The following is a 57,325-nucleotide window of genomic DNA, read 5'->3' as shown; positions in this document are numbered from 1 at the left end:
GACGTGCGTGTCCGGGCAAAGGTTCGCGGTAATACGGAATGGGCGTGATCGTACCCACCCGACCAGGGAGCGTCAACGAGACCGGCTGACGCGCGCGAATCTCGCAACAACTTCACAAAAGCATGAATTGGCGCGAACGCGCGGCGACGCCGCTTGTCGAAACCGCACGAGTTTTTTCGGCCACTTACAAGGAGTTACATCATGAACAGGCGCGTCCTCTTGATTTCGTTGCTGGCAAGTGCTGGCGTTTTTGCAAGCGGCGCCGCGAACGCACAATTGAACCTCAAACAGTTCGGCATTGGCGGCACCGAAAGTTCGGCGGACGCGAGCGGCGCAGCGTCGTCCGGCGGTCTGTCGCAGCTACTGCAAACCTACGTGGGCGCGAATCAGCAGGTGCTGAGCGGACAGTCCACGCTTGCCTCCGCGATGGGCTTGAGCGGCGCGGCCGGCCAGGCGCAGCAGGCGGCCGGCTTGCTCGGCGGCGGCACGCCGTCCGTGAGTCAGTTGACGCAGCTAGGCAGCACCCAGCAATCGCTGTCGCAAACGCTTACCCAGGCTTTCGCGAGCCGCGCAGGCAGCGCGAGCGGTGGGGCGCCCATCAACAAGCAGGCGTTCACCGAGGGCCTCGCGTCGCTCGGCAAAGGCGTGAGCCAGTATTCGAGCATGCAGTCGGGGCTCGGCAGCATTGGGCAGATGAATCCGTCGTCGCTGTTGCAGGCCGGCATGAACCCGCAGACCATGCAAAGCGCGTCTTATATCGCGCAGTCGGCGCCGGGTCAATTGCAATCGCTGATCTCCACGCTCAGTTCCGCGGTACAGTTTGCGTCGAGCCACGGTATCAGCGTGCCGCAGATTGCAACGTCGGCACTCGCAGGCGGGCAGTAGTACAACGAAAGCCATATGAATGGGTCGATGCCGATGTCACACACACTGAATCTTGACAACTACTTCAGGCGCATTGGCTACACCGGACCGCGCGCGGCGACGCTCGAGGTACTGCAGGCAATTCACCGCCTGCATCCGCGAGCCATTCCGTTCGAAAATCTGAATCCGCTCTTGCGCCGCGCGGTAAAGCTCGACCTCGAATCCGTCGAAAGAAAGCTTGTCGACGATCATCGCGGCGGCTACTGCTTCGAACAGAACACGCTGTTCGCGAATGTGCTGCGCGAACTCGGTTTTCGTGTGACGCCGTTGCTTGGCCGCGTGCTGTGGGGGCGCGAGCCGGGCGCGGTTCCGCCGCGCACGCACATGGTGCTGCAAATCGATCTGGATAACGAAGCATGGATTGCCGACGTGGGCTTCGGCAGCGTTACGCTCACCGCGCCGCTGCGCCTGTCTCCGGGTCTCGCGCAGCGCACGGAACTCGGCACCTTCCGGCTCGCGGACGCCTCGCACAACGCGCTGTACCTCGAAGTGCAGGCACGCGACCAAAGCTGGTCGCGGGTGTATCGCTTCGACCTGCATCCTGTCGAGTGGATCGATTACGAAACCTCGAACTGGTACACGTCCACTTCGCCGGAAGCGATTTTCGCGAGCAATCTGATCGTATGCCGCGTGTTGGACGAAGCGCGGCTCACGCTGCTCAACGATCAACTGAACGAGCGCGCGGCAGACGGCAGCGTGCTCGCCGAGCAGCGCCTTGCGAATGCGCACGAACTGGCGGCCTGTCTGCGCGACCGCTTCGGCCTGAACACTGGCGATATCGACATTGCCGGCCTCTTCGAGCGCGTGCGCAGCCAGGCGCAATCGGCGTGAGCTGCAACGGTCATGGTCGCGCGCCTCGTCGTACAAACGGTCTTGTGGCTCGCGGGCATGGGCGTGCTGCTGTTCGGCGCGGCCGGCACGCTCGCGTGGCCGGCCGCGTGGTGGTTTCTGATCGAACTGGGCGTATTGAGCCTGTGGGTCGGACTATGGCTCGCGCGCCATGACCCCGCCTTGCTTGCGGAGCGTCTCGCGCCCTTCGTGCAAAAGCAGCAGAGTCGCTGGGACCGGCTTTTCATGATGGCCGTGGCGTGTGTATGGTGCGGCTGGCTGACCGCAATGGGGCTCGACGCAATGCGCTTTCGCTGGTCCGCGCCGCTGCCCGTGGCGTTGATGTCGCTCGGCTCGCTGTGCGTGCTGGCGTGCATCGCAATGTGCCGTTTTGTGTTCGCGGCAAACAGCTATGCGGCGCCGGTCGTGAAGATCCAGGCGGGCCGCGGCCATAAGGTTGTCGACAGCGGCCCGTACGCGCATGTGCGTCATCCCATGTATTCGGCGGCGCTGCTGTTCTTCGTGGGCACGCCGTTGCTGCTCGGCTCATGGTGGGGCCTCGCGTTCGTCCCGGTCATGGTGATCGGGCTCGGCTGGCGCGCGGTGCGCGAAGAGCAGGTGCTTGCCGCGCACCTGAGCGGCTACGCCGCGTACATGGCACGCGTGCGTTTTCGCTTCGTTCCTTTCATCTGGTAGACGTGCCGGCCGCCGCGCTTTCGCGGCACCGGCGCGAACCTGTCTAGACATAACCACTAAGGCAAAGCGTCGGCCCATTTGCTCCGACTGCCTACAGCTGTCGTTGTAACTCGCTGCAGATCCTGTCCCGCCGGGGTCTCTAAGGGCTTACCCGATGATCCAGGCAATTTTTCTCGAATCCCCTTGCAGCACCTTTTTGACTCATGCAGACTTGTCTATACAAATTATGCGGCGGTTAAACATTCCGGCTCGACGGTTTCCTCAATCAAGGAGTTTCGACGTGAAAGTGAAACGCACCACGGCAGCAAAAGCATTGATCGGCGCCGTGCTCGGCGCCGCGACGATTTTCGCGGCACCGGCACAGGCCAAAGACTGGAAGTCGGTGACGATCGCGCTGGAAGGCGGCTACGCCCCGTGGAACCTGACTTTGCCCGGCGGCAAACTGGGCGGCTTCGAACCAGAGCTCGTCGCCAATCTTTGCGAGCGCATCAAGCTGCAATGCAATCTGGTCGCGCAAGACTGGGACGGTATGATTCCCGGCCTGCAGGCGGGCAAGTTCGACGTGCTGATGGACGCCATCTCCATCACGCCGGAGCGCGAGAAGATCATTGCGTTCTCCAAGCCCTATGCGGCCACGCCGGCCACGTTCGCCGTCGCGGATCCCAAAGTGTTGCCGAAGGCCGCGCCGGGTGCCGGCGTCGTCAAACTTTCGGGCGACCCTAAAACCGATCAGCCAACCGTCGACGCACTGCGCAAGCAGCTGAAAGGTAAGACGATCGGCATTCAGTCCGGCACCGTCTATACGAAGTTCATCAACGACGGCTTCAAGGACATCGCGACCATCCGCGTCTACAAGACTTCGCCGGAACGCGATCTGGATCTGGCAAACGGCCGTATCGACGCGTCGTTCGACGACGTGACGTACTACGCCGCGAGCATCGACAAGAAAGAAACTTCGTCCATCGTCATGGCCGGCCCGAAGATTGGCGGCCCGATCTGGGGCCCGGGCGAAGGTCTCGCGTTTCGCAAGCAGGACGCCGATCTGAAGGCCAAGTTCGACACCGCGATCAGCGCGGCGCTTGCCGACGGCACGGTCAAGAAGCTGTCCGCCAAGTGGTTCAAGACCGACGTCACCCCTTGATTCGCGCGACTTCGCCTTAACGCGGCACGTGCGGGCGCGAGGCGCGCGTGCCGCCGTTTCATCGGCTGTCATGAAGGGGAGGTAGGCAATGGCTCTGGTACAGATGCTCGGCTTCGGGCCGGAAGGCTGGGGTGGCGTGCTGCTGCTCGCGGCGTTGATGACCGTCGCGCTCACGCTGGCAGCGCTCGCGGTGGGCGCCGTGTTCGGCGCGCTGGTTGCGGCAGCCAAGCTGTCTCGCGTGCGCGTGCTGCGCGTGATAGGCGACATTTATACGACGGTGTTTCGCGGCGTGCCTGAACTGCTCGTCATCTATCTGTTCTACTTCGGCGGCTCGACGCTCGTCACCACGGTCGGCCAATGGTTCGGCGCCGAGGGCTTCGTCGGCGTGCCGCCGTTCGTGATCGGCGCGCTCGCTGTCGGCATGATTTCGGGCGCTTACCAGGCGGAAGTGTATCGCTCGGCCGTGCTCGCCGTGTCGCGCGGCGAACTCGAAGCGGCCCGTTCCATCGGCATGCCGACGCTGACCATGGCGCGCCGCATTCTGATTCCGCAAGTGCTGCGCTTCGCGTTGCCGGGCATCGGCAACGTCTGGCAATTGAGCCTGAAGGATTCCGCGCTGATCTCGGTCACGGGCCTCGCCGAATTGCTGCGCACGAGCCAGGTGGCTGCGGGCTCCACGCATCAGTACTTCACGTTCTTCGTGGTCGGCGGCGCGCTGTATCTGCTGATGACGAGCATCTCGAACCGGGTCTTCAACCACGCCGAGGCGCGCGTGGGCCGGTCCTTCAAGCGCAACTTCGCGCGCAACTGACGGCAACGGCATCATGAACTTCGACTTCGACTTTCTGCTCGACACGCTCAGGCAGTTGCTCGCCGCCGTGCCGACCACGCTAGGCCTTTTTTTCTGCTCGCTGATTCTCGGCGGACTGCTCTCGCTCGTCATCGTCACGATGCGCGTGTCGCCGCACTGGCTGCCGAACCGCTTTGCGCGCGCCTATATTCTGGTGTTCCGCGGCTCGCCGCTGCTGATCCAGATGTTCCTCGTCTATTACGGCATGGGCCAGTTCGGCGTGATTCGCGAGAGCTTTCTGTGGCCGGTGCTGCGCGAGCCGTATTTGTGCGCGGTTTTATCGCTTGCGCTGTGCACGGCCGGCTATACCGCGGAAATCATTCGAGGCGGTCTGATGGCCGTTCCCGCCGGCCAGATCGAGGCGGGTTATTCGATCGGCCTGTCGGGGTTCGCGCTGCTGCGCCGCGTGATCGGCCCGATTGCGTTGCGTCAGTGTTTGCCCGCGTATTCGACCGAAGCAGTGCTGCTGGTCAAATCGACCGCGCTCGCGAGTCTCGTCACCGTGTGGGAGGTAACGGGCGTCGCACAGCAGATCATTCAGCAAACGTATCGCACGACGGAAGTGTTCATCTGCGCCGCGCTGATCTATCTGTTCCTGAACTTCGTGATCGTGCGCGCGCTCGGTTTGCTCGAAACGCGTCTGTCGCGGCATCTGCGCGCGGCGCCGCCGCCCGTCGCGTCGAGGCGCCCGGTGTCCGCGACCACCGAAGCTCGCCGCGCCGCGCCCTGAGCGCCGGCCATTCCGGATGAACCTGGAGAATTCCATGAACGCTACGGCACCCGTTGCACTGTCGGTCAAGAACATTCACAAATCGTTCGGCGATCATCACGTGCTCAAAGGCATTTCGCTCGACGCTCATCAAGGCGACGTGATCTCGATACTTGGAGCGAGCGGCTCGGGCAAGAGCACCTTCCTGCGCTGCCTGAACCTGCTGGAGACGCCTGATGACGGCTGCGTCGCGCTCGCCGGCGAAGAACTGAAAATGAAACGCCGCAGCGACGGCAAGCTGCAACCGAGCGACCGCCGCCAGGTCGACCGGGTTCGCTCGCAACTCGGCATGGTGTTCCAGAACTTCAATCTCTGGTCGCATATGACGGTGCTCGAAAACCTGATCGAAGGGCCGATGCGCGTGCAAAAGCGCAGCCGCGCCGAGTCGGTGGAAGAGGCCGAGGCGTTGCTCGCGAAAGTCGGTCTTGCGGACAAGCGCGGCCACTATCCGGCGCATCTGTCGGGCGGCCAGCAACAGCGCGTGGCGATTGCGCGCGCGCTCGCCATGCATCCGAAGGTCATGCTGTTCGACGAACCGACCTCTGCGCTCGACCCCGAACTGGTGGGCGAAGTGCTGCGCGTGATGCGCTCGCTCGCCGAAGAAGGCCGCACGATGCTGGTCGTCACGCATGAAATGGGTTTCGCGCGCCACGTGTCGAATCGCGTGATGTTTCTGCATCAGGGGCAGGTCGAGGCAGACGGCACGCCCGACGAAGTGTTCGTGGAGTGCAAGTCCGAGCGCTTCCGGCAATTCGTGTCGAGTCACCACGACCGCACCACGAACTGAACGGCGCGTCATCGGCAGATCGCCGCGTGACGCGCGGCATCCAATACCTCGCTTGACACGTCACTTAACACGTCAATTAGCACGTCAATTAGCACGTCACTTAGCACATCACTTAACGCGCAGAGCACCATCATGGCCGTGATCCGTTCCGATCGTCCGCTCGACTGGACCCAGGTGGCGGCGGTTGCCGCCGGCGAACCGCTCGAGCTTTCCGCCGACGCCCGCGCGCGCATTGCGGCGGCGCGCGTACTTGTCGAGCAGATCGTCGAGCGCGGCATTCGCGCGTATGGCGTGAATACAGGCGTTGGCGCGTTGTGCGACGTGATCGTGTCGCCAACCGAGCAGCGCACGCTGTCGCGCAACATTCTGATGAGCCACGCAGTCGGCGTCGGCGCGCCGCTGGGCGTTGCCGAGACGCGCGCGATCATGGCGGCGGCGGTCAACAATTTCGCCCATGGGCATTCGGGTATCCGCCTTGAAGTAGCGGATCAACTCGTCGCCTTGCTCAATGCCGATTGCCTGCCCGAGGTTCCCGCGTTCGGCTCGGTCGGTTATCTGAGCCATATGGCGCATATCGCGCTGGTGTGCATCGGAGAGGGATATGTGCGGTATCGCGGTGAGCGCCTGAAGGGACGCGACGCGTTGCGGCTGCTCGGACGCGAGCCGCTCGTGCTGGAAGCGAAGGAAGGCTTGAGCCTCATCAACGGCACCCCGTGCGTGACCGGGCTTGCGGCGCTCGCGCTCGCGCGCGGCGTGCGGCTGCTCGACTGGACCGATCTGGTCGCCGCCATGAGCTTCGAGAATCTGCGTGGCCAGCTTGCCGCATTCGCCGAAGACTCGCTTGCCTTGCGGGTTTCGCCGGGGCTCAACCTGGTGGGCGAGCGCATGCGCACCGCGCTCGCGGACAGCGGCATTCTCGCGGCAGTGGTCGGCCAGCGCACGCAAGACCCGCTCAGCATGCGCACCATTCCCCACGTACACGGCGCCGCGCGCGACGTGCTTGCCGCGACCGCGGAGGTGGTGAACCGCGAACTGGCGTCGATTACCGACAACCCGATCGTCGCCGGCACGCCCGACGATCCCCGCGTGTATTCGCAGGCGCATGCGGTGGGTGCATCCATTGCGCTTGCGATGGACAGCCTCGCCACCGCGATCGCGCAGGTCGCGGCGATGGCGGAGCGGCGCCTCGACCGCCTCGTCAATCCGCTCGTGAGCGGCTTGCCCGCGTTTCTCGCCGAGCCGGGCGGCACCTGTTCGGGCTTCATGATCGCGCAGTACACGGCGGCCTCGCTGGTCGCACAGAACCGGCGCCTTGCGCTACCCGCGAGTCTGGACGGCGGCATTACCTCGGGCCTGCAGGAAGACCACCTGTGCCACGCGACGCCCGCCGCGCTCAAGGCGCTGGAGATCGTCGACAACGCGGGGCGCATTGTCGCCATCGAACTGCTGGCCGCGGCGCAAGCCTACGACCTGCAAGCCGGCGACGCGCCGCGCGCGCCGCACACTCAAGCGTTGTGGCAACGCGTGCGCCAGATCGTGCCCACCTATCGCGACGACCGTCCGCTCGCGGACGACATGAGCGTCGCGTTCCGCATGATTGCCGGCGAGGCGCCGCCGCCGCTGCCGGGTCCGGTTAAGATGAAGCCGGACAACGCGACGCCAGGCGACGGCACGCAGTTCGTTGCGCACGCATCGATTGCGGGCGTGCCCGCTGCGCACAGTTTCCCGGCAGCCGCGAACAGCCCCGGCACCATGCTGGGCGCGGCGCACGTGGCCTGATTCTGACTGGCTGGTGCGCAGGCTATCCGCCGGCGCACTGGCGCTTTATGGGGCGTCCGGGCGGCACCACGGCTACCACCTGACCACCCCACCACCCACGAGGTTGGAGTGAACACCATTACAGATACTCAGGAGCACAGGCACAACCCGGCCGAGCGAGGCGCGCCGGGAGCGCACGTGGCGCAGCGCGCCGCTTGCAGGGAGACACCGGCGAAAGCCATGCCCGCTTACGAGCAGATCAAGCGTTACGTGATCCGTCGTATCAGCGAAGGCGACTGGAAGCCGGGCGGGCTGATTCCTTCCGAAATGGAACTGGTCAAGGAGTTCGGCGTCGCACGCATGACCGTGTCGCGCGCGCTGCGGGAATTGACAGCCGAACGGGTACTCACGCGAGTGCAGGGCTCGGGCACCTTCGTCGCGCCGCAGCGCTACGAATCCACGGTGCTGGAAATCCGCAATATCGCCGACGAAATCGCCGCACGCGGTCATCGTCATTCGGCGCGCGTGCTGACGCTCGAACCGAGCGACGACCCGCAGGCGCTCGAAACGCTCGGTCTCGCCAGCGGTCCGGCGTTTCATTCGTGCATCGTCCATAGCGAGGAGGGCGAGCCGATCCAGTACGAGGACCGCTACGTCAATCCGAAGGTGTTTCCCGAGTACCTGCAACAGGACTTCACCGTGGAGACACCGAATCACTACATGGTGCGTCTCGCGCCGATCCAGCGCGCGGAATTTCGCATCTATGCGCAAAAGCCCGACGCGCACGTGCGGCGGCATCTGTCGATGGAAATCGGCGAGCCTTGCCTGCTGCTATGGCGCCGTACCTGGGTGGGTGACGATGTCGCGACCTCTGTGCACTTGTGGCATCCGGCGTCGCGTTTTCATCTGGCGGGGAACGTGTAACCGCGCAGCGGGCGTTGTCTCGCTGCTAGAGCGGTGTCGCATCAGCCTTGCCGTTGTGACAGATCCGGGGAGAAGCGGCAGCCGAGCCGGTAGCGCGAACCCGGATGCACGAAGCGCGCAAACGTCACCGCAATGCCGCTCGTCCATGTTCGCCGTACCAGCGTGAGGCACGGTTCTTCCATGCGGATTTCGAGCAGTTCCGCTTCGGCGCGCGTGGGCAGTCCCGCGTCGACAATGTGCTCGACGTCGTGCGCCGGCACCGTTTCATACAGGTATTCCGACGGCCTGATCGTGGAAAAATCCTGCCGCAGAAAATCCGGCGCGGTGACCGGGTTCACGTAGCGGTCTTCCAGTTGCACCGGCAGGCCGTTCTCGCGATGCACGCAAATCACATGAAAGACCGAAGCGCCAGGCGCGAGCCCTAACGCATTCGACACCACGACAGACGCGGTCTCGCGTTGCAAAAGCACGGTACGGTAGCTGTATTCGTGGCCGCGCGAACGGATTTCGTCGCCGATATGCGCGATCATCAGCAGGGTGGATTGCGGCCTTGCCTGTGCAACGAAGGTGCCGACGCCCGATACGCGCGTGACGAGCCCTTCGTGCACCAGCTCGCGCAGCGCGCGATTGACGGTCATGCGCGAGACGCCCAGCGTCGCAACCAGATCGAGTTCGGAAGGCAGGCGCTCGCCGGCGCGCCGCGCGCCGGATTCGATAATGCCGCGAATATGATGCTTGACCTGCTCGTAGCGGGCAGCCGGCGCATGGGCCGCGACGCCTGCGCTCCTCGCGGCGTCGGCCGGCGGCTCGCCTTCGGCATGGTGACTCTTGCTGCGAAGCATGGCGGACATCGGCAGCCTCTTTCACGGTTTGCGCATTGCCGCGAGGGCAGGGCGCGCGATCATGGCGTGTTAGCGTCGTCGGGGCCGCGCGCCCAGAATGCGTTGCGGTCGAAATAGTTTTGCAGGAATTGCCGCAAGCGCGGCTGTCCGGCATCGTGAAAGACCTCGCGCGGTTTGCCCTGCACGGCAATGCGTCCTTCGTCGATGAACACGACCTTGTCCGCGACCTGCGCGGCGAAGCCCATTTCGTGCGTGACGACGGCCATCGTCATGCCGTCGCGAGCGAGCTGCTTCATTACTTGCAGCACTTCGCCGACCAGTTCGGGATCGAGGGCCGACGTGGGCTCGTCGAACAACATGATGTGCGGCTCCATGGCGAGCGCTCGCGCGATCGCCACGCGCTGCTGCTGCCCGCCGGAGAGCTTCGCCGGATAAGCATCGCCCTTGTGCGAAAGGCCCACGGTTTCCAGCATTCTGTTCGCACGGCCGCGCGCTTCGTCGTGCGACAGACGCCGCACGCGCAACAGCGCTTCCATCACGTTGCCGAGCGCCGTCATGTGCGGCCACAGGTTGAACTGCTGAAACACCATGCCGACGTTGCGCCGCACACGGTTGATATCCGCCTGCGATGCACGCACGCGGCGGCCGCCGCGCTCCGTGTAGCCGAGCAGTTCCCCCTCGACACGCACGTCGCCGTGATCGTACGTTTCGAGCGCGGCGAGGCAGCGCAGCAGCGTGCTTTTGCCCGAGCCCGAGGGACCGATGATGCACACCACTTCCGAGCGCGCGATCTCGAGGTCGACGCCGCGCAGCACTTCGACGTCGCCAAAGCGCTTGCGCAGATCGCGTACTTCAATCAAGGGTGCAGAGCGCTGCGCGTGCGCAACGCTGGACGCGGAAGAGGGCATGTCGGCAATGGCATTCATGATGGGTCCAGATCCTTATGCCATGAAACGGGCGATGCGGGCCTCGGCCCACATGCCCGCGCGCGAAGTCAGCTCGACCAGCGCGAGATAGCATACACAGAGCATGAGCAGCGTCTCGACGAAGGCAAAGGTCGCCGAGCCGATGCCGGTGAGCACGAAAGTCAGCTCGGGCACGGTGACGATGGAAAGCACCGCGGTTTCCTTGCTCAGCACGATGATGAGGTTGGTGAGCGCCGGCACGATCAGCACCAGCATTTGCGGCATCTGGATGCGCAGCACCGCTTGCGTGCGCGTCAAGCCCAGACACGAGGCCGCCTCGAGATGGCCCGGCGGCACCGACTGAAAGCCGGAGCGAAACGCTTCGGCGAAATACGCGCTGCCATAAAGGCCGAGGCCGAGTACACCGGCGGTCATGGGCTCGAGCGTGAGTCCGAATGATGGGCCGCCGTAGTAGAGCAAAAACAGTTGCACGAGAAACGGTGTGCCGCGAAAAAGCTCGATGTACAGGCGCAACAGCGCGCGTACCCAGCGCCCGCAAAAGAGCTGCAGCACCGCAATCACGAAGCCGATCAGCATGCCGATGGCCACGCCCGCGGCCCAGGTGCCGAGCGTCGTCGCAAGGCCCGCTGCAATCGGCTGAAGATTGTGCGTGATGACGGTGGGATCGAACTGTTGCATCGCGTGGGCTCCGGTCGATCAGGCGTGCTTCAGCCGATATTCGGCGGCATGCGCGACGAGTGCGAGCGCACCGCAGATCACGAAGTAGATGAGCCCGGCGGCAACATATGCTTCGAGCGGTCTATAAGTGCTGGCCGCAATGTTCTGCGCGGTGCGCGTCAATTCAGCGACACCCACCACCGAAATGAGCGACGAAGCCTTGATGAGCAGCACCATTTCGTTGACGAGCGAGGGCAACGTCAGACGGAACGCCTGCGGCACGAGAATACGCCGCAGCGTGTCGAACGGCGAGAGGCCGAGCATGCGCGCGGCTTCGATATGGCCGGGCGGAATGCTGAGAAAACCGCCGCGCAGAATCTCTGCGATATAGGAGGCGGAGCACAGCGACACGGCGCTGATCGCGGCGACGAGCGGTGGCACGTTGATGCCCACGAACGGCAACAGGTAGTACACGAGCAGCAACTGCACCAACATCGGCACGCCGCGAAAGAAGAACACGTAGGCACCGCCGAACCGGCGTGCCGCGCGTTTGCGCGACAGCCTCGCCGCACATACGCCCACGGCCACGAAAAAGCCAATCAGGAGGCCCGACAGCGAAACGCCGATGGTGGCGAGGGCAGCATGCAGCAGCAGCGGCATGCCTTGAACGAAGACGGTCGTGCTGAACATGAGCGTCGCCCTCGCGGATCTGCTGTCAATAGGCGCCCGACGTGCGTGCAGCGCGCGTCAATAGTTCGGCGTGGGCATGGTGGTCGGCGCGTCCATCGCGACGCCGAACCACTTCTTTTGCAACGCGGCGAGGCGTCCGTCGTTGTGCATCTTCACGAGCGCCGCATTGAAGGCGTCGGCGAGCGGCTTGCTGTCCGCGTCCTTGCGCATGCAGTACGCGAAGTACACTTTCGCGCCGAACGGCGGTTGCACCACGGCGAAAGTTTCAGGGCGCTGCTTGGCGACATACGCAATGTTGGTCATGGAGTTCGCGACGGCCGCAATGCGGCCCGCGGCGAGGTCGGCATAGGCCTGATTGTTGTCGACGTATTCGCGGATTTCAGGCGGCTTCGGCAAGGTGGCCACGTATGCCTTCAGCTGGTCGAGCTGCGCCGAGCCTTTGCCCGCGCCAACGGTCTTGCCTGCAATGTCGGACGATTGTTTGAGCGCCGTATCGTTCGCGCGTTTGAGCAGCGCGTCGGTGGCATCCGCGACGGGCAGCGTGTACGTGTAGCGCTCCATGCGCGCTTTGGTGACCGTGAGCGGGCCGCCCACCATGTCGAACTTGCCCGCTTCGAGGCCGGGCAGCACGCTCGGCCAGGGCAGGTCGATGAAGCGCACCTTCACGCCGAGTTCCTTGCCGACTTCGGCGAACAGCTCCTTGTTGAAACCCGCTTGCTGGCCGTTTTCGAGGAAGTCGAAAGGCGCGAACTGCATCTCCGTGCCGACTACCAGTTCGCCGGCCTTTTTTACTTTGGCGAGCTGGTCTTCCGCATGAGCGCCGACACTCGCCGCGCACAACGCCAGCATGACGAAACGCCACTTCCAGCCTGCAAGGATGCTCATGAGGTTCTCCAGTTGGCAAAGCGAGGTCGCACAGGTGATGCGCAAGCGGCACGAAGCATCGGCGCGGCGCGAGTCATGCGAGGCAGTATATACCGCAGTTTTGCTGCGAAATAAATAAACGCACGAGTAGAGAAAAGCCCTTACATGCAGCTTCGCGAGTTCACTTGCGAGTGCGCTTTTGGCGGTATATACCACTGCAATGATCTCGCGCTTGCGCTCGCCGCTCTACACATTCACCGGAGCAACACGATGCCTGTGACCCGTATTCCGCTCATCGACTTCGCCGGCGTTCGCGCGGGCGACCCGCGTGCGTTGCACGACGTGGCGCGGCAGATTCGCGAGGCTTGCACGACCATTGGCTTCTTCTACATTGTCAATCACGGGGTGCCGCAAGCTGTCATCGACGCGGCCGCGCAAGCCGCGCGCACCTTCTTCGCGTTCCCGGTCGAGACCAAGCGACGCGCCGCGGTGAATCACCGGCATCGGGGTTTCAATGCGCTTGGCGATGCGACCATGTACCAGGCAAAGCGCCCCGATTACAAGGAGTTTTTCAGCATCGGGCTCGAATTGCCGGAAGACGATCCGGACGTGCTGGCGGGTCAGGCGCTGCGTGGACCGAACAATTGGCCGGATTTCATGCCGCAGTTGCGGCCGGCGCTGTATGGCTACTATGAAGCGGTGGGAGCGTGCGGCGCTGACCTGTTGCGCGCGGTCGCCGTGAGCCTCGGCGTAGACGAGCACTTTTTCGCCTCGCGTTATACGAAGCGGATGCAGCGCACGCAAATGGTCTACTATCCGCCGCAACCGCCTCAGTCCGACGAAGACCAGTTCGGCGTCGCGCCGCATACCGATTACGGCTGCATCACGTTGCTATGGCAGGATCAGGTGGGCGGCCTGCAGGTGCGCGAAATCGCTAACGACACGTGGGTCGACGCGCCGCCCGTGGAGGGCAGCTTCGTCGTGAACGTCGGCGATCTGCTCGCGCGCTGGACCAACGACCGTTTCCGCTCGACGCTGCATCGCGTGATCAATGCGTCCGGGCGGGAACGTTATTCGATCGCGACCTTCTACGATCCGACCTACGGCGCGATCGTGGACCCCCGCGATCTCGGCGCGAATGCCGACGATCTGAAATATCAGCCGGTGGCGGCAGGCGACTATATTCTCGGCCGCATCAACGATTCAATGGGTTATCGAAAGAAGCACGCCGCGCCAACAACATAAGCACAGCAAGGGATATTGCATGACCCAAGACCCCATCGCGCACCACGACGCGAACGCACAGCCGTGCACCGCGCCGCTTTCCGCCACGCTCGACGCGCTGCGCGCGGAGCTCGGCGCCGATGCGGTGCGCGTCGGCGAACAGATTGGCGAACGCGCGATGACCGACTGGACGCGCCACGCTCCCACACGCCCGGCAGCCTTGCTGCTGCCGCGCAGCACGGAGGAAGTCGCGCGCGCACTGGCAATCTGCCACGCGGCCTATCAGCCGGTGGTGCCGCAAGGCGGCATGACGGGGCTCGCAGGCGGCGCGATTGCGCGCGCGAACGACATTGCGTTGTCGCTCGAACGCCTCGCTGGCGTCGAGGAAATCGATGCAGCTTCGGCCACGCTCACCGTGCGCGCGGGCACCACTTTGCAAACCGCGCAGGAAGCCGCAGCGCAAGCGGGCTTCGAACTCGCGCTCGATCTGGGCGCGCGCGGCTCGTGTCAGATCGGCGGCAATCTCGCGACCAATGCGGGCGGCAACCGCGTGATTCAGTCGGGCACCGCGCGCGACCAGGTGCTGGGGCTCGAAGTCGTGCTCGCCAACGGCGACGTGCTGAGCTCGCTTGGCAAGATGGTGAAGAACAACACCGGCTACGACCTGAAGCACTGGTTCATCGGATCCGAAGGCACGCTTGGCATCATCACGCGTGCGGTGTTGCGGCTTCATCCGCAACGCGCCGCTCGCCATACCGCGCTCGTCGCGCTCAATGGCTACGACGCCGCGGTGAATCTGCTGCGTCGCCTGTCGACGCGCTTTGGCAACGACATCAGCGCATTCGAAATCATGTGGCCGGACTTCTACGATTTCGGCGTCAAGCTGACGGGCACGCGCTCGCCGTTCGACGGCGCGCATCCGCTTTACGCGTTGATCGAACATGCGGGCTTCGACGCGGACGACCACGGCGAACGCTTTGCCGCTGCGCTGACCGAGGCGCTCGACGAAGGCGCGATACGCGACGCGGTGATCGCGCAGTCGGTGGCGGACGCACGTGCGTTATGGGCGATTCGCGAATGCACGGCCGAATTTCCGGTGCGGCTCGACCCAATCAACTTCGACGTGAGTCTGCCGATCAGCGTGATCGGCGACTTTGTCGAGCGTTGCCGCGCAGCGCTGAACGAACGCTGGCCCGGCAATGAGTCGTATTTTTTCGGCCATATCGGCGATTCGAATCTGCATGTCACGGTAGACGGGAACTCGATTCCCGGTGTCGATCATCATGCCGTGTACGCGTTCGTGTATGAAATGCTCGGGCCGCTGCACGGCTCGGTGTCGGCCGAACATGGCATTGGTCTGCTCAAGCGCGAGTTCCTGCCGATCTCGCGCTCGCCCACGGAACTGGCCGCGATGGCTGCAATCAAGCATGCGCTCGATCCGCACGGCATTCTGAATCCCGGCAAGCTGTTCTGAACGGCGCATGCATGCTGCTGCGCGCTCACGCTAATGCGCGGACACTTCAGTGCGCGTTCAGATAGCTCGCGATAGTCGGATACACGTCGAGCGCAGCGTTCTTGCCGAAAATGCAGTCGATGTGTCCATAGCCCGGAATCAGGTAGCGCTCGTAAGGTTGCTCGGGAAAGGCGTCGGCAAGCATCTCATAGGTTAGCGCGGTGCTCTTCGGCACATACGTTGCGTTGCACTCGCCGTGGATGAAGGCAATCGGAATACGCATGCCTGTCAGGCCCTTCATGCCGCGCGCTCCACGCAGATAGACATCATTTCCTTCTGCGTCGACGACCTTGCCCGCGCGCACCATGGCCGCCAGATGCCTGAACACGCCGACGTCGTGCACGCCAAGCAATTCCTGCAAGTTGGAATGAAGCGTCTCGTTGACCTGCGCGTGTTCGTAGAGCAGCCCGTACATGAATGTGGCGCGATGGCAGATGGGATTGCCGCAGCCTTCGTCGTGATCGACGGGGTAGAGGCGCAGCGCTTCGTCGAACAGATTGTGCGGCCAGCGTTCGTCCTCGGTATAGGCGGTGAGATCGGTCACGCCCAGGTGTTGCATGATGTCGGGAATGTGCAGCCCCGCCTTGATGCGGCCAAGCGTGCCCGGCACCGGATGCGCGGCGACCTGGGAAATCACCGCGGAGCCCACGCCTTGCAGTCCCGCCATGAGCGACATGCTCAACGCGAGGCCGCCCATGCAGTGGCCGAGCGCCTGGATGGCGGGCGCGCCGGTCACCTCGCGAATCTTCGCGACGGCTGCGGGAATGTCCTCCAGTGCGACCTTGTCGACGTTGGTCGGCACGAGCACGCTCGGCATTTCTATGCTCACGCGCAGATCGACGAGCCATACGTCGTAACCCGCGGCGCACAGATATTCGACCAGATTGGTGCCGATCAGATCCGTCGAATAGATGCGACTCGACACGCCGGAGCCATGAATCAGCAACACGGGGCGCGCGTTCTTGCGCGCCGGATCGACAAAGCGCGTGAGCCGCAGACGCGTGCCGTCAGGCGTGTCGAAGAAGAACACTTGCGGCGCGGGCGCCCGCAATGCGCGCTTCAGACGCGGCGGCGCGTCGGGGTCGTGGTACTGCAAAGGCGCGGCGACGCCGCCGTATTCGCTGAACAGCACGCCCGCAAAGAACTTGCCGAACTTGAGCGTCCATTCGAGGCGGGTTTTCAGATCCGGAGCGTTGGTCACTTCGAGCGTGCGCTGCTGTTTCAGGAAATTTTCCGGCGTGATGATCAGCCTGGCGTTGCCAAGCGGCGGCACGTCGGCTTCCGGCGCTTCGAACACCTGCGCATAGAGCGTATTGGTCTGCTCCCACAACTCGAGCGGCGACGTGCGCGTGATGATTTTTTGCCCGCTCAGATAGTAGGTCTTGCCTTCCACGGTATTGAGCGTCATGCGGTAGTTCATGTTGCGCTCGTCGACATCTTGCGGGTCGGTCACGAACAGATTGAAGGTGCCGTCGGTAATCGTCATCGGCTGCGCGGACAGTGCAATGCAGCTCAACGTGCCGGCGGTCCGGGCCATATGATTGGGATCCCGAAGCATTGCGTCGAGGTCGTCGGACTCCACAGTCAGCGTGAAGGCCATCGGGCTCGCTGCGTCGTCGCTCGCGCCGGCCGGCGTGTAATGGCCGACCATTGTTTCGGTGAAGCGCAGGCCGATTTTTTGCGCGGGCGGCGCGGCGGCGGTGCCCCTGGAATCGTAGTCGATGGTCCAGCCTCGCGACGCCGCGAGCAGCGCGCAGTTGCGCTCGGCGAGCGCAGAGATGGTCCACAGCGGATTCACGCCGAGCGACATCGGCATGACCGCGCCGTCCATGACGTAGAGGCCGTCGTGCACATCCGTGCCGGTCATGCCGCTGAACACGCGGCCCATATGGTCGACCACACCCTGTTCGGCGTGCTCGCCCATTGCGCAGCCGCCGAGCGGATGCACGGTCACGGTGCGGTTGCCGAAGATGTCGTTGGAAATCGGGTCGCGCAGGTACTTGCCGCCTAGCGGGGCCGTCGCATTCTTCAGCGTTTCTTCGACGGTTTCGTAAATGAGCTGTTTACCGGCGTTTTCCCACGTAATGCGCGGGCGGCCCTTGTCGTTGACGCTGATCTGGCCGCTTTCGTCGTCGTGCGCCATCACGAGGTAGCTCTGCGTGTGATTCAGCGCGCCGCGATACGGTCCGTGCAGGACGCCTTCGACAACGCGTGCATCGTAAGCGAGTTGCTGCTCAACCGGGCGCGGGCCCGCGACGTCGACGCCCGAAAGCGGCGCAGCGGCGCCGAGCATGCCGACGAGCGCGGCGCCCACCGGCCCCGCGAGCGAGCCTTCTTCGATCACGAAGCCGTCTTTGACGTCAGGCGTATCGCGGTGATCGATCAGCCCCGTAATGGTGGGCCCTACGGGCGGAAGCTCGCCTTCCAGATGCGCGCCCCAGCCGACGCCGTTGATGGTGTCGTCGGTGTTGTAGGCGAAGGCCAGCACGTCGCCATTGCCGGTAAAGCGCTGGCCGAGCATGCCCGAGACGGTGAGCCCCTCATTGCGCGAACGCAGCAGCAACGCGGTCGAGCCGATTGTTCCCGCCGACACGATGACAACGTCCGCACTCACGAAAAGGTCAGGCGCGTCGTAGCTCTCACGCCCGAGGCGCACGAGTTGATAGCCCACTTGCCATTTCTGCGTATCGGTATTGCGGGTCACCGAATGGACGGCGGCGCCAGTGAAAATCTGCGCGCCGTGCGCGACTGCGTCGGGCAGATAGTTCATATGCGTCGAATTTTTTGCGTCGTAGTTGCAACCTGAGTTGCAGTCGCCGCATCCGGTGCAGGCTTTCTGGGCGACGCCGGCCGCGTTCGTGCGGTCTTCGAAAGTCACGGTCACGGGCGGCGTGCTGAAGTGATCGGCCATGCCGAGTGCCTCTGCGGACTTTGCGAGTGCCAGCAGTTTCGGCAGTTCGCGAAAACGGCCCGGAACCGGCGAGGGTTGCAACATGTCCCATGCGCGCTGATAACCTGTTTCGCGCCCAGCCTGGTCTTCGCGCAGCGCGGCGGGCCAGCGCGTGTCGTCCCACAGGCGCGGATCGACTTTGAGCGCGACGTTCGCGTTGATCAGCGAAGTGCCGCCAAGGCCGCAGCCCACCACTGCGTTCACGTCGTCGTTCACATGTACTTCGAGCAGCGCGAGTGGCGAGCCGATTTGCGCGGCTGGCGTGTTGTACTGGATCTGCGCGGCGCCCTGAAACGGTGTGCGCGGATATTCGCCGGCCATGAATTCGCGCCCACGTTCGAGCACGCAGACGCTGCGCCCCGCGCGCGCCATGCGGCTCGCGGCGATCGCGCCGCCGTAACCGGAACCGATCACCACCACTTCATAGTGCGATTTCATCGCCGTCACGGCGCTCGATAAGCGGTTCATACGCGACCACCTCGTCAGGAATCGATGCAGGGAAGGGACCGGGCGTCGGAAGGAAGACGGCGCGCTGCCGCGGCTTTTTTATCGTAGCCGGTGCGTGAGCACAAAAAAAGCGCTTCGTTACGATGCGCCGCGCGGCGCGATGGCGTTGCTGGCCTTGTTGGCGTGGATGGCTGTGCCGGTGCCTTTCATGCGGTGTTACGCGGCCGCTTCATTCATTTCGCTATCGTTCGACTCGGCAGCGAGCAGGTTCAGCGCGAGCAGAATCGCACTGCGATTGTCGACGTCGATCTCGATGCCGAGTACGTCCGTGAGCCAGCGGCCGATCTTCGTATTGGAAAAATCGTCGGCAGTGGCCGTCTTTTTCATCGTGACGCCGAGTTTGACGGCGCGATAGTGATAGGAGGGCACCCGATGCTGGGCCGCAACCGCAGACAGTCCGCCTTTGCCTTCCGAGCACCAGCCGAGGCTACCGGCCAGCACGATCCGTTCAGGCTCGTCCAGACTTTCGATGAAAGCGCGCGCCGCCAGCCGCACCCGTTGTTCGTCGAGGCCGTATTGCAGCAGCACGCTTTGCACGGGGTCTTCCAATGCCTGGGCGTGCAGATCGATTTCCTGCGCCATGCCCTCGGTTTCCATCGAGACGTTGCGTTGATGGCCGGCGCTGCGCAGGCAGTCGATCAGATAGCGGCGAAAGTATGCGCACAGTGCGTAGCTGTTGGAGGGCGCGCTGTCGGCGCATGCATGCGTTGCAGTGTGACCTGGCGCAAGACGCAGCACCTTGCAGTAAATGAACTGTGCGACGAGCTCCTCCTTGTCTTCGCCAAGCGCCTGCAATTCCAGCGGATGGTAGGTGCGCAGTGCCCGCTTGACGAGTTCGACCATCGACACCATTTCGTCGCCGGATAACTGGGTGCGGCGGCGCCACAGATCGGGCAGGATCGCGTCGTCGAGATTGCGGACGAACTCGTGGCTCGGAACTGCGCCCATGAAAGCCTCCATTAGGTAAAGGGGTGACGGGGTAAGGCGGCGGTTACGCGAAAGCGCAGCAAGCCCTGAATGCAGGCGAAAAACGGATGACGGGAAGGTTGCGGCCGCGCCGTGTTGGTGAAGGCAGTATGGTCGTGCGCAACCGCTTCGCCTATATGGATTAAGTGTTAGCCGATGGGTAAACTGCCGGGTAAACCATCCGGCAGCACACCTGTCATTCGTCTGATGAGAAAAGCGGTTGCAGCGCGCCGCTGCATTGCGGCCTTTGCGTTTCAGTAAGACCGAGCAAGCTCCTGCGCACCATGCCTCGCCGCGCTTCGCGCGAGCGCCGGGCTTTCGCGCCCCATCACCGAATTTGCCCTGCCCGACAAGGAGACCGCGCGATGCGGGCTGTCCCGATCCAGCATGCAATCGACGAAGACCTGGTGCGCGTGCTGTACGCGCAAGATCCAATCGCATTCTTCACGCACTGGTTTTCGATTGCGGTACTGGTGGCGCTTTACTGGCCGGCAATTCCGTCGCCGCCGCTCTTCATTGCCTGCTTCGGCTTTTATGCGGCGGCCAATTGCGCGGGCCTCGCGCTATGGATCTGCAACCGGCGCTATCCGCATCTGCTGTCGCCGCGCGGCTGGATCAACCTGCATGCGGTGCGCGGCGTGTTGCTCTACAGTGCGCCCGGCCTCGCGATCTGGTTCGCGTTCCAGAGTCCGCAAAGCGACTTGCCGCTGCTGCATACGGTGATGCTCGTTACGCTCGCAGCCGGCGTGTTCATGTCCAATGGCTTCGATCTGCTCAATTTCGCCACCGCGATTCCATTTCTGCTGTTTCCGTCGATCGTGCTGCACGTCGGCATGCATACGTTCGACCGCACGATTCTTGCCATCGTGCTCGCGTTCTTCTTTTGCGCGATCAACGTGTATGCGCTCAGCTACCGCAAACTGTTCCAGCAGGTGGTGCAGGCGCGAGTGGACCAACAGTACCTCGCGGAATCGCTCGCGGTGCAAAAGCATGTTGCGGAAGAGGCGAGTCTCGCGAAAACGCGCTTTTTCGCAGCCGCGAGCCACGATCTGCGGCAGCCGCTGCACGCAATCGGACTGCTCGCGGCCTCGCTCAACGATCCGGCGGCGACGCCCGCGCAGCATGCGAAGACTGCCGAGCACATCGTCCATAACGTCGAGGCGCTGAACCAGCTGTTCAACCAGGTGCTCGACCTCGCACGGCTGGAAAGCGGCGTGACGCAGGTGATCCGCCTGCATTTCCGGCTCTCGGAACTGTTCGAGCGGGTGGGTAGCCAGTATCGTCCGCAGGCGGCGGCGAAGGGGCTCGCGCTGCGCATCGCGCCGACCTCGATGGTGGTGTACGACGATCCGGTGCTGCTGGAGCGCGTGCTGAGCAATCTGCTCTCGAATGCCGTGCGCTATACCGAAGAGGGCGCGATCTGGCTCGGCTTGCGGCGCGCGGGGCGAGCCGCGGGCGGCTTTATCGAAGTGCGCGATTCAGGCATCGGCATTGCGCCGGAAGAGCACGAGCGCATTTTCGAAGAGTTCTATCAGGTCGCGAACCCTCACCGAGATGCCCGCCAGGGGCACGGCCTCGGCCTGCCGACGGTCAAGCGCCTCGTCGGCATGCTCGGCGGCGAGTTGCAGTTGCGCTCTGCGCCCGGGCGCGGCTCGGTGTTTCGCTTTCCGGTGCATGCGGGCGATGCGGGCGGCGTCGTTGCGAATCTGAACGAGACGGTCGCCGGCGCTCCGGTGGGCGATGGGCGGCGCGTGCTGTGCATCGACGACGAGCCGTCGATTCTCGAAGGTCTGACAAGCCTGCTCGGCCGCTGGGGTTGCACCGTGCGCGGCGCGCGCGACGAAACCGCGGCGTTGGCCGCGCTCGAAGACGGCTTTGTGCCCGACGCGGTGCTTTGCGATTATCAGTTGGCCAATCACCGGACCGGTGCGCAGGCGCTAACGGCGGTGCGCAACATGCTCGCGCGTGCCGGGCACGAGAATGTCGTGACGCTGCTGATTACCGGCGATATGGCGTCGGCAGAACTGACGGCTCTTGCGTTGCAAGGCATTCCGGTACTGCACAAGCCCGTCACGGCGGCGCGCTTGCGGCGCACGCTGGACATGCTGTGGCAGCAGGCAGAGCTGGACAAAGGACGGACGGCTTCCACGCCGTGAACGCCTACAAGGTTTTCCCCGCTTCGAGCCAGCCGTTGACCACTGCAATGGCCGTCGACCGGTTGTGCACACCGAGTGCCCGAAAGATCACCGACAGATGCACCTTGACCGTGCCCTCCGCGACGCCCAGTTCGCGCGCGATCATCTTGTTGGTCCAGCCGCGATGCACGAGCCGCATGATGTCCTGTTGACGCGGCGACAGATTTTCCAGCAGATGCTGCTGATGCGGCTGCAACGCCGGGCTTGGCGCGCCGGGTTCGGCGAGCGTCGTCGCCGTATCCTGTACTGCCGAGCTTGCCGTGGCCTGCTGCGTGGGCGCCGGGTTCACGCGCTCCGCGCTTGCGTCGGGGGATGGGACCTCGCGCGAGCCGAGCAGGCTGAGAGCTTCCATCGGCACGTAGGCGCCGCCCGACAGCACGAGTTCGATGGCCTTGAGCATGACGCTCGCGGGCTGGCGCTTCGGCACGAAGCCGAGCGCGCCCGCGGCCAGTACGGCGCGCATTTCGTCGGGCGACTCTTCCGCGGAGAGCACGACCACCGGCAGCGCGGGATTGGCCTTCAAGAGCACTTCCAGCGACGACGCGCCGCTCATGCCCGGCATATGTAGATCGACGATCGCGAGATCGTGGTCCGCGTCGGGCCGCGCGGCCGCGGCCAGCGTTTCCCACGTGTCGGCTTCGTCGAACAGGGCGTCGGGGTCGAGCCCGCGCAGCATGCCCTTGACGCCTTGCCGGATCAGTTCATGGTCGTCCGCCACAAGAAACTTCATGATGTCTCCACGAGTCGAGCTTGCGTGTTGTGGACTACCGCCGTTGCCAGGTCCCGTTTTACTTCTATTGTCGTGAATCGCATCATTGCCGGCTACCCCGTGATCGTAAGCCGATCGGTTGGCGCGGCGGGCCTTGCGGCTCGCCGCGCCGTCATTCTCTGCTTGTGGCATCGCCGGCGCCACGCTTTTTTGTTTGTATTGTGCTGGCTGGTCTCTGTCGCGCATCGGCCCCGGCTTGCTACGTAGACGAGCCGCGCGCGCCGTTTTTTAAGCGGCGCGGCAGCGGACGCAGAAGGTTATGCCAAGCGGATGGAGACGCCCGGGCGCGCGTGCGCCGGGGCCTTATTTCACTGCAAAAAGCGTCGCATTCATCAGAAGCTTGAAGGCGTAACCGAGCGACATCGCAGAGCCCACGCCGAAGCACCACAGTGCGATGAACCAGAGCCAGCCCGGCAGCTTGCGCGCGGACTTAGTGATAGTGATGTTGGTCGCCATGACGCACCTTCCCGCGAAATACCCAGTAACCCATCGTCGTATAGGCAATGATGATCGGCAGAATCACCACCGCGCCAACCAGCGTAAACGTCTGGCTGGAGCGCGGCGCGGCCGCTTCCCACAGCGTGACGCTCGACGGAATCGCATACGGCCACAGGCTCACCAGCAAGCCCGCATAGCCGAGCAGCACGAGCAGCAGCGCGAGCGCGAACGGCGTGTTGTGATGCCGCTCGCGCACCGCGCGGCGCATGAAGAACGCGCACGCGGCAACCAGGAACGGCACCGGCAGCAGCCGGTAGAAGAGGCCGTCGTCGAACCAGCGCTGCGCGATGTTCGGGTCCTGCAGCGGCGTCCACAGGCTCACCGTCGCGATGAAGCCGAGCAGCACGACCGTCAGCGGCCAGACCACGCGATGCAGGCGGCGCTGCAGATCGCCTTCGGTCTTCGCGACCAGCCAGCAGCAGCCCAGCAACGCATAGGTGACGACGAGCCCGAGGCCCGTCAGCAGGCTGAACGGCGTGAGCCAGCCGAAGGCGTCGCCGGCGTAGGCGCCGTCAATCACCGGAATGCCCTGCAAAAACGCGCCCAGCGCGACGCCCTGGAAAAACGCGGCGCCCGCCGAGCCGCCGATAAAAGCAAGATCCCACAGGTGCCGCGTGCGGTTCGCCTTCGCGCGAATCTCGAACGACACGCCGCGAAAGATCAGGAACACCAGCATGAAGATGAGCGGCAGATAAAGTGCGGAGAGCACCGTCGAATACACCATCGGGAACACGGCGAAGAGCGCGGCGCCGCCGAGCACGAGCCACGTCTCGTTGCCGTCCCAGACGGGCGCGACGGTGTTCATCATCAGATCGCGTTCTTTCTCGTCGGGGAAAAACGGAAAGACGATGCCTATGCCGAGATCGAAGCCGTCCAGCACGACATACATGAAAAGGCCCAGTGCGATGATCGCGGCCCACACTACGGTGACGTCCATTTGGTTACTCGCAAGCTGCTTGGGTTAGGCGGCGTCGATCATCTGATCGGCGGCGGAGAAAGGGCGGCGCGCCGTCTGGTTCGGCGTGTGGTCCGGCACGCCGTGCGGCGTCTGACCGGGCAGGGCCGGACCGGAGCGCATCAGCTTGAGCATGTAGTAGATGCCCGTGCCGAACACGAGAAAGTAGACGACCACGAACGCCATCAGCGAAATGCCGACCTGCTGTGCGGTGAGCGGCGACACGGCCTGCGAGGTACGCATCACGCCGTACACGACCCACGGCTGGCGGCCGGCTTCCGTGGTGACCCAGCCCGCCAGCAGCGAGAGGAAGCCGCTCGGGGCCATGGCCACGGCAAAGCGGTGGAACCACTTCGATTCGAACAGGCGGCCGCGGCGGCGCAGCAGCCATGCGGCGACCGACATTGCGATCATCAGCATGCCGAGGCCCACCATGATGCGAAAGCTCCAGAACACCACCGTCGAATTCGGCCGGTCCTCAGGCGGGAATTCTTTCAGGCCGCGAATTTCGCCGTCCCAGCTATGCGTGAGGATCAGGCTGCCGAGGTGAGGAATCGACACGGCGTAGCGCGTGGTTTGCGCCTGCATGTCAGGAATGCCGAACAGGTTCAGCGCGGTGCCGCCTTTCTCCGTTTCCCACAGACCTTCGATGGCCGCGATCTTGGCCGGCTGATATTCGCGGGTGTTCAGGCCATGCTGGTCGCCGACGAACGCCTGGATCGGCGTGAGGACGAGCAGCAGCCACAGCGCCATGGAGAACATTTTCTTGACGGCCGGATCGCGCCGTCCGCGCAGCAGATGCCACGCACCCACCGCTGCGACGACGAGCCCCGCCACAATGAACGCCGCGAGCGCCATATGCGCAAGCCGGTAGGGGAACGACGGGTTGAAGATGATCTTGAACCAGTCAAGCGGCACGACCTGGCCGTTCACCACTTCGAAGCCTTGCGGCGTTTGCATCCAGCTATTCGACGCGAGAATCCAGAAAGTGGAGATCAGCGTGCCGATGGCCACCATCAGCGTGGCGCCGAAGTGAGCGCGCGGGCTCACGCGCTGCCAGCCGAACAGCATGATGCCGAGAAAGCCGGCTTCGAGAAAGAACGCGGTCATGACCTCGTACATCAGAAGCGGTCCGGTGACAGGCCCGGCGAAGCTGGAAAATCCCGACCAGTTGGTGCCGAATTGGTAGCTCATCACGACGCCGGAGACCACGCCCATGCCGAACGCAACGGCGAAAATCTTCGACCAGAACAAGCACAGGTCTTTGTAGTAGGCCTTGCCGGTCTTGAGCCAGCGCCATTCGAGCACCGCGATGAAACTCGCGAGGCCGATGCTCAACGCCGGAAACACGATGTGGAAGGAAACAGTGAACGCGAACTGGATGCGGGCGAGGTCGAATGCCGATATTGCGGAGTTCATGATGGTGAAGGCGTGATGCCGCTCGTTGCGGACTACGCGCGTCGACCGGTGTCGGTGCGCACTGCGTTTCGCAGATGGCCGAAGATTAGGGCAAGGCGGGAATTGATGCTGCGGCGCGACGTGCGTCAACAAACCGCGTTGTTTTATCTGCCAGATGCTTTGTTGTTGCGCAAATGACTGATCTATATCAGCTTTTTCTGATGGCTCAGTAGGGCGGATTATGAGCCGCAGGGCGGGTGAGTGCGGCAATCGACCGCGTCGCAACATGGTCATTGCGGGCGATTTGCAGCCGGGGTGAGCGTGTTGCGGTGCGGCTTCGCGGATCGCGTGGACAGGCGTTGGCGATTATCTGTCGCAGAGCGGTTGATCCTCCCGCGTCGTTATACGACATCGCATGATATATGCAAGCATTTCATGTCTGCTGAACGCCGCGTACGCGAAAAGGGCTAGTGGCAACTACGGGTAAATGCCTAGTTGAAATCCGTTCCGCCATCGTTAATAGTACGTTATCGTACAACCAGCCATCCATCCGCAGACAATCCCACCCCGAGCCCCGGCGATCAGCGTCGACCTCGCCGGCGGGCCGGTGCAGTAAAGGAATCCGTATGAAAAAGATCGCCCTCAGTGGCGCAGGTGGCCAGCTCGGCTCAGTCGTGCGCGCCGCATTCATCGCGCGCGGCATGCCGCTGCGCTCGGCGGCCGGCTCGAAACCGCTTACACCGCTCGTCGACGGCGAAGACGTGATGCACGGCGACCTGCGCGACCCGGCGGTGGTCGATCGTCTGCTCGACGGTGTGGACGTGCTGATCCACTTTGCCGGCACGAGCGTCGAGCGCCCGCTGCCCGAGATCATCGAAAACAACTTGCGCGGCCTCGTCGAAGTGTACGAAGGCGCGCGGCGCCACTGCGTCAAGCGCATCGTGTTCGCCAGTTCCAATCACGCTATCGGCATGTACCCCGTAACCGAGCGTCTGTCGCTCGACTGCGAGCTGCGTCCGGACGGCTTCTACGGCCTCAGCAAGGTGTGGGGCGAGGCGCTCGCTCGCATGTACTGGGACAAGCATGGCATCGAGAGCGTGTGCGTGCGCATTGGCAGTTGTCTCGAACGGCCGACCGAACCGCGCCATTTGAGCACCTGGTTCGGCCATGCCGATCTGATGCATTTCCTCGATCGCTGCATCGAGGCAGAAGAGCTGGGCTTTCTCACCGTGTGGGGCGTGTCGGCCAATACGCGCAGCTGGTGGGACAACAGCGGCGCGGCGCGCCTCGGCTACACGCCCACGCAGAACGCCGAGGACTACGCCGAAGAAGTGCTGGCCCGACCCAATCCGCTCGATGCATTGGGCCAGCGCTTCCAGGGCGGCGGCTTCGTCGGCATCGACTATTCGCGCGATTGAGAGCGCACTGCGCGGGCGCCGCGCGCCAGAAGCACGTTCAAGCATTACCAGGAGACGCAGCAATGAAGATAAAGGGTATCCGCTGGTGGATGGTCAGTCTGGTCGCGGCCGGACTAATCATCAATTATCTGGCGCGCAACACGCTGTCGGTGGCCGCACCGACTCTGATGAAAGACCTCCACATCACCACCGAGCAATACGCTCACGTGGTGATCGCGTGGCAGCTTTGCTATGCATTCATGCAGCCGGTTGCGGGCTTCCTGCTCGATACGGTCGGCACCAAGATCGGCTTCGCCGCGTTCGCGCTGGCGTGGTCGCTCGCCTGCGCGGCGGCGGCGTGGTCGACGGGCTGGCGCAGCCTCGCATTTTTCCGCGGCCTGCTCGGCATCGCGGAGGCGGCAGGCATTCCGGCCGGCGTGAAGGCGACGAGCGAATGGTTCCCGGCGAAAGAGCGGTCGGTGGCGATCGGCTGGTTCAACATCGGCTCGTCGATTGGCGCCTTGCTGGCGCCGCCGCTCGTGGTGTGGGCGCTGCTGCATGGCGAGTGGCAACTGGCATTCGTGATTGTCGGCGTGGCCGGGATTGTCTGGAGCGCCGTGTGGATGCTGCTGTACAAGCACCCGCGCAATCAGAAAATGCTGGGCGATGCCGAGCGCGACTACATTCTGAGCGGTCAGGAGGCGAAGCACAGCGACAGCGGCGCGCCGAGGCGCAACTGGTTCGCCATGCTGAAGAGCCGCGACTTCTGGGCGATCGGCATTCCGCGCATTCTGTCGGAGCCTGCATGGCAGACCTTTAACGCATGGATCCCGCTCTACATGATGACCGAGCGTCACATGAACCTGAAGGAAATCGCGCTGTACGCATGGATGCCGTTTCTTGCCGCGGATATCGGCTGCGTGCTGGGCGGCTACCTGAGCCCGCTCTTTCACAAGTACGCGAAGGTGTCGCTCTTCACGTCGCGCAAGATGGTGTTCGTGGTGGGCGCACTGTGCATGATCGGACCGGCGTGCGTGGGCCTCGTCGCGAGTCCGTATGTGGCGGTGGCGCTGCTGTGCGTGGGCGGCTTTGCGCACCAGACGCTGTCGGGCGCGTTGTACGCGATCACTTCCGACATGTTCGGCAAGAACGAAGTTGCGACCGCAACGGGTATGGGCGGCATGGCCGGCTACCTGGGCGCGGCGGCGTTCACGGCGCTGTTCGGCGTGCTCGTCACGCAGGTCGGCTATAGCCCGCTTTTCGTGCTGCTGGCGGTGTTCGACATCATCGCGGCCGGCGTGGTGTGCCTGCTGGCAAGGAGCGCAGACAAGACGCCGGAGCCGCACTGGTCGCAAGTCAACGGGACGGTGGCCGCCAAATAAACGGCGCCCGCTTTCTGACGACATGTTGTGCCGCGATCATTCACCCGGCGCAACGCTGAATCGGAACGGCGCCTGCGGGCGCCGTTTTCTTTTGGCGGATTCCTTTTGACGTTCGCGCGGCCAGCTTCGCCGTGCGTGCCGCACCGTCGCTTGTGACCGCACACGACGCACGTGCGGTCAGGCGCTGTGGGATAATCGTGTGCTTTGCCCGCGGCGCGGCTCAAAAGGTTGTTCGCACGGGCGTTCGAGGGGCCGTCACTCCCTTGGCCCGCTTCTTTCAAGCGATATTCATTCAACAACCACGATGCCCGCATACCGTTCCAAAACCTCCACCGCCGGCCGCAACATGGCAGGCGCGCGCTCGCTGTGGCGCGCGACCGGCATGAAAGACGAAGATTTTTCGAAGCCGATCATCGCGGTGGTCAACTCGTTCACCCAGTTCGTGCCCGGCCACGTGCACCTGAAAGACCTCGGCCAGCTCGTCGCGCGCGAGATCGAAGCAGCCGGCGGCGTCGCCAAGGAGTTCAACACCATTGCTGTCGACGACGGCATTGCAATGGGCCACGACGGCATGCTGTACTCGCTGCCGAGCCGCGACATCATTGCGGATTCGGTGGAGTACATGGTCAACGCGCACTGCGCCGACGCAATGGTGTGCATCTCGAACTGCGACAAGATCACACCCGGCATGCTGATGGCTGCGATGCGCCTGAACATCCCCGTGGTGTTCGTTTCCGGCGGCCCGATGGAAGCCGGCAAGACGCGCCTCGCGAATCCGAAAACCGGCACGATCGAGTTCAAGAAACTCGACCTGGTGGACGCCATGGTGATTGCCGCCGACAAGGCCTATTCCGACGCCGACGTCGCCGAAGTGGAGCGCTCCGCCTGTCCGACCTGCGGTTCGTGCTCGGGCATGTTCACGGCCAATTCGATGAACTGCCTGACCGAGGCACTGGGTCTTTCGTTGCCGGGCAACGGCACGGTGGTCGCGACGCACGCGGACCGCGAGCAGCTCTTCAAGCGCGCCGGCCGTCGCATCGTCGAACTGGCGCGCGAATACTACGAAGAGGAAAAGGCGAGCGTGCTGCCGCGCGCGGTGGGCTTCAAGGCCTTTGAAAATGCGATGACGCTCGACATCGCTATGGGCGGTTCCACCAACACTATTCTCCACTTGCTCGCCATTGCGCGCGAAGCAGGAATCGACTTCACGATGGCCGACATCGACCGCCTGTCGCGTGTCGTGCCGCAACTGTGCAAGGTGGCGCCCAACACCAACAAGTACCACATTGAAGACGTGCATCGCGCGGGCGGCATCATGGCGATTCTCGGCGAGCTGGACCGCGCGGGCAAACTGCACACGGACGTACCCACGGTCCACGCCCCCACGCTGAAAGACGCGCTCGATCAGTGGGACATCGTCCGCACGCAGGATGAAGCGGTTCGCACGTTCTATATGGCAGGCCCGGCGGGCATTCCGACCCAGGTGGCCTTCAGCCAGAACACGCGCTGGCCGAGCCTCGACCTCGACCGCGCGGAAGGCTGCATTCGCTCGTACGAGCACGCGTTCTCGAAGGAAGGCGGCCTGGCGGTGCTGACAGGCAATATCGCGCTCGACGGCTGCGTGGTGAAAACCGCCGGCGTCGACGAAAGCATTCTGGTGTTCGAAGGCACGGCGCACGTAACCGAATCGCAGGACGAAGCGGTCGAAAACATTCTCGCGGGCAAGGTGAAGGCGGGAGATGTGGTGATCGTGCGTTACGAAGGTCCGAAGGGCGGACCGGGCATGCAGGAAATGCTTTATCCGACGAGCTACATCAAATCCCAGGGGCTCGGCAAAGCCTGCGCGCTGCTGACCGACGGCCGTTTTTCGGGCGGCACCTCGGGCCTGTCCATCGGCCACTGCTCGCCGGAAGCGGCGGCGGGCGGCGCGATTGGCCTCGTGCGCGACGGCGACAAGATCCGCATCGACATTCCAAACCGCACGATCAACGTGCTGGTGTCGGACGCGGAGCTGGCAAGCCGCCGCGAGGAGCAGAATGCGAAGGGCTGGAAGCCGGCGAAGCCGCGTCCGCGTCAGGTGTCCGCGGCGCTCAAGGCCTACGCGAAGCTGGTGATGTCCGCAGACAAGGGCGCGGTGCGCGATCTGTCGCTGCTGGACGATTGATTCTGAGGTGGATGTCGCTGGGGCCTTGCGCCCCGGTGCGCAGAAAACCGCTCCCAGTCGGGAGCGGTTTTTTTTCGCGGTGATCGGGGCGCTTGCGCCGCGCTTCGTGCCTGCTGCTAATCCATCAAATTCGCGATCAAATTCGCGATCAGGTTCGTCCGGTTCGCGCCGGTTCGATCAAAGCTCGTACTTCCCGTAAGCGTGCGGCGAATCAGCCTTTCTGCTGACCGATCTCATGATTGGCGAGCACTTCGAGCGCGCGCACCATCGCCGAGTGATCCCACGCTTTGCCGCCGTGTGCGACGCAGGCGTTGAAGAGCGCCTGGCAAGTGGCCGTGTTCGGCAGCGACACTCCCAGCGCTTGCGCGGTGGAAAGCGCGAGATTCAAATCCTTCTGATGCAGCTCGATGCGAAAGCCCGGGTCGAACGTGCGCTTCGTCATCCGTTCGCCATGCACTTCGAGAATGCGCGAGGACGCAAAGCCGCCCATCAGTGCTTCGCGCACGCGCGCCGGGTCCACGCCGGCCTTGGACGCGAGCAGCAGCGCCTCGCCGACCGCCTCTATGGTGGCCGCGACGATCACCTGATTGGCAACCTTGCACACCTGTCCCGCGCCTACCGCGCCAATCAGCGTGACGTTCTTGCCCATCATGTCGAAGAGCGGCTTCACGCTGTCGAAGGTAGCCTGCTCGCCGCCCACCATGATCGTGAGCGAACCCGCCTTTGCGCCGACTTCGCCGCCCGACACGGGCGCGTCCAGATAATCGGCGCCAGTCTCGCGCACACGGGCCGCGAACTCGCGCGTCGCCATCGGCGAAATGGAGCTCATGTCGACCACCGTTTGGCCCGCGCGCAGCGCGCTTGCCAGTCCGTTATCGCCGAACAGCACGCGCTCGACGTCCGGCGTATCGGGCACCATGATAAAGATCACGTCCGCCTGCGCGGCGACTGCGGCGGGACTGTCGCAGGCTTGCGCGCCGGCCTGGGTGAGATCGTCCGGCACGCCGCTGCGCGTGAATGTGGCGAGCGCGACGCCGTTCTTCAGGAGGTTCGCGGCCATGGGCTTGCCCATGATGCCGAGTCCGATAAAGCCTGCTTTTTGCATGGAATGCTCCGGAGAGGTCATGACGGTCTGGCTCGAGCCCGCGCTGCGCGGGTCAGCCCGCATCCGCCGGTTTCTTGATGAAGTGTCGGTGAACGTCCTGCGCGGCATTCCTCAGAAGCCCCAGGTCGGCGCACACGGCGATCACGCGGCAACCCATTGCGAGATAGCGTTCGGCGTCCGCTTGCACCGGTGCAAGAATGCCGCTCGGCTTGCCCGCGGCCTGCGCGCGCTCGAACACGTGCGCGATGGCTTGCTGCACCTGCGGGTGCGCGGCGTTGCCGAGATGCCCGTAAGATGCCGCGAGGTCGGATGGACCGACGAACACGGCGTCCACGCCGTCGACGGCCAGAATCGCGTCGATCGAGTCCACGGCCGCGCGGCTCTCTATCTGCACGATGACACAGACATTCTGGTTGGCCATGTCAAAATAGCCGGGTACCGTCGCGTAACGGTTGCCGCGGTGAGCCACGGAGACGCCGCGCACACCTTGCGGCGGATAGCGCGTGGCGGCAACCGCGCGCGCCGCATCGTCGGCGTTATCGACGAACGGCACGAGGAAGTTCGAGAAGCCGCTGTCCAGCAGCCGTTTGATGACCACGCTGTCGTTGGCCGGCGGACGCACGACCGGCGCGCTGCGGCTGTCCTTGAGCGACATCAGTTGCGGAATCAGCGTGAGGACGTCGTTCGGCGCATGTTCGGCGTCGAGCAGCATCCAGTCGAAGCCGATCACGCCAAGCAGTTCGGTGACGATCGGGCTCGCGAGCGACGCCCAGCAGCCGATCAGAGTGTCGCCACTGCGCACCGCGTGGCGGAAACTGTTGGGAAGAGACTGATAAGGCGGGCAGGGCGCGGCTGACATGAACGTGTTCCTCGAACGGCAATGGATCGGGTCAAGTTCGACGATGGCTGAACCGCTTGTTATAGGTCGTCGTATATCTAGCGCAGAGTAGCACCGGGTCCGGTCGTTGTAACGGTCAGGTTAACCCGAACTTCCCGCCGATCGCACCATAGCGACGCCAGTTGCGGTTGCGCCGGCCCGGCTTGATGTTGTAGGATGACTTATATCTACCCGCTTTCAATACAAGGAAGAGACATGTCCCACCCAAGCGAAGTGACCGGCCAGATCACAGGCGAGATGCTGATCGGCCGCAAGGCGGTGCGCGGCGCCGAAGAGGCGCTCCACGCATTCAATCCGGCCACCGGCACGGACATCGCCGAGCCGGTGTTCGGCAGCGGCTCGGCGAGCGACGTCGACGCGGCATGCAAACTGGCGCAAGCGGCATTTGATCCGTACCGGCAACTGCCGCTCGAGGTGCGCGCGGAGTTTCTCGAACGTATCGCGGATGGCATCACGGCCTTGGGCGACGCGTTGATCGAGCGCGCGCAGCAGGAGTCGGGCTTGCCGAAGGCGCGTCTGGAAGGCGAGCGCGGCCGCACGACCGGCCAGCTCAAGCTGTTCGCGCAAGTGGTGCGCTCGGGCCAGTGGCTCGCCGCGACGCTCGATTCGCCGCTGCCGGAGCGCAAGCCGCTGCCGCGTTCGGATCTGCGCATGCAGAAGATTCCGCTGGGCCCGGTCGCGGTGTTCGGCGCGAGCAATTTCCCGCTGGCGTTCTCGGTGGCGGGTGGCGACACGGCTGCGGCGCTCGCGGCCGGTTGCCCGGTCGTGGTGAAGGCGCACCGCGCCCACCTCGGCACGTCCGAGATGGTCGGCCGCGTGATTCAACGCGTCGCCGAGGAAATGGATTTGCCGGAAGGCGTCTTCTCGCTGATCGTCGGCGCGGGCAATTCGATCGGCGAGGCGCTCGTCGCGCATCCGGCCATCAAGGCGGTCGGCTTCACGGGTTCGCGCGCGGGCGGCTTGTCGCTGATGCGCGTGGCGGCGGCGCGCCCCGAGCCGATTCCGGTCTATGCGGAAATGAGCAGCATCAACCCGGTGTTTCTGCTGTCGAACGCGCTCGCGCAGCGCACCGAGAGCATCGCGCGCGGCTTCGTGGATTCGCTCGTGCTCGGCGCCGGCCAGTTCTGCACGAACCCTGGCCTCGCCATCGCGGTGGACGGCGACGCGCTGAAGGGTTTCGTCGCGGCAGCGTCTGAAGCGCTCGCGGCCAAGCCCGCGCAGACCATGCTGACCTCGGGCATCTACTCAGCCTATACGGAAGGCGAGGGCAAGCTCGGCGCGACGAAGGGCGTGGAAACGGTGGCGCGCGGCGCCGACGTGACGGGCCCGAATCAGGCGCGTGCAGCGCTGTTCGTCACCGACGCGCAGACCTTTCTCGCCACGCCGGCGCTGGAGGACGAGGTGTTCGGACCGGCCTCGACCATTGTGCGTTGCAAGGACGAAGCCGAGCTGCTGCAGGTTGCCGAGCATTTCGCCGGTCAATTGACCGCGACGATCCAGATGGACGCCGCCGACGTGGCGGTAGCCCGCAAGCTCGTGCCGATTCTCGAGCGCAAGGCCGGGCGGCTGCTGGTCAACGGTTTTCCGACCGGCGTGGAAGTTTGCCACGCGATGGTTCACGGCGGCCCGTTCCCGGCCACGTCCGACAGCCGTGCAACCTCGGTTGGCACCACGGCGATGGAGCGCTTCCTGCGCCCGGTGTGCTATCAGGACTTCCCGGCGGATCTGCTGCCGCAGGCGCTCGCCGACGCCAATCCGCTTAACCTGTGGCGTCGTCGCGATGGCGAGATCACGCGCAGCTAAGCGTTTCTGATCCGCGAGTCGCACGAAAAAATGGCCGGGGAGTTTGAGCTCCCCGGCCATTCTGTTTTTGCGCTTGGCGTGGACATCGGCGCTGCATCCGCGTCGGCGCGCTTGCGCCGCGCAAGACCGCTTATTGCTCAGCTATTAGCCTCGGACGTTTCGTTCGCGCGGCGCAGGCGTTCGCGGCTGTTCGACAGATGCATGCGCATGGCCGCGCGCGCGCCCTCGGCGTCGTGCCGGCTGATCGCTTCAAGAATGCTTTCGTGCTCGAGGTTGACGAGCGACAGATACGCGTCCGGCTCCGCGCGCGCGATACCGGCCGAATCCAGACGGTTGCGCGGAATCAGCGCACTGCCCATTTGCGTGAGGATGTCGACGAAATAGCGGTTGCCGGTGGCGCGCGCTACCGAAATATGGAATTGCAAATCGGCGTCCACACTGTCCAGCCCGTTGTGGCGCGTGGCTTCGATTGCGTCGAGCGCGGCGCGCATGCGTGCGAGGTCGTCGGGCTTGGCGCGCTGCGCCGCGAGGCCCGCACACTCGGTTTCCAGACTGATACGCAGTTCGAGAATGCACAGCACGTCGCGCAGCGTGGTGGCGGGCACCATGTCGATACCGAGCTTCTCGCGCTGCGGCTCGAGCACGAAGCTGCCTATGCCGTGCCGCGTCTCGATGATCTTGCCCGCCTGCAGGCGTGAAATCGCTTCGCGAATGACCGTGCGGCTCACGCTCAGCGTGACCATGAGTTGCGATTCGGTGGGCAACTTGTCGCCCGGCTTCAGCGCATTGGACGCAATCTGCTCGGTGACGTAGTTGACGACGAGCTCGGCAAGATTACGAGCGCGTCGTGGCGGTGCCGCGGATGCGAGTGGTGTAGCCATCGAAAACGCCCCTGAATCAGATAGTTGCAGATGCTTCCTGCGGTCCATTATACCGTCGTCTGACGACTGATTATAGAAAGGCCCGGATCATTTTCAGCGGCTTGCGTGTGCGCCACAGCCGTCGCGCACACGCAAGCCCGCCAGCGCCGCGCGTCACCGCGGGCGCAGTTCTACCCGCTTGATGTCCTTCACGATCACAAGATAGCTGAACACCGTGAGCAGTGCATTCGCGCCGACGAATACCAGCGCGCCGTTGAACGAGCCGCTTTGCGCAACCAGGTAGCCGATCACGATCGGCGTGACGATGCCCGCCACGTTGCCGAACATATTGAAGATGCCGCCCGACAAGCCGAGCGCTTCCTTCGGCGACGTGTCCGCGACCACCGCCCAGCCAAGCGCGCCGATGCCTTTGCCGAAGAACGCGAGCGACATGAGCGCGACGACGATCCAGTCGGTGGACACGTAGTTGCAGCCGATGATCGAGACCGACAGCAGCATTCCGCCGACAATCGGCACCTTGCGCGCGACGGTCAGCGAATAGCCGCGGCGGATCAGCGAATCCGACAGAATGCCGCCGAGCACGCCGCCCGAGAACCCGCAGATCGCGGGCAGCGAAGCAACGAGGCCCGCCTGCAGGATCGTCATGTGACGCGCCTGCACCAGGTAGATCGGAAACCATGTCAGGAAGAAGTACGTCAGCACGTTGATGCAGTACTGCGCGAGATAGACGCCGACCAGCATCCGGTTGCTCAGCAGTTGACGCACGAGCGACCAGCCGCCGGTCTGCTCGACGCCGGCGGAGGCCGCTTTCTGCTGGCCGTTCACCACGCCGCCGCCTTGTTCGATGTACTCCAGTTCGGCAGCCGACACGCCCGGGTGGTCGGCGGGATGCTTCATCACCTTGAGCCAGGTGAGCGCGAGCAGCAGGCCGGCGACGCCCATCACCACATACACCATGTGCCAGCCGAAGGCGTGCGTGAGCCAGGCCATGAGCGGCGTGAACACGACCGCCGCGAAGTATTGCGCCGAGTTGAAGATCGCGGACGCGGTGCCGCGTTCCCTGGTCGGAAACCAGCTTGCCACGACCTTGGCGTTGGCCGGAAAGGCCGGCGATTCCGCCGCGCCCATCGCGAAACGCAGCACGAACAGACCGGTTACCGCGGCAGCGGCGCTGCCGAGCAATCCAATCGAGCTTTGCAGGAGCGTGAAAAGCGACCAGAAGAAAATGCTTGCCGCGTACACGCGCCGCGCCCCGAAGCGGTCGAGCAGCCAGCCGGCCGGCAGTTGCGACAGCACATAAGCCCAACTGAACGCGGAGAAAATGTAGCCCATGCGGATCGCGTCGAAGCCGAACTCCGTGCGCATTGCCGAGCCGGTGACCGAAAGCGTCGCACGGTCCGCGTAGTTGAAGGTGGTGATTACAAAGATCAGCAGCAGGATCGCGTAGCGGACTTTGGTGCGCTTTGCGACGTTCGCGGAACTGGCCGTGCGGCTCATGTCCATGGTCATCTCCTTAATTCTTATGCAAGGGAGCGGGCTTTCGGCCACGTGCGTGGCGGCCGCTATCGCAGGTGCGAAAACGCCCGGCGACGCTGCCGTCCCCGGGCGTTGCTTGCGTTGCCGTCTAAGCGGTTTTCATGGGCGGCGGTTGTGCGCGTGGCCGCCGAGGCGTCGGAGCGTCGAAGCGTCGGAGCGTCGGCCGCGACGCGATCCGCTACTGCGCGTTGCTGCCCGTGGTTGCCCGTGGTTGCCCGTGGTTGCCCGTGGTTGCCCGTTACTGCGGGCCGAGCGTCTTGATGAGCGCGTCGAGCTGCGCCGTTTCTTCTTCGGTCAGGTCCGTGAGCGGGGCGCGGACCGGGCCGGCGCTGTGGCCGACCAGCCTCGCGCCCGCCTTGACGATGCTCACCGCGTAGCCGGCGCGGCGGTTGCGGATCTTCAGGTACGGCAGGAAGAACTCGTCGATCAGCTTGCCGACGGTTGCGTGGTCGTCCGCCGCGATAGCGCGGTAGAACTCCATCGCGGTCTTCGGAATGAAGTTGAACACCGCCGACGAGTACACCGGCACGCCGAGCGCCTTGTAGGCTGCGGCATACACTTCCGCGGTCGGCAGACCACCGAGGTACGAGAAGCGGTCGCCGAGGCGGCGGCGAATCGTCACCATGTTTTCGATCTCGCCCACGCCGTCCTTGAAGCCGATGAGGTTCGGGCAACGCTCGGCGAGCCCTTCGAGCATGTCGGCGTTAAGCTTCGAATTGGCGCGGTTGTAGATGATCACGCCCATGTTCGGCACGGCCTTGCAGACTTCTTCGGCGTGCGCCGCGATGCCTTCCTGGCAGGCTTCAGTCAGATAGTGCGGCATCAGCAGAATGCCGTTCGCGCCGTGGCGCTCGGCTTCTTTCGCGTATTCGATCGCTACGCGCGTCGGGCCGCCCGCGCCGGCCAGAATCGGCACCTTGCCCTTGCAGACTTCGGTCGCGGTGCGCACCACGTTCGAATAGTCGTTGTGCGTGAGCGAGAAAAACTCGCCGGTGCCGCCTGCAACGAACAGTGCCGACGCGCCATACGGAGCGAGCCATTCGAGGCGCTCGGCGTATGTGTCGGCGCGGAAGTCGCCTTTTTCGTCGAAGTCCGTAACGGGGAAGGAGAGGAGGCCTTGCGAAACGATCTGCTTGAGTTCCTGCGGTGTCGTCATGATGTATCCCGGCGTCGGTATGGGTTGTTCGATAGAAATGAAGATTTCTTATACGTCATCGTACAACAACAATTCGCCCAACTCAACGGTGATTTCGCGGCATAATGCTGTGCTTAGGGTAAATACGGAACATCTGCGCTCAGTTGCCTGTTGTAGGATGACGTATGAATAGCTGGCGCAAAGCGCGCGTACTAGGCGCGCGTAGGCGTTAAACGCCATAAGGATCGATGCAATGGAACTTTCACCGCTCTACATTCGCGTTCACCCCAATGACAATGTCGCGATCGTCGTGAACGACGGCGGTCTGGGCGAGGGCGCGGTTTTTTCCGACGGTCTGGTGCTGCGCGAACGCGTGCCGCAAGGGCATAAGGTGGCGCTGGCCGACCTCGTCGAGGGCGACGAGGTCATCCGCTATAACGTGGTGATCGGCTATGCGCTGAAGGCGCTGCCCAAGGGAAGCTGGATCAACGAGCACGTGATACGCATGCCGAGTCCGCCGGGGCTCGAGGACCTGCCCATTGCCACCATCAAGGCGCCCGACATGCCGCCGCTCGAGGGCTACACCTTTGAAGGCTATCGCAACGCGGACGGCTCGGTCGGCTCGCGTAACATTCTGGCGATCACCACGACCGTGCAATGCGTTGCCGACGTGGTTCAGCACGCGGTCGCGCGCATCAAGTCCGAATTGCTGCCGAAGTATCCGAATGTCGACGACGTGGTGAGCCTCGGCCACACCTACGGCTGCGGCGTGGCAATCGACGCACCCGACGCGATGGTGCCCATCCGCACCGTGCGCAACATTGCGCTGAATCCGAACTTCGGCGGCGAGGTGATGATGGTGAGCCTCGGTTGCGAAAAGCTGCAGCCGGAGCGTCTGATGCCGCCGGGCACGATTCCCATTGCAGCGGCGCAGAACCCGAGTGAGATCGCCGACATCGGCGATCTGGGCGCCGACGAGAACGGCGACGTGGTCGTGTTGCAGGACGAGGCGCACGTCGGCTTTCAGTCGATGATCGAGTCGATCATGAAGACAGCCGAAGGCCACCTGAAGCGGTTGAACAACCGGCGCCGCGAGACGTGTTCCGCAGCGGATCTCGTGGTCGGCGTGCAATGCGGCGGCAGCGACGCGTTCTCCGGTCTCACTGCAAATCCGGCTGTCGGCTTTGCGACCGATCTGCTGGTGCGCGCGGGCGCTACGGTCATGTTCTCCGAGGTCACCGAGGTGCGCGACGGCGTCGACCAGTTGACCGCGCGGGCGGCAAATGCGGACGTTGCGCACGCAATCATCCGCGAAATGCAGTGGTACGACGATTATCTGAAGCGCGGCGGCGCGGACCGCAGTGCGAACACCACGCCGGGCAACAAGAAGGGCGGCTTGTCCAACATTGTTGAAAAGGCGATGGGCTCGATCATCAAGTCCGGCAACTCGCCAATCTCTGGGGTGCTGTCGCCGGGCGAGAAAGTGCGGCAGAAGGGCTTGATTTACGCGGCCACGCCGGCGAGCGATTTCATCTGCGGCACGCTGCAGCTTGCCGCCGGTATCAACCTGCACGTGTTCACGACCGGTCGCGGTACGCCGTACAGCCTCGCGGAAGTGCCTGTCATCAAGGTGGCGACGCGCTCTGATCTGGCGCGCCGCTGGCACGACCTGATGGACATCAACGCCGGCACCATCGCGACCGGCAAGGCGAGCATCGAAGAAGTGGGCTGGGAACTGTTCCATTTCATGCTCGACGTCGCGAGCGGGCGCAAGAAGACCTGCGCGGAGAAGCTCAAGCTGCATAATGCACTGGCGCTTTTCAATCCGGCGCCGGTGACCTGAGCGTCGCATCGGGCGAGCCGCCATTGCGCGGCTCGTTTCGCGTGGTGACTTCAGCGCTTCAATGCCGCCCTGGCGTCGTTCGTCTCATTGACAGCTGGTAATCCATCAACAAAAAGACATGACTGACTCGAATCTCGACCGTACCCCCACGCAAAAACCCTTCCGGCGACTGTTGCTCACCGGCGCGGCCGGCAATCTCGGCACGCAGTTGCGCGGCGCGCTCGCTGCGTGGGCCGACGTCGTGCGCGTGACCGACATCGCGCCGCTCGGCGAAATAGCCGCGCATGAAGAAGCCTCGGTCGTGGACCTCGCGGACGAAGCCGCGGTTCTGGCGCTGCTCGAGGGCGTGGACGCGGTGATTCACCTCGGCGGCATTTCCGTCGAAGCGCCTTTCGCGGACCTGCTCGAAGCGAACATTCGCGGTCTGTACAACCTGTATTCGGCCGCGCAGAAGCAGGGCGTGAAGCGCATCGTGTATGCAAGCTCGAACCACGCGGTAGGTTTTCATCCGGTCACGGAAGTGCTCGACACGGACGCACCTTTGCGCCCCGACAGCCTTTACGGGGTGACCAAGTGCTTCGGCGAATCGCTGTCGCGCTATTACTTCGACCGTTTCGGGCTCGAAACGGTGTGCCTGCGCATCGGCTCGTCGTTCGAGCAGCCGAAGAACCCGCGCATGCTGGTCACGTATCTGAGCTATCGCGACTTCATCGAACTCGTGCGCTGTTCGCTGTTCACCAATCGGGTCGGCCACGCGATCGTGTACGGCGTATCGGATAACCGCACCAAGTGGGTCGACAACACCAAAGCGGCGTTTCTCGGTTTTCGTCCCCAGGACAGTTCGGCACAGTTCGAGCATCTGTTTCCGGTGAGCGCGCCCACTACGGATCTCGACGATCCGACCCAGCGCTTTCAGGGCGGCCCGTTCGTGCTGGCCGGGCCGATGGAGCCAAAGCGTTGAGCGCCGCAGTGAACCCGCGCGTCGAACGGGTGGAGGCGGCGGGACAGGCGCCGGCGGGCGTCGGCGAAAGTCCGGTGTGGCGCGTGGCGGAGCAGGCGCTTTACTGGGTGGATATTCCGGCGCAAAAAATCGTGCGCTTACGGCTTGCGAGCGGCGAGCGCTCCGAATGGCTGTTGCCGGAGAAGGTCGCCTGTATCGCGTTCGATCGACACGGCACGGTGCTGGCCGGCTGCGAAAGCGGCCTTTTCGCCGTGACGCTGAACGAAGCTTCCGACGGTTCAGCGGTGCAGGCGGGGCAAGCGGGGCAGGCGGCGCAAGCGGTGCCCGTGGGCGAGCCCGTTCGCGTGGCGGCGCGCAAGCTCGCGGCGCCCGCGTTTCCGTTTCCGGACATGCGTTTCAACGACGGCCGCTGCGACCGGCAAGGCCGCTTCTGGGCCGGCACGATGGTGCAGGACATGGCGGCCGCTAACCCGGCCGGTGCGCTTTACAGGTTCGACGCGCGCGGCGTGCTGTCGGCGCCGGTGGTCGAAGGACTCATCACGCAGAACGGCCTCGGCTGGTCGCCGGATGGCGCGACCATGTACCTGTCCGACTCGCATCCGCTGCGCAGGCAGATCTGGGCGTTCGACTACGACGTCGACACAGGCGAGCCGCGTAACCGGCGCGTGTTCGCCGACCTTAACCACTATGTCGGCCGGCCTGACGGGGCCGCAGTGGACGCCGACGGCTGCTACTGGATCTGTGCGAACGACGCCGGCGCGCTGCTTCGCTTCACGCCGCAAGGCAAGCTCGACAGGCAGATCGCGGTGCCCGCGATCAAACCGGCCATGTGTGCGTTCGGCGGTCCGAACCTCGACACGCTGTTCGTTACGTCGATCCGCCCCGCTGCGGGTGCAAGCGAACACGACGGGCATCTCTTCGCGGTACGTCCGGGTGTCAAAGGCCTGCCGGAGCCCGAGTTCGCGGGCGAACTGTAGTCGCATTGCACGTCTTGTTTCAAAGCGCCGGCGCATGCGAGTGCGACCGGCGTTTTTTCCGCTATTGAATTATCACTCGTCGTACAACAATGTGGCGTCTATGCTACGTCGTCGGGCTTTGTCACTGGTGCTTCGGCGCCTGACTCACTGGCTTCACTATTCTGTGACATAGCCGATCCACCCTCGCTCTACGGCGCTCGTGTCCTTGGCAGGTCAATCCTGCCGCCCCATCTTTCCTCGGGTAAATACCGTCTGTACAACGCTGATTGCCTTTTATAGACTTCGTATGTCGTCGTACAACGTATGAGCGCAAACAGATTGCTTTCTTTGCTTTTCGAGATTGCAACGCATCGCGCGGTTGAGCGACCGCTTCTGGCGTATGCAGCAATGCGCGCTGAAAGTGTGCCGACGCAGTAGAAGTAAAAGAAGTCGAGTTGACTGACAGGAGTGCTGATCTTTGTGCCGGGGATGTTGCACGGACAGCACGGCAAGCGTTCGCCAACCGCAGGAGACCGCGAGCGCCGCGCCGGGAGACGCAGCAAACCATGGCACATCCGGTATCGGCCGGCCGCAACCGGTCGTCCGCAACCGGCCGTCCGCAACCGGCCTTCTGAACGGGTTGTCCGCGGCCGTCCGAAACCGGTTGTTCTGACTCAGCTGTTCACTGGCGGCAGTGGGTGACGCACGTCCGGAACCGGTTGCCCGTGAGGACAGTTGATCACGGGCTACGGGCAGTTGTGACCGGCTATCGGTAAGCGTCTGTTGCCAGCGGCTCTCAGCCAGCGGCCCTCGCATCGATTAGATGTCTATTTTTAAGGAATGTCACGATGAACAAGAAGTTTGCCTCTTCCCGTGTTTCGCTGCTTGTCGCCGCTTCCATGCTGGCTTTCGGCGCCATGTCGGCGCAAGCGCGCGTGTTCCGCGTGTCCGATGTGCACGGCGACACGTACCCGACCAATATGGCCGTCAAGTACATGGGCGAGCAGATCAATAAGGCAACCGGCGGCAAGGACTCGGTGAAGGTGTTCGGCAACAGCGCACTTGGTTCGGAGAACGATACGATCGACCAGGTTCGCATTGGCGCACTCGACATGGCACGCGCAAACGGCGCGGCATTCAACGAGATCGTGCCTGAATCGATGATCCCGTCGCTGCCATTCCTGTTTCGCGACATCGATCATTTCCGCAAGGTCATGTACGGCCCGGAAGGCCAGAAGATTCTCGACGCGTTCAAGGCGAAGGGCATGATTGCGCTGACATTCTATGAAAGCGGCGCGCGCTCCATCTATACCAAGAAGCCGATCCGCACGCCGGCCGACATGAAGGGCCTCAAGGTGCGCGTGCAGCCGTCGGACCTGATGGTCGACGAAATCAAGGCAATGGGCGGCACCCCCACGCCGATGCCGTTCGCCGAAGTGTATACGGGCCTGAAGACCGGCCTCGTCGACGCAGCCGAAAACAATCTGCCGTCGTACGAAGAAACCAAGCACTTCGAGGTTGCACCGGTTTATTCGCAGACCCAGCATTCGATGACGCCGGAAGTGCTCGTCTTCTCCAAGAAGATCTGGGACACGCTCTCGCCGCAGGAGCAGGAGATCATCAAGAAAGCTGCGGCGGACTCCGTGCCTTACTACCAGAAACTGTGGACCGCGCGCGAGAACGACGCCAGCAAGACCGTGACGAAGGGCGGCGCGCAGATCGTCGCAGCGTCGCAGATCGACCGCGCGGCATTCGTCAAGGTAATGCAGCCGGTGTGGGCGAAATACGAAAAGACCCCGCAAATGAAGCAGCTCGTCGACGAGATCCAGGCAATCAAGTAAGTAACGCTCGCAGGGCGTCTTGCGCGGTAGGAGGGTTTCGCGGCAAAGCCGCGGATCTTTCCGCCGCGCGCCGACGCTCGGTGCGGGCAGTTATCTGGCGCTCATGTCACGTCAGTCACTGGTGACGGAAAGTAGCAGGACTAACGAATACGAGCGCTCCGTCGTAGGCAAGAATGGGGTCAAGAGATTCATGAAACGCCCAAACGATTTTCTCTTTCGCGCGCTGGCCGTCGTCGCTTCGGCCAGCCTCGCAGTGCTCAGCATACTGGTGATCTACGGCGTCGTGATGCGCTACGTATTCAGCGACGCTCCCGATTTCGTCGAACCGATCGCGCTTTTGCTCGTGATCGTGATCGCGATGTTCGGCGCAGCGCTCAAGGTGCGCGAGGGCGGCCATATCGGGCTGGATTCGCTCGTCAAGAGCCTGCCTGAAAAGGGGCAAGTGGTCGCCCACACTTTCCAGCATCTGTGCCTGATCGCGTTGGCCGTCGCCATTTTCTTCGGTTCACTGCAGATGGCCGAGACCACCCTGCATGACCGGATTCCGATTCTCGGCTTGCCCGAGGCACTGCGTTACGCCATCCCGGTCATTGCGAGCGTCTGCATCGCATTGTTCTCAATCGAGAATCTGCTGGCGCTTTTCGCCAAGAAACACAAATAGAACGATCATGGAACTTGCCCTCCTTTCTATCAGTTTCCTCGTTTTTCTGGTGCTCGGCGTTCCTGTTTCGTTCGCGCTGGGCCTCTCGTGCGTGCTGACGTACCTGTACGAAGGGCTGCCCGCCGCGACGGCGATGCAGTCGATGGTCTCGGGAATGAACGCGTTCTCGTTCCTTGCGGTGCCGTTCTTCATTTTCTCCGGCGAACTGATGCTTCACGGCGGTATTGCCGACCGCATCCTGCGTTTCGCGCAAGCCACGGTCGGTCATTTCCGCGGCGGGCTCGGCATGGCCAATGTGGTCGCGTGCACGCTCTTCGGCGGCGTGTCCGGCTCGCCCACCGCGGATACGTCGGCGATGGGCGGCGTCGTCATTCCGTTGATGAAGCGCGAAGGCTACAGCGCCGCTTACGCGGTCAACGTGACCACGCACTCGTCGCTGGCGGGCGCGTTGATGCCCACGTCGACGAACATGATCATCTACGCATTTGCGGCGCAGGGCATTACCGGCACGCTGAACGGCGTGCCGATGAGCGGGGTGTCGATTGGCGACCTGCTGTTCTCGGGCCTGTTGCCGGTGTTGTGGGTAATGGGCTTCGTGCTGATTGCCGCCTACTGGCAAGCGGTGCGTTACGGCTATCCGCGCCGTCCTGACGGTTCGACAGGCCTGCAGCGCTTTCCGGGCTGGCTGGCGGTCGCGCGCACCTTCCTTGGCGCATTGCCGGGCCTGATGGTGATTGCGATCATCCTGGTGTGCGTGGCAAAGGGTGTTGCTACGGCGACGGAAGCCGCCGCTATTGCAGTGGCTTATTCGCTGGTGCTGACGGTCGTCGTGTACCGCACGATGACGCTGAAGAAGCTTTCCTTCGCGCTCTCGAAAGCCGCTAAAACCACGGGTGTGGTGCTGCTGCTGATTGGCGTGTCGAACATGCTGCGCTTCCAGATGGCTTATCTGGAGATTCCGGACGCGATCGAGCACATGCTTGACGGCGCGACCAGCATCCCCTGGCTGATGCTGCTGTACATCAACCTGATCCAGATCTTCCTCGGCACCTTCGTCGACATGGCGGCGCACATTCTGATCACCACGCCGTTGTTCCTGCCGATGGCCATGCATAGCGGCGTGGGCCCGGTTCAGTTCGGCATCATGATCCTGCTGAACTGCGCATTGGGTCTCGTGCATCCGCCGATTGGTTCGGTGCAGTTCATCGGCTGTGCGATCGGCAATGTGTCGATTGGGGAAACTACCAAGGTGGCATGGCCGTATTACCTCGCTATCTTCAGCGCCATCAACATTGTGACGTACGTCCCAATGTTTTCCACGTGGTTGCCGAGCCTGATTAACGGGCACCCGGTCTTCTGACCTCGATCCCCGCGATTCACCGGCGGCGCAGTTCAAACAAAGCCGGTAATCAAGAACAATTTCTTAAGAGGAGTTTCAATGAAAAAGGCACTTGCAACCTCGGCTCTCGGTCTCGTCGCCCTGAGCGCGCATGCTCAGAGCAACGTCACGCTGTACGGTATCGTCGATACGGGTATCGGCTACCAAAGCAGCTCGGCCGCACTCGGTTCGAATTCGGGTGGCCGCTCGGTAGTCAAGATGAACAACGGCATCTGGGCGGGCAGCCGCTTCGGCCTGAAAGGCGGCGAAGATCTCGGCGGCGGTACGAAGGCCATTTTCCAGTTGGAGCAGGGCTTTAACAGCGCAACCGGCGCTCAGGGCGTAAGCGGTCTCGCGTTCAATCGCCAGGCATGGGTCGGCGTGACGAACTCCACGTACGGTACGTTGACGGCTGGGCGCCAGTACACCTCGTACTACACGCTGCTCTCGCCGTACAGCCCGACCACGTGGCTGACCGGTGCTTACGGCGCGCACCCGGGCGATATCGACTCGCTGGACACGTTGTATCGCGTCAACAACTCGCTGGTGTACACGTCGCCGAACATGCACGGCCTGACGGTGAGCGGTTCGTATGCGCTCGGCGGTGTGGCCGGCCGGCTCAACGCCGGTTCGACCTGGAGCGCGGCAGTGCAGTACCTGAACGGTCCGTTCGGTATTGCCGCAGGCTTCCAGCGCATCAACAACTCGACGCTGGGCGGCGGCGCCTGGGGTACGGATTCGACCGCATCGAACAACGGCGCGGAACCGGCCGTTTCCGGCATCAACAACGGCTACCGCACGGCGCAAGCGCAGCAGCGCGTCGCGGTCACGGGCGGCTATGCGTTCAGCTCGCAACTGGACGTGTCGTTCTCGTACTCGAACGTGCAATACATTCCGGGCGTAGGTTCGGCGTTCCGTCACGAAGCGATCTTCAACACGGCGGGCGCAGTGGTGCACTTCAAGCCGATCAGCGCGCTGGATCTGGCCGCCGGCTATAGCTACACGCGTGCGACGGAGTCGAACGGCATTTCGAGCGCAGCTCGTTATCATCAGTTCAATCTGTCGCAGTACTACAGCCTCTCCAAGCGCACCGGCCTGTACGCGCTGGAAGCGTATCAGCGTGCGAGCGGCCAGACGATCGGCAACAACGGCATCAGCATCATCAACGCAACGGCCGATATCGGCGACGGTCAGAACAGCGCACCGTCCTCGTCGCGTAGCCAGTTTGCTGCAGGCGTGGGCATCATCCACCGCTTCTGATGGGTCGGCCTTGGTGGCGGCATGTTGTTATGCCGCCACAGTAACGCATTTCGATAATCCGTTTTTGGGCCACATCCGACGCTGCGCGCGCCACGCGCGCAGCGTCTAATCTGGTTTTCTATTCAGTCCACGAGGCTTCGCGAACCTTTTGCGAATCCTTTCCCGGATCATTATGCGGGTCTTTTCCCGACTCATTTCGCGCTGTCGGACCACAAGCGTCCTCCCGTTGCCCAATTCTCGCGCTTCACTTCGGTGAGGATGATGTCCACCGAATTCGGTTCGACACCCAGCGACTCGCAGGTTGCTTTCGTGATTGCTTCGACGAATTGGCGTTTCTGCTCCACCGAGCGGCCTTCAAACAGTTCGATATGAAACGTGGGCATGGGTTGTTGCTCCGTTGAAAAATGTCGGGCGGCGCGCGCCGCGGCGGACTGCTTGACCGTCAGTTCCGATAGCCGGGGTCGAGCCGATCCAGCTTGCGCAGCAGCGCGGGCCATTCAAGTGTTCCTTCAATTGCGCCGCCATCGTAGAGCTGCTCTGCGGTGCGTGTGGCGACTGCGTCGTCCGGTACGACAAGCGGTGCGCCGCATGCCTGCGCCTGCAACTGGATCTCGCATGCCTTCAACAATGTGTCCATCAGCACGTAGGCTTCGGCGACCGTGCGACCAACCGTCAGCGTGCCGTGATTGCGCAGCAGCATGGCGGGGCTGTGGCCGAGATGCTCGACGAGGCGGGCACTCTCGGCGGGCGTGAAGGCGAGACCTTCATAATCGTGGTAGGCGAGGTGGCGATAAAAGCGCAGCGCGTGCTGCGATACGGGCAGTAAGCCCGCAGGTTGCGCGGACACGGCCACTCCCGCCGAACTGTGCAGATGCATCACACAGAAAGCATCCGGGCGGGCTGCATGTACTGCCGCGTGAATCGCGAAGCCGGTCACGTTCACCGCATGCTCGCTCGCGCCGACGAGGTTGCCGTCGATGTCGATCTTCACGAGATTCGACGCGCAAACTTCGTCGAACGCAAGGCCAAACGGATTGATCAGAAAGTGGCCCGGCTCATTGGGCACGCTCGCGGAGATATGCGTGTAGATGAGATCGTCCCAGCCATGGAGGGCGACGAGGCGGTACGCGGCGGCGAGGTCTATGCGCGTCTGCCGTTCGGCCTCCGCGCACGGCCCGGCTTGCGCGACTCGGCCTTTGGGTTGATGAATGAACGACATGCTGTCCTTCTCCTCCTCGATTAAGCGGAGCCTCACCGGCCAGTGCGCTGCTTGAGCCATTGCACGGCCCACGTTGCGGCGACGAACGGGGCACTCAGCGCGGGCACGCCGGCGCAGGTGGTCTCTGCCTGCAAGATTGCCGCCAGCGTCACGCCGCCAAGCATCCACGCGACGCCGCATTCGGTCAGCGCCAGCGCGGCGAGCGCACCGTTGAATCCTAGCAGGCCCGCGTTGAACGAGGTTGCCGGGGCGCCCAGCAACAACTGTTCGACACTCGCGAGTGCGGCGCCGGTCAGCGCATACAGCGCATGGCGAGGGGACGTTGCCGCGATGCCCAGCAGCACCAGCGCGCCGGCCCATGCACTGGAGGCGAAGCCGGTTTGCGCAAGGCCCGCGAGCAGCGCGCTGCCCAGCCCCGTGGCTTCGAGCGTGGGCGCCGCTGCGATTGTCGCCGATGGCGGCGCGCTTGCCGACATCGGCAGCCATAGCCAGGTGACGATCAGGCAGGGGCTCGAAAAGGAGCCCAAGCCATGTGAGCGCAGCCATCGCGACCAGGGTTCGACAAGCCAGGCTGTCGCGGTTGCGGCAAGAATCGCGATGGCGGCGGCGGTTGTGTCGTCGGCGCTCAGGCTGACGGCGGCGAGTCCCGCCAATGCGCCGTTAAACCCATGCAGGCCCGCGTGCAGTTCGTCGTCGGAATAACCGGCGAGCACTGCGCTTACATTGGCCGACACAGCGCCAAGCAGCGCCGCGCACGCAAGACGCGGATCGCAGACCAGCCAGCCGGCCAGAACACAAGCACCCGTGAACGCGTTTGCCTGCAGCACGATCTGTCCGAGGCTGCGCACCAATGTGCGCAAGGCGGCGGAGTGTGCTTCGGTGGCGGCGGCGTGCATGGCTATGAATTGGCGGGTGTTCCAGGGCGGTCAGCGTTATAAGCGCAATCGTGGCCGCGGCCGGCCGGTACGAAAACGCGAGCATAGGGCAGCGCCGCGCTTGCGTGCATGCGAGCACGTTGATAGTCGCTATTTGCGACGGCTGCGCCGGTTGATCCACCTATCGCGCGGCCTCGCGATGCAGCGGCGCGCAGCCGGGCTTCGCGCTACGATGCGAGTGCGGCGCGTGCCGCGTATTTCATCATGAGGAGGAGAATCAATGCGTGAACTACGGTGGGCATCGCAGGAAGGCGAAGGCGTCGAGCATCTGGCGTTCGACACGCGCGAAGACGGTTTTCACGTCGAAAGCGTTGTGGTCGGGCAGCGCTACGGCAAGTCGTACGGGCTGCATTACGCAGTGCGCTGCGACACGCAATGGCGTACGCGCTATGCGTGGCTGAAGATTGTCGGCGCCGGTGAGTTGGAGTTGCACGGCGACGGCGAGGGCCATTGGCGCGATGGACACGGCCTGCTGTTGAGCGCGATTGAAGGATGCATCGACATTGATATCGCTGCCACGCCGTTCACCAATACGCTGCCGATTCGCCGGTTGCAACTGCAGCAAGGAGAGCGCAGGCCTTTGCAGGTGGCCTATATTTCGACGCCCGATCTACAGGTCACGCGCGTTGAACAGGCGTATTCGTGTGTGGTGCCGAACCGCGAATATCGCTATGAGGGCATTTTTCGCGATTTCACCGCGAATATGAAGGTGGACGAAGACGGTCTCGTGATCGACTATCCAACCTTATTTACCCGCCTGCCGCGCGAGCGTTGAGCATTGTTGAGCATCGAGCGGGGATACGTCTGCGTCGTGCAATTGGTGATGGTGCCGGAGCGCAAAGCGTTCGATGTGCGCTGCGAGTACATCGGGCACGCTAAGCACGGCCCAATGACCTGCGTCTAGTTCGATGCGCTCATAAGCCCCGAGCCACCTTTGCTGACCGAGCGACAATTCGGGGCCGACATAACGGTCTCGCAGCGGCACGATAAATTGCACCGGCGTATGCGCGTGCCGTGCGCGTGGACGCAGCAGTTTGTCGATGATATTCGCGCGATAAAGCTCGAGACCGTTGATCGCGTTGCGCAGTTGCTCAGGGTCACGCGGTGCGCCGACTCGCTCGCTCATGCGCAGCCACAGCGGCCACAGGCGTGCGCCGCCAAGGCGCCACACGAGTTCCGGTAGCCAGGGAAGGTGGAAAAAGACAATGTACCAGGACCTGAGTATTTGCCGCCAGGCAACGCGAGTTGGTTGATCCGGTAACCCTTGTTCGTCGCCAACGGCAGCGGGGCCGCTCTTGCGCAACGACGCATGATCGAGGCACGGTCCGGAAATGGATGTGTACGACGCAATCCGGCCTTTGAATCGCGGCTCCGTAGCTGCTTCCCAGCATTGAATCGAGCCCCAGTCGTGACCGACCAGATGAAAAGGCTGGCTGCCGCAAGTTGCGTCCGCAACGGCCGCGAGGTCGGCCGCCAACTGTTGGAGACGGTAGCCGTTGCGCGTGGCGGGAGCGTCCGAAACACCGGCGCCGCGCACGTCGTACGCGATCACGCGAAAACGCCTGTCCAGTTGCGCGCGTATGGGTTCCCATACGGTGGCCGAGTCGGGATAGCCGTGTACCAGCACGATGGGCGGCCCGTCACGCGGTCCGCTGAGGTAGACCGCGAGCTGCACGTCGCCCGCATCGACCCATACGGTCTCGCGTATCACACAGCCGCCTGCACGCCGCGGCGGCCGGCCCGACGCACGGCGGGCGAGGCCGCGTTCGCCGCGTCGACCGCCGCCACGAGGCCGTCTATGCGTGCCAGTTGCGCGCGATTGTCGTGGTCCCACGGGTGAAAGCCAGGTCTGAAAAAGCTCAACCACTCGCCGGCGATGCGCGGAAACACGCCATGACGCGGTCCATAAAGATACTTGACCACGCGCCACATGCCGCGTAAATGACCGCCGCGCTTGCGGTCCGCGATTATCAGACGCACGTGGTAGTCGAACACGATCAGCCAGAACGTGACGGTGGTGGCAAGCATCACGCCGGTACGCAACAGGTAGCGCCCAAGGCCAGGTTTGAGCACCGTATTCCACACGTCGTAAGAGACCGACTTGTGCTCGGTCTCTTCCAGCGCATGCCAGGTCCACATTTGCGCGTAACCTTCGACGGACCCGCCGATGCGCGTGGCGTCCTCGAGAAGCAAACCCGCAAGCATCGCCGTATAGTGCTCGAGGCACACGGTCACCGCCAACTGATACGAATGCGGCAGCGCCTTGCGGCCGAAATTCAGAATCGCCCACAGGCGTTTGTCGAGCTTGTGCGCGGGCAGGCCCGCCTGCTGCAACAGATCGTTGTACTCCACGTGCTCGCGCGTATGCATGGCTTCCTGGCCGATAAAGCCGAGCACCTGCTTTTTCAGCACCGGGTCGTCGATCCGGTCGCGATAGTTGCGCACGCTGTCCATGAAAAAGCGCTCGCCGGCCGGAAACAGCAGCGAAAGCGCGTTGAAAAAGTGGGTGACATGCGAACCTTGCGCGTGCCAGTCGCAGGCGCGCTCTTGCGGAAGATTAAAGCGTAGATCGCGGCGAACGGGCATCATGGCCTTTCTCCTTTCGGGTCTTCTGAATTCCTGAAACCGTTGCGACTGCATGCAACACGTGCAGCGGCGCGTTGCATCAGGCACGCTTGCCCGGCAGGTCCGCTGCACGCCGTGCGCGCTTCTCCGCGATGCGCTTCATGCGTCGGGTTTGCAGCACGACCAGTGCCTGATAGGCGGCGGGCAGCGTGCGCGCGAGCCAGTCGGCGGCCCGTGCATCGCGGCCGATCAATACACGCCGTCTGTTTTTGCGCACGCCATCGAGAATCACGCGGGCAGCTTCGTCGGCGGTGGTGATAAAGAATTTCTCGAAGTCGTCCTTACCTTGCTGTTCGTTTTCGAGCATGAAGCCCACCATGTTGGGCGCAATGCGGCTCGACTGTGCGATGCTGGTTCGAATGCCGCCCGGATGCACGCAGGTTGCCGACACGCCGCATTTCATCAGGTCGAGTTCCTGGCGCAACGCTTCAGTAAAGCCGCGCACCGCGAACTTGGTCGCGTTGTAGCCGCTCATGCCGGGCTGCGCGAAAAGACCGAACACGCTCGATGTATTGACGATATGGCCTTCGCCCGACGCCTTCAGATAGGGCAAAAATGCCTTCGTGCCATGCACGACACCCCAGAAGTTGATGCCGACGATCCATTCGAGATCCGCGTAGTCCATGCCTTCAATGGTGCTCGAGAGCGCGACCCCGGCATTGTTGAAGACGAGGTTCACGCGCCTATGCTCCCGGGCAGTCTCGGCGGCCCACGCGAACATTGCATTGCGCTCCGATACGTCGAAGACGGCCGTGGTGATGAGAAGCGGGGCCCCGACGGTATGCGGCGCCGCCGCCTGCGCGAGTCGGGCGGTCTCCTCGAGGCTCGTCGCGTTCCGGTCGGCGAGCGCGAGATGACAACCTTCGCGCGCGAGCCGTATCGCGAGCGAGCGCCCCATGCCTGAACCTGCGCCGGTGATTGCGGCTACCTTATCGGTGAAATGCTTCATTGGTTTTATCTCCTGTCCTCTCTGAACTGCCTTGTCGTTATGCGTGTTTCAGTTCGCCTCCGCTGACGCAGACTCAGCCGCCGCTGCGTTGCCGTGCACGCGCGCAGTGTGCGGTGCTGCGGCCTGCGTGGTCGCGGCCTGCGGCGCCGGCGAATAAGCGAAGTAGTCGTCCATGCTGAAGGTGCTGGTTGCCTGGCGGAACCGGTAGGCAAAGCCGGGCCACAGCGTGGTGTTCTTGCCGGTTCGCGGATCGAGATACCAGCTTTTGCAGCCGCCCGTGGACCAGATTGCGCGGCCGAGTTTTTGCTGGATCTGCTGGTTGTAAGCGTGCTCCACCTGGGGGCGAACCTCGATGGCCTCGGCCCTTTCGCTTTGCATCGTCTTCAGCGCGCGCAGAATGTATTCGACTTGTGATTCGATCATGAACACCATCGAGTTATGCCCGAGGCCGGTATTCGGACCGACGATCATGAAAAAGTTCGGATAGCCAGGCAATGTGGTGCCAAGGTACGCATGCGCGCCGTCACGCCATGTATCGACAATATCCACGCCGCCGCGGCCGAGCACCACGCCTCGCGGGAACGGATCCGCGACCTGGAAGCCGGTGCCGAAGATCAGGCAGTCGGCCTGATGACGCACGCCGTCGCTCGTGATTACTGCGTCGTCTTCGATGCGCACGATCGAGCTCGTGGTCACCTCTACATTCGCACGCGTGAGGGCGGGATAGTAGTCGTTCGAGATCAGAACGCGCTTGCAGCCCATCGTGTAGTCCGGCGTGAGTGTTGCGCGCAGTTGCGGGTCGCGCACCTGGCGGCGTAAATGCCGCTCAGCGGCTTTTTGCGCGGTTTTCATCAGCGAGGGATGAATCGCGAACCCCAGCGCGCGCGATTCCAGCATGCAGTACAGCGCCGAACGCATGATTTTCTGCGTGAACGGCAGGTGCCGGAATAGCCACTGTTCGTAGGGACGCACCGCGCGGTCGGCCTTCGGCATGATCCACGGCGGCGTGCGCTGGAACAGCGTGAGGTGCGCCACGCGCGGCGCGATTTGCGGCACGAACTGGATGGCGCTCGCGCCGGTGCCGATCACGGCCACGCGTTTTCCGTCGAGTGCATACGCGTGGTCCCAGTGCTGCGAATGGAACGCCCGGCCTTTGAACGTGTCGATGCCGGGAATGTCGGGCAGCGCCGCGCGCGAGAGGCCGCCCATCGCCGAGATCAGCACGCGCGCCGACCACTGTTGTCCATTGGCAAACTTGAGATGCCAGCGGTGGCGTGCGTCGTCGTATACCGCGCTTGCCAGTTCATGACCGAAACGCAGGTGGCTCTGAACGCCAAAGCGCCGCGCGCAGTCTTCGAGATATGCGCGAATCTCGGGTTGGCGCGCGAACATGCGTGTCCAGCGAGGATTCGGCGCAAACGAAAACGAATAGACGTGCGATTGCACGTCGCATGCGCAGCCGGGGTAGTGATTGTCGCGCCACGTGCCGCCGACGGAATCGGCTTTCTCCGCAACGATAAAATCGGTCAAGCCGGCTTGCCGCAAGCGAATCGCCATGCCGAGGCCCGCAAAGCCGGTCCCAATAATGGCAATGTCGGTCTCGAGAGGAGCAGACGCGCGTTTGGCGGCGGCGTCGAGGGGCATGCGTGCATTCATCCGGCCGTCTCCTTTTTGACGCTCTTAACTGTTACATTGAGTGATGTAACGATAGAAGGTCAGGACGGACGGCGCAAGCGGGCTTCTAGATGCGCCACTCTAGAGCAGGGCCGCGTTGGATTGCGTGCTTGAGGATTGCGTCGAGGCACGCAAACCGGCGCGTGGACTCACTGCTTTGACGGTTTCTTCCGGCCGGCGGCGCGTGGTGTGGAAGGGTTCGCAGCAGACTCGCCAAGTTTTTTGGCCATGATGGCCGCGACGCGATCGCCCAGATAATCGCCGGACGCTTCTTCCAGCGCGCGGTTCATTTCGCTTTCGACGAGCACCATTGCCAGTGGCCGAACGCGCCAGATCGCGTCGACGAGGGCGGGCACGTCGGCGGGCGGCGGCAATGCATCCGCGTCGTAGCGGTCCAGTTGACGGACCACCAGATCCACCAGCGCCTTCGCCACCGCGTTGAAATGAGGCCGCGCGGTGCCGACGGCTTCGAGCAGATCGGCAAGCGGAATGCCTTCCTTGGCGAGCGTCGCGCCTGCGGCGAGAGCCGTGGGACTGCCGGAGACGAACGACAGACCGTCGCGTTCGAGCAGACCGAGCTCGACGGCCTTGGTGAGCGCGGCCGGCGAGGCCTTGTCGCCGAACATTTGCAGCAGCTCGATGAGGGAATATTTTCGTGGATGCTCGCGCGACCAGCGTCCGCCGATCGCCGTCTCCAGGCCGAGAATCGAGCGAAGATCGTGACCCTCGTCAACGGCCTTGATCAGATCCTGGATGTTCGCGAGCGTGTAGCCGCGTGCGAGCAGATGATTGATCAGCTTCAGACGCGACACATGCGTGTCGTCGTACACGCCCACGCGGCCACGCTTTTCAGGCGGCGCGAGCAGGCCGCGATCCTGATACGCGCGTACGTTGCGCACCGTCGTATCGGTCACGCGCGCGAGTTCGTCGACGGTGTATTCGTTGCGCGGCAAGGCGCCGGTCGGCATGCCGGTGGGTGTGTCGGTCGGCGTGCTCGGAGTGTCCGGCGCGGGCGGGGTGCGGGGCGGCGTGTTGGGCATGTCGGCGATTTTACCGCGCTGCCTTCTTGGCCGACCATCGCGGCGCACCGTCATGGCCCACCGTCGCGGCGCCGCTCAAGCGCGCTGCTTTCAGTCCTGCGACGGCGGTGTCGAGCAACCGCTGCCCAAGGTCCTTTGCATGAGCGTCGTATCGAGCCAGCGGCCGTGTTTGAAACCCACGGCTTTCAAGGTGCCGGTCAGTTCGAAACCAGACTGTGTGTGCAGCGACAGCGATCCGCCGCTGCCGCCGTCCGCAATGACGGCGACCATCTGGCGCCAGGGGCCGGCTTCGCATCGCTCGATCAGCGCCTGCAGCAGCATGCGGCCAAGACCCCGCCCGCGATAAGCGTCGCTCACGTAGATCGAGTCTTCAATGGTGTGGCGATACGCGGCGCGGGGGCGGTATGGCGTCGCGTAGCAATAGCCCGTGACCTCGCCGTCGATCTCCGCGACCATGTACGGCAGTCCATGACTGCGCACCGACGTGAGCCGGGCTCGCAACTCGTCGACGCAAGGCGGGACCTCCTCGAACGACGCGACGCCGGTCAGCACATGATGCGCGTAGATGGCCTGGATGGCGGGCAGGTCGGCTTCGGTCGCGTCGCGAATCAGCGCGGGAGCGGGGGCAGGGCGGGTTGTACTCATCAGGTAGTCCAGGTGCGGTCTTGGCCGCGGTATCGGTTGTCCGACGATACCTTCGACTATGCCTGCAGCGCGCGCAAATTTGAAGCCGGCCAATAAGTCCTTGCGACGCAGCCGTCGCGCGGATCAACTGGCGGGCCGCGCGGGCGCCGCTTTCGAGAAGCGGCGGGCCCCCGCCACGCAGGCCACCACCGCGACGGTGACCGCGATCATCGAAGGCGGCACCTGTTCGTGCAGCAGCAGTCCCGCGAGCAGCAGGCCGAAAAACGGCTGCAGCAATTGCAACTGGCCGACGCCCGCTATCCCGCCGAGCGCTAGCCCGCGATACCAGAACACGAAGCCGATCAGCATGCTGAACAGCGACACGTAAGCGAGTCCCCACAGCGCTGCGTGGCTGATGCCCTCGAACGAGGCGGGCCGGGTCCACCACGCGAGCGGAAGCATGACGGGAAGCGACAGCACCAGCGCCCACGAAATGACCTGCCAGCCGCCGAGATGCCGCGAGAGCCGCGCGCCTTCCGCATAACCGAGCCCGCACGCGACGATTGCGGCGAGCATCAGCGCGTCGCCGACCGGGGACGCGTCGATGCCGTGCCGCATCGCGAACGCGACCACCGCGCCGCTGCCGAGCGCCGAGAACAACCAGAACGCTGCCTGCGGGCGCTCGCCGCCGCGCAGCACGCCGAAGATCGCGGTGGCCAGCGGCAGCAAGCCGACGAAGACGATAGCGTGCGCCGAACTCACGTGGCGCAACGCAAGCGCCGTCAACAGCGGGAAGCCGACCACCACGCCGAGCGCGACCACCACGAGCGGAACGACATCGCGCCACGCGGGCCGCGCCTCGCGGAACACGAGGAGCAGCGCAAGGCCCAGCGTGCCCGCAATGGTTGCGCGCGCGACCGTGAGGAACACCGGATCGAGTCCTTGCACGGCAATGCGGGTGGCCGGCAGCGAGCCGCTGAAAATCAATACGCCTATTAGTCCGCTCAGCCAGCCGTTCGTCGTCTTGTCCATCGGGAAGGTCGGTACATGTCGAAAAGAAGCGTATAGCATCCGCTTCCGTTGCGGAAAGGTTAAGCTACGCATCAGTACAATTCATGCAAACTGTACCGACGAAGGAGCAGTACAGATGGGCGAGAGTGGTCAGAGCCGGCCGATCGATCAAGCGCAGGGCACGCGGGTCGGCATTGTCATGGACAATCTGCGCGAACGCATTGCCAGCCGCTCGCTGATGCCCGGCGCGCGTGTGCCGTCCATCCGCATGATGACGGACGCGCTTGGCGTGTCGAAGTCGACGGTCGTGGAGGCCTACGACCGGCTCGTGGCGGAGGGCGTGATTGTCGCGCGGCGCGGCTCGGGCTTTTTCGTGTCGGGCCATGCGCCGCCGCTCGCGCTTGCCGATCTTGGGC

51 protein-coding genes (1 of these 51 cut by a window edge) are annotated in these 57,325 nt (G+C 63.7%); 25 read left to right on the top strand and 26 right to left on the bottom strand.

What is annotated here, in order from left to right:
• Positions 1-201: 201 nt before the first annotated feature.
• From JNB89_RS13830 to hutC (JNB89_RS13790), 9 genes are all read left to right on the top strand, one after another.
• Positions 202-885 (top strand): hypothetical protein, encoded by a 684-nt coding sequence (locus JNB89_RS13830; RefSeq protein ID WP_013343100.1) that lies wholly within the window; start codon positions 202-204, stop codon positions 883-885.
• Positions 886-918: 33 nt separating this feature from the next.
• Entirely contained in the window at positions 919-1,755 is an 837-nt protein-coding gene (locus JNB89_RS13825) for an arylamine N-acetyltransferase family protein (RefSeq protein ID WP_013343101.1), read from the top strand.
• Positions 1,756-1,767: 12 nt separating this feature from the next.
• Positions 1,768-2,448, top strand: coding sequence for a methyltransferase family protein (locus JNB89_RS13820; RefSeq protein ID WP_220362531.1), 681 nt, complete (start codon positions 1,768-1,770; stop codon positions 2,446-2,448).
• Positions 2,449-2,728: 280 nt separating this feature from the next.
• Positions 2,729-3,589 (top strand): transporter substrate-binding domain-containing protein, encoded by an 861-nt coding sequence (locus JNB89_RS13815; protein ID WP_013343103.1) that lies wholly within the window; start codon positions 2,729-2,731, stop codon positions 3,587-3,589.
• An 88-nt stretch (positions 3,590-3,677) separates the two neighbouring features.
• Positions 3,678-4,400, top strand: coding sequence for an ABC transporter permease (locus JNB89_RS13810; RefSeq protein ID WP_220362530.1), 723 nt, complete (start codon positions 3,678-3,680; stop codon positions 4,398-4,400).
• Between the two features lie 13 nt (positions 4,401-4,413).
• Complete coding sequence (locus tag JNB89_RS13805; RefSeq protein ID WP_220362529.1) at positions 4,414-5,169, top strand: ABC transporter permease; 756 nt, start codon at positions 4,414-4,416, stop codon at positions 5,167-5,169.
• Between the two features lie 34 nt (positions 5,170-5,203).
• Positions 5,204-5,995, top strand: coding sequence for an ABC transporter ATP-binding protein (locus tag JNB89_RS13800; protein WP_027212798.1), 792 nt, complete (start codon positions 5,204-5,206; stop codon positions 5,993-5,995).
• A gap of 132 nt (positions 5,996-6,127) precedes the next feature.
• Entirely contained in the window at positions 6,128-7,774 is a 1,647-nt protein-coding gene (locus JNB89_RS13795; RefSeq protein ID WP_220362528.1) for an HAL/PAL/TAL family ammonia-lyase, read from the top strand.
• 219 nt (positions 7,775-7,993) lie between these two features.
• Complete coding sequence (gene hutC / locus JNB89_RS13790; RefSeq protein WP_220362558.1) at positions 7,994-8,677, top strand: histidine utilization repressor; 684 nt, start codon at positions 7,994-7,996, stop codon at positions 8,675-8,677.
• Between the two features lie 41 nt (positions 8,678-8,718).
• On the opposite strand, the gene hutC (JNB89_RS13785) is transcribed toward hutC (JNB89_RS13790), so the two are convergent.
• The 5 genes from hutC (JNB89_RS13785) to JNB89_RS13765 are packed head-to-tail and all read right to left on the bottom strand — an operon-like array spanning position 8,719 to position 12,677.
• On the bottom strand, positions 8,719-9,528 hold the full coding sequence (gene hutC / locus JNB89_RS13785; RefSeq protein WP_220362527.1) for a histidine utilization repressor: 810 nt from the start codon (positions 9,526-9,528) through the stop codon (positions 8,719-8,721).
• Positions 9,529-9,578: 50 nt separating this feature from the next.
• Positions 9,579-10,445: an amino acid ABC transporter ATP-binding protein gene (locus JNB89_RS13780; protein WP_276572773.1), complete on the bottom strand. Its 867-nt coding sequence runs from the start codon at positions 10,443-10,445 to the stop codon at positions 9,579-9,581.
• Positions 10,446-10,460: 15 nt separating this feature from the next.
• Positions 10,461-11,123 (bottom strand): amino acid ABC transporter permease, encoded by a 663-nt coding sequence (locus tag JNB89_RS13775; RefSeq protein ID WP_220362526.1) that lies wholly within the window; start codon positions 11,121-11,123, stop codon positions 10,461-10,463.
• Between the two features lie 18 nt (positions 11,124-11,141).
• Positions 11,142-11,792, bottom strand: coding sequence for an amino acid ABC transporter permease (locus JNB89_RS13770; RefSeq protein WP_220362525.1), 651 nt, complete (start codon positions 11,790-11,792; stop codon positions 11,142-11,144).
• 57 nt (positions 11,793-11,849) lie between these two features.
• The gene (locus tag JNB89_RS13765; protein WP_013343113.1) at positions 11,850-12,677 is read right to left on the bottom strand and encodes a transporter substrate-binding domain-containing protein; all 828 of its coding nucleotides are present in this window, start codon (positions 12,675-12,677) and stop codon (positions 11,850-11,852) included.
• Between the two features lie 249 nt (positions 12,678-12,926).
• Between JNB89_RS13765 and JNB89_RS13760 the strand changes: the two genes are divergently transcribed.
• Entirely contained in the window at positions 12,927-13,901 is a 975-nt protein-coding gene (locus JNB89_RS13760; protein ID WP_220362524.1) for an isopenicillin N synthase family dioxygenase, read from the top strand.
• Between the two features lie 19 nt (positions 13,902-13,920).
• Positions 13,921-15,354, top strand: coding sequence for an FAD-binding oxidoreductase (locus JNB89_RS13755; protein WP_220362523.1), 1,434 nt, complete (start codon positions 13,921-13,923; stop codon positions 15,352-15,354).
• A gap of 46 nt (positions 15,355-15,400) precedes the next feature.
• Here the strand turns inward: JNB89_RS13755 and JNB89_RS13750 are convergent, their stop codons facing one another.
• On the bottom strand, positions 15,401-18,811 hold the full coding sequence (locus JNB89_RS13750; protein ID WP_220362522.1) for an alpha/beta fold hydrolase: 3,411 nt from the start codon (positions 18,809-18,811) through the stop codon (positions 15,401-15,403).
• Positions 18,812-19,006: 195 nt separating this feature from the next.
• Positions 19,007-19,798: a hypothetical protein gene (locus JNB89_RS13745; RefSeq protein ID WP_220362521.1), complete on the bottom strand. Its 792-nt coding sequence runs from the start codon at positions 19,796-19,798 to the stop codon at positions 19,007-19,009.
• Positions 19,799-20,181: 383 nt separating this feature from the next.
• On the opposite strand from JNB89_RS13745, the gene JNB89_RS13740 reads away from it, so the two are divergent.
• Positions 20,182-21,972: an ATP-binding response regulator gene (locus tag JNB89_RS13740; RefSeq protein ID WP_220362520.1), complete on the top strand. Its 1,791-nt coding sequence runs from the start codon at positions 20,182-20,184 to the stop codon at positions 21,970-21,972.
• A 4-nt stretch (positions 21,973-21,976) separates the two neighbouring features.
• Here the strand turns inward: JNB89_RS13740 and JNB89_RS13735 are convergent, their stop codons facing one another.
• The 4 genes from JNB89_RS13735 to JNB89_RS13720 all read right to left on the bottom strand — a co-directional run bounded on the left by JNB89_RS13735 (position 21,977) and on the right by JNB89_RS13720 (position 25,652).
• Positions 21,977-22,741 (bottom strand): response regulator transcription factor, encoded by a 765-nt coding sequence (locus JNB89_RS13735; protein WP_220362519.1) that lies wholly within the window; start codon positions 22,739-22,741, stop codon positions 21,977-21,979.
• Positions 22,742-23,083: 342 nt separating this feature from the next.
• On the bottom strand, positions 23,084-23,236 hold the full coding sequence (locus JNB89_RS13730) for a hypothetical protein (protein WP_013343120.1): 153 nt from the start codon (positions 23,234-23,236) through the stop codon (positions 23,084-23,086).
• A complete protein-coding gene (gene cydB, locus JNB89_RS13725; RefSeq protein ID WP_220362518.1) occupies positions 23,211-24,215 on the bottom strand; it encodes a cytochrome d ubiquinol oxidase subunit II in 1,005 nt (334 codons plus the stop codon). Before cydB ends, JNB89_RS13730 begins: the two co-directional genes overlap by 26 nt.
• 24 nt (positions 24,216-24,239) lie before the next feature.
• Positions 24,240-25,652, bottom strand: coding sequence for a cytochrome ubiquinol oxidase subunit I (locus tag JNB89_RS13720; RefSeq protein ID WP_220362517.1), 1,413 nt, complete (start codon positions 25,650-25,652; stop codon positions 24,240-24,242).
• A gap of 605 nt (positions 25,653-26,257) precedes the next feature.
• On the opposite strand from JNB89_RS13720, the gene JNB89_RS13715 reads away from it, so the two are divergent.
• The 3 genes from JNB89_RS13715 (at position 26,258) to ilvD (ending at position 30,574) form a co-directional block, all read left to right on the top strand.
• A complete protein-coding gene (locus JNB89_RS13715) occupies positions 26,258-27,049 on the top strand; it encodes an NAD-dependent epimerase/dehydratase family protein (protein ID WP_220362516.1) in 792 nt (263 codons plus the stop codon).
• Between the two features lie 62 nt (positions 27,050-27,111).
• Positions 27,112-28,410, top strand: a complete 1,299-nt coding sequence (locus JNB89_RS13710; protein ID WP_220362515.1) for an MFS transporter — start codon at positions 27,112-27,114, stop codon at positions 28,408-28,410.
• A 304-nt stretch (positions 28,411-28,714) separates the two neighbouring features.
• Entirely contained in the window at positions 28,715-30,574 is a 1,860-nt protein-coding gene (gene ilvD / locus JNB89_RS13705) for a dihydroxy-acid dehydratase (RefSeq protein WP_220362514.1), read from the top strand.
• A 211-nt stretch (positions 30,575-30,785) separates the two neighbouring features.
• On the opposite strand, the gene JNB89_RS13700 is transcribed toward ilvD, so the two are convergent.
• Both JNB89_RS13700 and garL read right to left on the bottom strand, forming a co-directional pair.
• Positions 30,786-31,700, bottom strand: coding sequence for a 2-hydroxy-3-oxopropionate reductase (locus tag JNB89_RS13700; RefSeq protein ID WP_262928127.1), 915 nt, complete (start codon positions 31,698-31,700; stop codon positions 30,786-30,788).
• 31 nt (positions 31,701-31,731) lie between these two features.
• Positions 31,732-32,538, bottom strand: coding sequence for a 2-dehydro-3-deoxyglucarate aldolase (gene garL / locus JNB89_RS13695; RefSeq protein ID WP_135895077.1), 807 nt, complete (start codon positions 32,536-32,538; stop codon positions 31,732-31,734).
• Positions 32,539-32,772: 234 nt separating this feature from the next.
• On the opposite strand from garL, the gene JNB89_RS13690 reads away from it, so the two are divergent.
• On the top strand, positions 32,773-34,380 hold the full coding sequence (locus JNB89_RS13690) for an aldehyde dehydrogenase (NADP(+)) (protein ID WP_220362512.1): 1,608 nt from the start codon (positions 32,773-32,775) through the stop codon (positions 34,378-34,380).
• A gap of 137 nt (positions 34,381-34,517) precedes the next feature.
• On the opposite strand, the gene JNB89_RS13685 is transcribed toward JNB89_RS13690, so the two are convergent.
• From JNB89_RS13685 to kdgD, 3 genes are all read right to left on the bottom strand, one after another.
• The gene (locus JNB89_RS13685) at positions 34,518-35,261 is read right to left on the bottom strand and encodes a FadR/GntR family transcriptional regulator (RefSeq protein ID WP_220362511.1); all 744 of its coding nucleotides are present in this window, start codon (positions 35,259-35,261) and stop codon (positions 34,518-34,520) included.
• Between the two features lie 153 nt (positions 35,262-35,414).
• Complete coding sequence (locus JNB89_RS13680; RefSeq protein WP_220362510.1) at positions 35,415-36,764, bottom strand: MFS transporter; 1,350 nt, start codon at positions 36,762-36,764, stop codon at positions 35,415-35,417.
• 271 nt (positions 36,765-37,035) lie between these two features.
• Positions 37,036-37,953 (bottom strand): 5-dehydro-4-deoxyglucarate dehydratase, encoded by a 918-nt coding sequence (gene kdgD, locus JNB89_RS13675; RefSeq protein ID WP_013343130.1) that lies wholly within the window; start codon positions 37,951-37,953, stop codon positions 37,036-37,038.
• Between the two features lie 232 nt (positions 37,954-38,185).
• On the opposite strand from kdgD, the gene garD reads away from it, so the two are divergent.
• The 7 genes from garD to JNB89_RS13640 all read left to right on the top strand — a co-directional run bounded on the left by garD (position 38,186) and on the right by JNB89_RS13640 (position 46,832).
• The gene (gene garD, locus JNB89_RS13670) at positions 38,186-39,775 is read left to right on the top strand and encodes a galactarate dehydratase (protein ID WP_220362509.1); all 1,590 of its coding nucleotides are present in this window, start codon (positions 38,186-38,188) and stop codon (positions 39,773-39,775) included.
• A gap of 118 nt (positions 39,776-39,893) precedes the next feature.
• Positions 39,894-40,736: an NAD-dependent epimerase/dehydratase family protein gene (locus JNB89_RS13665; protein ID WP_220362508.1), complete on the top strand. Its 843-nt coding sequence runs from the start codon at positions 39,894-39,896 to the stop codon at positions 40,734-40,736.
• Complete coding sequence (locus JNB89_RS13660; RefSeq protein ID WP_220362507.1) at positions 40,733-41,713, top strand: SMP-30/gluconolactonase/LRE family protein; 981 nt, start codon at positions 40,733-40,735, stop codon at positions 41,711-41,713. Before JNB89_RS13665 ends, JNB89_RS13660 begins: the two co-directional genes overlap by 4 nt.
• Positions 41,714-42,540: 827 nt before the next feature.
• On the top strand, positions 42,541-43,533 hold the full coding sequence (locus JNB89_RS13655) for a TRAP transporter substrate-binding protein (protein WP_220362506.1): 993 nt from the start codon (positions 42,541-42,543) through the stop codon (positions 43,531-43,533).
• 190 nt (positions 43,534-43,723) lie between these two features.
• Positions 43,724-44,194, top strand: a complete 471-nt coding sequence (locus JNB89_RS13650; protein ID WP_041729360.1) for a TRAP transporter small permease — start codon at positions 43,724-43,726, stop codon at positions 44,192-44,194.
• Between the two features lie 7 nt (positions 44,195-44,201).
• Entirely contained in the window at positions 44,202-45,554 is a 1,353-nt protein-coding gene (locus JNB89_RS13645) for a TRAP transporter large permease (RefSeq protein ID WP_013343136.1), read from the top strand.
• Between the two features lie 78 nt (positions 45,555-45,632).
• Positions 45,633-46,832 carry a porin gene (locus JNB89_RS13640; protein WP_220362505.1) on the top strand — a complete coding sequence of 400 codons (1,200 nt, stop codon included), beginning with the start codon at positions 45,633-45,635 and terminating at the stop codon, positions 46,830-46,832.
• Positions 46,833-47,023: 191 nt separating this feature from the next.
• On the opposite strand, the gene JNB89_RS13635 is transcribed toward JNB89_RS13640, so the two are convergent.
• Genes JNB89_RS13635 through JNB89_RS13625 form a run of 3 tightly spaced genes read right to left on the bottom strand, consistent with a single transcriptional unit; the run spans position 47,024 to position 48,947 of the window.
• The gene (locus JNB89_RS13635; protein WP_220362504.1) at positions 47,024-47,215 is read right to left on the bottom strand and encodes a 4-oxalocrotonate tautomerase; all 192 of its coding nucleotides are present in this window, start codon (positions 47,213-47,215) and stop codon (positions 47,024-47,026) included.
• 59 nt (positions 47,216-47,274) lie between these two features.
• Complete coding sequence (locus tag JNB89_RS13630; protein WP_220362503.1) at positions 47,275-48,051, bottom strand: class II aldolase/adducin family protein; 777 nt, start codon at positions 48,049-48,051, stop codon at positions 47,275-47,277.
• A 32-nt stretch (positions 48,052-48,083) separates the two neighbouring features.
• A complete protein-coding gene (locus tag JNB89_RS13625; protein ID WP_220362502.1) occupies positions 48,084-48,947 on the bottom strand; it encodes an urea transporter in 864 nt (287 codons plus the stop codon).
• A gap of 259 nt (positions 48,948-49,206) precedes the next feature.
• Here JNB89_RS13625 and JNB89_RS13620 point away from each other — a divergent pair, with 259 nt between their 5' ends.
• A complete protein-coding gene (locus tag JNB89_RS13620; RefSeq protein ID WP_220362501.1) occupies positions 49,207-49,761 on the top strand; it encodes a putative glycolipid-binding domain-containing protein in 555 nt (184 codons plus the stop codon).
• Here JNB89_RS13620 and JNB89_RS13615 read toward each other — a convergent pair.
• The 7 genes from JNB89_RS13615 to JNB89_RS13585 all read right to left on the bottom strand — a co-directional run bounded on the left by JNB89_RS13615 (position 49,732) and on the right by JNB89_RS13585 (position 56,930).
• Positions 49,732-50,697 carry an alpha/beta fold hydrolase gene (locus JNB89_RS13615; protein ID WP_220362500.1) on the bottom strand — a complete coding sequence of 322 codons (966 nt, stop codon included), beginning with the start codon at positions 50,695-50,697 and terminating at the stop codon, positions 49,732-49,734. The genes JNB89_RS13620 and JNB89_RS13615 overlap by 30 nt on opposite strands.
• Positions 50,694-51,575, bottom strand: a complete 882-nt coding sequence (locus JNB89_RS13610; protein ID WP_220362499.1) for a metal-dependent hydrolase — start codon at positions 51,573-51,575, stop codon at positions 50,694-50,696. Before JNB89_RS13610 ends, JNB89_RS13615 begins: the two co-directional genes overlap by 4 nt.
• 76 nt (positions 51,576-51,651) lie before the next feature.
• Positions 51,652-52,560 carry an SDR family NAD(P)-dependent oxidoreductase gene (locus JNB89_RS13605; RefSeq protein ID WP_013343144.1) on the bottom strand — a complete coding sequence of 303 codons (909 nt, stop codon included), beginning with the start codon at positions 52,558-52,560 and terminating at the stop codon, positions 51,652-51,654.
• Positions 52,561-52,608: 48 nt separating this feature from the next.
• Positions 52,609-54,216 carry a flavin-containing monooxygenase gene (locus JNB89_RS13600; RefSeq protein ID WP_220362498.1) on the bottom strand — a complete coding sequence of 536 codons (1,608 nt, stop codon included), beginning with the start codon at positions 54,214-54,216 and terminating at the stop codon, positions 52,609-52,611.
• Positions 54,217-54,383: 167 nt separating this feature from the next.
• Entirely contained in the window at positions 54,384-55,274 is an 891-nt protein-coding gene (locus JNB89_RS13595) for a MerR family transcriptional regulator (protein ID WP_220362497.1), read from the bottom strand.
• A 90-nt stretch (positions 55,275-55,364) separates the two neighbouring features.
• A complete protein-coding gene (locus tag JNB89_RS13590) occupies positions 55,365-55,919 on the bottom strand; it encodes a GNAT family N-acetyltransferase (RefSeq protein WP_220362496.1) in 555 nt (184 codons plus the stop codon).
• A gap of 123 nt (positions 55,920-56,042) precedes the next feature.
• The gene (locus tag JNB89_RS13585) at positions 56,043-56,930 is read right to left on the bottom strand and encodes a DMT family transporter (protein ID WP_220362495.1); all 888 of its coding nucleotides are present in this window, start codon (positions 56,928-56,930) and stop codon (positions 56,043-56,045) included.
• Between the two features lie 115 nt (positions 56,931-57,045).
• Here JNB89_RS13585 and JNB89_RS13580 point away from each other — a divergent pair, with 115 nt between their 5' ends.
• Positions 57,046-57,325, top strand: the start of a protein-coding gene (locus JNB89_RS13580; protein WP_220362494.1) for a PLP-dependent aminotransferase family protein. 1,157 nt of this gene lie beyond the right edge of the window; 280 of the gene's 1,437 nt are visible here — the first part of the coding sequence; its start codon is at positions 57,046-57,048; the stop codon falls past the right edge of the window.

This window comes from Paraburkholderia phenoliruptrix (assembly GCF_019511605.1).
Lineage (GTDB): Bacteria > Pseudomonadota > Gammaproteobacteria > Burkholderiales > Burkholderiaceae > Paraburkholderia > Paraburkholderia phenoliruptrix_A.
This window is presented reverse-complemented; position numbering and strand designations above follow the sequence as displayed.

Coding starts and splice junctions, on each gene's coding strand:
- JNB89_RS13830 (WP_013343100.1), top strand. CDS start 202: ATGAACAGGCGCGTCCTCTTGATTTCGTTGCTGGCAAGTGCTGGCGTT.
- JNB89_RS13825 (WP_013343101.1), top strand. CDS start 919: ATGTCACACACACTGAATCTTGACAACTACTTCAGGCGCATTGGCTAC.
- JNB89_RS13820 (WP_220362531.1), top strand. CDS start 1,768: ATGGTCGCGCGCCTCGTCGTACAAACGGTCTTGTGGCTCGCGGGCATG.
- JNB89_RS13810 (WP_220362530.1), top strand. CDS start 3,678: ATGGCTCTGGTACAGATGCTCGGCTTCGGGCCGGAAGGCTGGGGTGGC.
- JNB89_RS13805 (WP_220362529.1), top strand. CDS start 4,414: ATGAACTTCGACTTCGACTTTCTGCTCGACACGCTCAGGCAGTTGCTC.
- JNB89_RS13800 (WP_027212798.1), top strand. CDS start 5,204: ATGAACGCTACGGCACCCGTTGCACTGTCGGTCAAGAACATTCACAAA.
- JNB89_RS13795 (WP_220362528.1), top strand. CDS start 6,128: ATGGCCGTGATCCGTTCCGATCGTCCGCTCGACTGGACCCAGGTGGCG.
- hutC (WP_220362558.1), top strand. CDS start 7,994: ATGCCCGCTTACGAGCAGATCAAGCGTTACGTGATCCGTCGTATCAGC.
- hutC (WP_220362527.1), bottom strand. CDS start 9,528: ATGTCCGCCATGCTTCGCAGCAAGAGTCACCATGCCGAAGGCGAGCCG.
- JNB89_RS13780 (WP_276572773.1), bottom strand. CDS start 10,445: ATGAATGCCATTGCCGACATGCCCTCTTCCGCGTCCAGCGTTGCGCAC.
- JNB89_RS13775 (WP_220362526.1), bottom strand. CDS start 11,123: ATGCAACAGTTCGATCCCACCGTCATCACGCACAATCTTCAGCCGATT.
- JNB89_RS13770 (WP_220362525.1), bottom strand. CDS start 11,792: ATGTTCAGCACGACCGTCTTCGTTCAAGGCATGCCGCTGCTGCTGCAT.
- JNB89_RS13765 (WP_013343113.1), bottom strand. CDS start 12,677: ATGAGCATCCTTGCAGGCTGGAAGTGGCGTTTCGTCATGCTGGCGTTG.
- JNB89_RS13760 (WP_220362524.1), top strand. CDS start 12,927: ATGCCTGTGACCCGTATTCCGCTCATCGACTTCGCCGGCGTTCGCGCG.
- JNB89_RS13755 (WP_220362523.1), top strand. CDS start 13,921: ATGACCCAAGACCCCATCGCGCACCACGACGCGAACGCACAGCCGTGC.
- JNB89_RS13750 (WP_220362522.1), bottom strand. CDS start 18,811: ATGAACCGCTTATCGAGCGCCGTGACGGCGATGAAATCGCACTATGAA.
- JNB89_RS13745 (WP_220362521.1), bottom strand. CDS start 19,798: ATGGGCGCAGTTCCGAGCCACGAGTTCGTCCGCAATCTCGACGACGCG.
- JNB89_RS13740 (WP_220362520.1), top strand. CDS start 20,182: ATGCGGGCTGTCCCGATCCAGCATGCAATCGACGAAGACCTGGTGCGC.
- JNB89_RS13735 (WP_220362519.1), bottom strand. CDS start 22,741: ATGAAGTTTCTTGTGGCGGACGACCATGAACTGATCCGGCAAGGCGTC.
- JNB89_RS13730 (WP_013343120.1), bottom strand. CDS start 23,236: ATGGCGACCAACATCACTATCACTAAGTCCGCGCGCAAGCTGCCGGGC.
- cydB (WP_220362518.1), bottom strand. CDS start 24,215: ATGGACGTCACCGTAGTGTGGGCCGCGATCATCGCACTGGGCCTTTTC.
- JNB89_RS13720 (WP_220362517.1), bottom strand. CDS start 25,652: ATGAACTCCGCAATATCGGCATTCGACCTCGCCCGCATCCAGTTCGCG.
- JNB89_RS13715 (WP_220362516.1), top strand. CDS start 26,258: ATGAAAAAGATCGCCCTCAGTGGCGCAGGTGGCCAGCTCGGCTCAGTC.
- JNB89_RS13710 (WP_220362515.1), top strand. CDS start 27,112: ATGAAGATAAAGGGTATCCGCTGGTGGATGGTCAGTCTGGTCGCGGCC.
- ilvD (WP_220362514.1), top strand. CDS start 28,715: ATGCCCGCATACCGTTCCAAAACCTCCACCGCCGGCCGCAACATGGCA.
- JNB89_RS13700 (WP_262928127.1), bottom strand. CDS start 31,700: ATGACCTCTCCGGAGCATTCCATGCAAAAAGCAGGCTTTATCGGACTC.
- garL (WP_135895077.1), bottom strand. CDS start 32,538: ATGTCAGCCGCGCCCTGCCCGCCTTATCAGTCTCTTCCCAACAGTTTC.
- JNB89_RS13690 (WP_220362512.1), top strand. CDS start 32,773: ATGTCCCACCCAAGCGAAGTGACCGGCCAGATCACAGGCGAGATGCTG.
- JNB89_RS13685 (WP_220362511.1), bottom strand. CDS start 35,261: ATGGCTACACCACTCGCATCCGCGGCACCGCCACGACGCGCTCGTAAT.
- JNB89_RS13680 (WP_220362510.1), bottom strand. CDS start 36,764: ATGGACATGAGCCGCACGGCCAGTTCCGCGAACGTCGCAAAGCGCACC.
- kdgD (WP_013343130.1), bottom strand. CDS start 37,953: ATGACGACACCGCAGGAACTCAAGCAGATCGTTTCGCAAGGCCTCCTC.
- garD (WP_220362509.1), top strand. CDS start 38,186: ATGGAACTTTCACCGCTCTACATTCGCGTTCACCCCAATGACAATGTC.
- JNB89_RS13665 (WP_220362508.1), top strand. CDS start 39,894: ATGACTGACTCGAATCTCGACCGTACCCCCACGCAAAAACCCTTCCGG.
- JNB89_RS13655 (WP_220362506.1), top strand. CDS start 42,541: ATGAACAAGAAGTTTGCCTCTTCCCGTGTTTCGCTGCTTGTCGCCGCT.
- JNB89_RS13650 (WP_041729360.1), top strand. CDS start 43,724: ATGAAACGCCCAAACGATTTTCTCTTTCGCGCGCTGGCCGTCGTCGCT.
- JNB89_RS13645 (WP_013343136.1), top strand. CDS start 44,202: ATGGAACTTGCCCTCCTTTCTATCAGTTTCCTCGTTTTTCTGGTGCTC.
- JNB89_RS13640 (WP_220362505.1), top strand. CDS start 45,633: ATGAAAAAGGCACTTGCAACCTCGGCTCTCGGTCTCGTCGCCCTGAGC.
- JNB89_RS13635 (WP_220362504.1), bottom strand. CDS start 47,215: ATGCCCACGTTTCATATCGAACTGTTTGAAGGCCGCTCGGTGGAGCAG.
- JNB89_RS13630 (WP_220362503.1), bottom strand. CDS start 48,051: ATGTCGTTCATTCATCAACCCAAAGGCCGAGTCGCGCAAGCCGGGCCG.
- JNB89_RS13625 (WP_220362502.1), bottom strand. CDS start 48,947: ATGCACGCCGCCGCCACCGAAGCACACTCCGCCGCCTTGCGCACATTG.
- JNB89_RS13620 (WP_220362501.1), top strand. CDS start 49,207: ATGCGTGAACTACGGTGGGCATCGCAGGAAGGCGAAGGCGTCGAGCAT.
- JNB89_RS13610 (WP_220362499.1), bottom strand. CDS start 51,575: ATGATGCCCGTTCGCCGCGATCTACGCTTTAATCTTCCGCAAGAGCGC.
- JNB89_RS13605 (WP_013343144.1), bottom strand. CDS start 52,560: ATGAAGCATTTCACCGATAAGGTAGCCGCAATCACCGGCGCAGGTTCA.
- JNB89_RS13600 (WP_220362498.1), bottom strand. CDS start 54,216: ATGAATGCACGCATGCCCCTCGACGCCGCCGCCAAACGCGCGTCTGCT.
- JNB89_RS13595 (WP_220362497.1), bottom strand. CDS start 55,274: ATGCCCAACACGCCGCCCCGCACCCCGCCCGCGCCGGACACTCCGAGC.
- JNB89_RS13590 (WP_220362496.1), bottom strand. CDS start 55,919: ATGAGTACAACCCGCCCTGCCCCCGCTCCCGCGCTGATTCGCGACGCG.
- JNB89_RS13585 (WP_220362495.1), bottom strand. CDS start 56,930: ATGGACAAGACGACGAACGGCTGGCTGAGCGGACTAATAGGCGTATTG.